Below are 54,849 nucleotides of genomic sequence, written 5' to 3' on the forward strand. Positions count from 1 at the left end.
ACGCCCTTCACGGCTTCCCCTTCGCAACCGAGACTCCCCGTACCCTAAAATGCAGCTTCCTTTAACGACCATCCAGCTCCAAGTACTCCGCTCCCGCCAGGCTCCTTTTGGTTTTGGAAAGTACTTCGAAGCGGCACGGCACGCATACTGGTTCGGGCTTCTGTTCGGGTCGCCCTCGAATTTGCGGTGATGTCGCTCGTCATGGCACCCGGCATGACCGCGATCGACGCATTGGCGTTCAGTCCGGGGCTGCGTTGGGACAGCTTTTTTCTCGTCAACAACCACAAAAAACATCATTTCGCCCACGCGGGCCTGTCAGCAGAATGTCTCCATTCCCACTCGCGCAACGACACGAGCGTCGCAGCGAGCCGCACTTCAAGGAGACAGCCGTGGCAGTGGAAACAACCTCAATCGATACGCTGGTCGTCGGAGCCGGCCAGGCCGGCGTGGCCATGAGCGAGCACCTGGACAAGCTCGGCGTGCCGCATCTCGTGCTGGAGCGCGACCGCATCGCCGAGCGCTGGCGCACCGGCCGCTGGGATTCGCTGGTCGCGAACGGCCCCGCGTGGCACGACCGTTTTCCGGGGCTCGAATTCGACGGCCTCGATCCCGATGCGTTCGCATCGAAGGACCAGGTCGCCGATTATTTCGAAGCCTATGCGCGCAAGTTCAATGCGCCGATCCGCACCGGCGTCGAAGTGAAGAACGTCGTGCGCAACACGGGCAAGCCGGGTTTCATCGTCGACACCTCGGACGGCACGATCGAGGCGAACCGCGTGGTCGTCGCGACGGGCCCGTTCCAGCGCCCGGTCATCCCGCCGATCGCGCCGGACGATGGCGGCCTCATGCAAATCCACTCGGCCGATTATCGCAACCCGGCGCAATTGCCCGATGGCGCGGTGCTGGTGGTCGGCGCGGGTTCGTCGGGCGTGCAGATCGCCGACGAGCTGCAGCGCGCGGGCCGGCAGGTCTATCTGTCGGTCGGCCCGCATGACCGCCCGCCGCGCGCGTATCGCGGCCGTGACTTCTGCTGGTGGCTCGGCGTGCTCGGCGAATGGGACAAGGAAGTCGCGACGCCCGGACGCGAACACGTGACGATCGCGGTGAGCGGCGCGCGCGGAGGCCACACGGTCGATTTCCGCGCCCTCGCGCACCAGGGCGTGACGCTCGTGGGGCTGACGAAGGCGTTCGACGGCGGCGTCGCGGTGTTCGAGCGCGATCTCGCGACCAATCTCGCCCGCGGCGACGAGAACTACCTGGCGCTGCTCGATGCGGCCGACGCGTACGCGGCGCGCAACGGCCTCGACCTGCCCGAAGAACCTGAAGCCCGCCGCATCCTGCCGAATCCGGATTGCGTCACGCAGCCGATCCTCGCGCTCGACCTGGCCGGCGCCGGCGTCACGTCGATCGTCTGGGCGACAGGCTACGCGGTCGACTACGGCTGGCTGAACGTCGACGCGTTCGCCGCGAACGGCAAGCCGCAGCATCAGCGCGGCGTGTCGAAGGAGCCGGGCATCTATTTTCTTGGTCTGCCGTGGCTGTCGCGGCGCGGCTCCAGCTTCATCTGGGGCGTGTGGCACGACGCGAAACACATCGCCGACCACATCGTCACGCAGCGCAAGTACCTCGACTATCACGACGCGTCGCAACGCCGCGCGCAAACGCGCACCGGGCACGACGACACGTCGCACGCGGGGCAGGCCGATGCGCGCCCGCTGGTCGACGCGATCGGCTGATACGCGCTCGCGCCACGTGCCGCGCCCGGCAAGGCGCCCGGACGCGGCGACCCCGCTACAACCGGAACCCCGCCGCGACCGCGCCCGGCGCGGCGGGTGAACCCACCGTCAATCGAAGGACCTCGATGAGCCAGCCTACCCACACCCGTATCCGCATGTTCAATACGAAGGATACCTACCCGAACCAGACGCTCGACAACGACCTGTGCCAGGCCGTGCGCGCCGGCAACACCGTCTACGTGCGCGGCCAGGTCGGCACCGATTTCGACGGCAACCTGATCGGCCTCGGCGATCCGCGCGCGCAGGCCGAGCAGGCGATGAAGAACGTGAAGCAGTTGCTCGAGGAAGCCGGCAGCGACATCACGCACATCGTGAAGACGACGACCTACCTGATCGACCCGCGCTATCGCGAGCCCGTGTATCAGGAAGTCGGCAAGTGGCTGAAAGGCGTCTACCCGATTTCGACGGGGCTCGTCGTTTCGGCGCTCGGCCAGCCGCAGTGGCTGATGGAGATCGACGTGATCGCGGTGATCCCGGACAACTGGCAGCCGAACCGCGCATAGGAGGCGACATGACTTTCTCCATCGTCGGGCGCTGCCCGGAAACGGGCCAGCTCGGGATCGCGATCAGCTCGTCGAGCATTGCGGTCGGCGCGCGTTGTCCGTGGGTGCGCGCGGGCGTCGGCGCGGTCGCGACACAGAACGTCACGCTGCCGGCGCTTGGCCCGCAAATCCTCGATCTGATCGAGCACCAGCAGCTCGCACCGGCTGCCGCGCTCGACCGCGCGGTCAGCGCGAACGGCTGGAGCCAGTACCGGCAGGTCACGGTGATCGACGGGCAGGGACAGACCGCGTGCTTCACCGGGAAGGAAGCGCTCGGCACGCACCATGCGGTGCAGGGCGAGCAATGCGTGGCGGCCGGCAACCTGCTGGCCGCGCAGGCCGTGATCGACGCGATGGCGCGCGCGTTCGAGCAGGCGCCCGGGCTGCTGGCCGACCGCCTGCTGGCCGCGATGCATGCGGCGATCGCGGCGGGCGGCGAGGCAGGGCCGGTGCATTCGGCCGCGCTGAAGGTGGCCGGCGATGTGACCTGGCCGATCGTCGATCTGCGCGTCGACTGGGCCGATGCCGATCCGATCGGGCAGCTCGATGCGCTGTGGCGCGCGTATCGCCCGCAGATGCAGGATTACCAGACACGCGCGCTGAACCCGACTGCCGCGCCGAGCTACGGAGTGCCGGGTGATGAGTGACACGTCGAGCCGCGCATTGCTCGAACGGTTGATCGGCTTCGCGACGGTCAGCCGCGATTCGAATCTCGCGATGATCGAATTCATCGGCAATTACCTCGACGGCCTCGGCGTCTCGAGCGAGCTGTTCTACAACGCGGAACGCACGAAGGCGAGCCTGTACGCGACAATCGGGCCGCGCGATCGCGGCGGCATCGCGCTGTCGGGCCATACCGACGTGGTGCCGGTCGACGGCCAGGCGTGGACGGTCGAGCCGTTCCGGCTGACCGAGCGCGACGGCCGGCTGTACGGGCGCGGCACGGCCGACATGAAGGGCTTCATCGCGTCGGTGCTCGCGGCCGTGCCGGCGTTCGTCGCGCGGCCGCTGCGCCTGCCGGTGCATCTCGCGTTTTCGTATGACGAGGAAGTCGGCTGTCTCGGTGTGCGGCCGATGCTCGATGCGCTGGCCGCGCGCGAGCACCGGCCGCGTCTGTGCCTGATCGGTGAGCCGACCGAACTGAAGCCGGTGATCGGTCACAAGGGCAAGCTCGCGATGCGCTGCCACGTGAAGGGCGCCGCGTGTCACTCGGCATACGCGCCGCTCGGCGTCAACGCGATCGATTACGCGGCGAAGCTGATCGGCCGGCTCGGCGAGATCGGCGCGGCGCTCGCGCGGCCCGAGCATCACGACAGCCGCTTCGATCCGCCGTTCTCGACCGTGCAGGCCGGGCTGATCAAGGGCGGCCGTGCGCTGAACATCGTGCCGGCCGAATGCGAATTCGACTTCGAGGTGCGGGCGCTGCCGGCGTTCGACGCATATGACGTGCCGAGAAAGCTGCAGGATTATGCGGAATCCGAACTGTTGCCGAAGATGCGCGCGGTGCAACCCGATACCGATATCCGGCTGCAACCGCTCGGTGCGTATCCGGGGCTCGCGACGTCGCCGGACAGCGAAGCCGCGCGGCTGCTCGCGATGCTGAGCGGCTCCGACACGTTCGGCACGGTCGCGTTCGGCACAGAGGGCGGGCTGTTCGGGCAGGCCGGCATTCAGACCGTGGTGTGCGGGCCGGGCAGCATGGACCAGGGACACAAGCCCGACGAGTTCGTCGCGGTCGAGCAGCTGCACGGATGCGACGCGATGCTGGGCCGTCTCGCGGCGTATCTCGCTTCGGATGACTGATCAGGCCGCGGAGCCGCATGCCGCATCTCGCACGCTGCCGCTCCGCGGCGCGTGCGGTTTCTTTGTTGCTATCGCGCCGATTCCGCGACGATCTGCGCCAGCCGCTCGCGGCAGAACTCGACGAACGACTGCGCCTGCTTCGTCAGCTGACCGCGCTTCAGCCGCGCGCTCACGAGTCCCGACGGACTCACCGTTTCGCTGAGGGCGATCGTCACGACGCGCCGGCCATCGTACGTGTATTCGGAGTGCGGCCGCGTGACGAGCAGCGAGAAGCCGAATCCCTGGCCGACCATGCCGCGCACCATTTCGATCGACGGCGAAGCGAACACGATGTTCGGCGTGAGCCCGAGCTCGCGAAACAGGCTGACGAAGTATGTGCGGCTCGGCAGCACGTCGAGGAGAATCATCGGCTCGACGCTGAGGTCGTGCAGCGACACGTGCGACTGGCCCGCGAACCGGTGGTTTTCCGGCAGCAGCACGTATGGCTGCTGCGGCGGCATCAGCGGCTCGGTTTCGATCGTACCGTCGAGATCGTGGTCGTAAAGGAACGCGAGATCGAAGGTGCCGGCCGTCAGGCCCTGCACGAGCTCCTGCTGGTCGCCGTCGCGCAGCCGGATGTTGACGCCCGGATAGCGCTCCCGAAAACCCGCGATCAGTTGCGGCAGATAGAGCGGCGCGACGGTCTCGAAGCAGCCGATGTCGATCTGCCCGGTGATCACGTCGTTGTCGGCGAGCGCGTTCTGTTCGAATTCGTGCGCGATGCGCAGCAGTTCCTGCGCCTTCCGGTAGAAACGCGTGCCGGATGGCGTCAGCGACACGCCCTGCGCGTGATGGCGGATAAACAGCTTCACGCCGAAGCTTTCCTCGAGCCCCTTGATCGCGCTGGAGATCGACGGCTGCGCGATGAAGAGCTGGCGCGACGCCTCGGCGACGCTGCCGGATTCCACCGCCGTCACGAAATATTTCAGTTGCCGCAAAGTGTAGTGAGCCACAGGCACCTCTGATGCTCGGCACCGCGCACATGCGTCGCCGGAGCGCGTAATCGGTCCATCGTTTCGGGTAGCACCTTACCTGAAGAAAATCGGCGCCGACGTTTCCGCTGCAGAGCTTTTTCGTATGTCTCGGAAATATTTTTAGTATTTTCCGGGCGCCGCATGCGTGGCGCACCGTCGTCTCCAATCCGGATCGCGACAAAAGCGCGCATGCGCGCGGCGAACCGCCGCCAGCATATCCGGACCCGATTGCAGGCGCACGCTTCGGCGCGCGCCGGCTGACACGGCACGCGCGCATCGCCGCGCAGGACAGGAGACTTCGCCATGACGACCGCGGACCGCAACGCGTCCCCCATGATAGAGAAACACACGATCGGCTACGTGCCGCCCGCAGAACGCCACGGCAAGGTGCGCGACCTGTTCACGCTCTGGTTCGGCGGCAACATCGCGCCGCTGCCGATCGTGACCGGCGCGCTCGGCGTGCAGCTCTTTCACCTGAACCTGATGTGGGCGATCGTCGCGATCGTCGTCGGCCAGGCGGTCGGCGGCGTGCTGATGGCGCTGCATTCTGCGCAGGGGCCGCAGATGGGCATCCCGCAGATGATCCAGAGCCGCGCGCAGTTCGGCTCGTGGGGCGCGCTGCTGGTCACGGTGATCGCGGCGGTGATGTACGTCGGCTTCTTCGCATCGAACATCGTGCTGGCCGGCAAGTCGGTGCACGGCATCGCGTCGTCGGTGCCGGTGCCCGTCGGCATCGTGATCGGCGCGGTGGGATCCGGGCTGATCGGAATCGTCGGTTACCGGTTCATCCATATCCTGAACCGGATCGGCACGTGGGTGCTCGGCATCGGCATCGTGGTCGGCTTCTGGATGATCCTGTCGCACGTGAGCACCGCCGATTTCCTCACGCGCGGCGGCTTCGATTTCGCCGGGTGGCTGGCGACGGTGTCGCTGTCCGCGTTGTGGCAGATCGCGTTCGCGCCGTACGTATCTGACTATTCGCGTTACCTGCCGGAGGACGTCGGCGTCGCGTCGACGTTCTGGGCGACCTATCTCGGCTGCACGATCGGCTCGACGCTCGCGTTCATCTTCGGCGCGGTCGCGGTGCTCGCGGTGCCGGCCGGCGCGGACACGATGGATGCGGTCAAGCAGGCGACCGGCCCGCTCGGCCCGCTGATGCTGGTGCTGTTCCTGCTGAGCGTGATCAGCCACAACGCGCTGAACCTGTACGGCGCGGTGCTCGCCGTCATCACGTCGGTGCAGACCTTCGCGTACAAGTGGATTCCGACCGCGAAGACGCGCGCGGTGGTGTCGGTGGTGATCTTCATCGCATGCTGCTACGCGGCGATCGGCGCGTCGACGAACTTCGTCGGCAATCTCGTCGATCTCGTGCTCGCGCTGCTCGTCGTGCTGGTGCCGTGGACGGCGATCAACCTGATCGACTTCTACGTGATCCACAAGGGCAAGTACGACATTCAGTCGATCTTCATGGCGGACGGCGGCGTGTACGGCCGCTTCAATCCGCAGGCGCTGCTCGCGTATGCGATCGGGATCGCCGTGCAGATTCCGTTCATGAACACGCCGATGTATGCGGGCCCGATTCCCGCGCATCTCGGCGGCGCAGACCTGTCGTGGCTCGTCGGGCTGGCGCTGACGTCGCCGCTGTACTACTGGCTCGCGACGCGCGACAGCGCGTACCGGCGCCGGCAGACGGGCGCGCAGCTGCCGTCGTCGGCGGCGCGATAAGCGGATCGTCTCTCGACGTGACGAAAGGAAGCGGCCGCCGCATCGGATGCGACGCGGCGGCCGGGAGACGGGGAAGAGGGGCGGCGAGCAGGTTCAGGCGCGCGGCATGTCGTACCGGACATTGCAAACTCGCCCGCTCCGCGAATCACACGCCCGCGGAACGCGCGACCCGCACCGGCACCGACTTGTACGACGGCGTGCCGCTTTCCTTGTCGATGTAGTCGAGCGGCACGAGCACGTTCGCTTCCGGGTAATACGCGCCGACCGACCCCGGCGCGATGTCGTATTCGATCGCGGTGATCTTCTCGAGACGCAGCGTGCGGCCGGATGCGGTGATCGTCTCGACGTCGACGAGGTCGCCATGTTCGAGCCCGTACTTCGCGAGATCGGCCGCGTTCATGAACAGCACGTCGCGCCGCCCGAACACGCCGCGATAGCGGTCGTCGAGCCCGTAGATCGTCGTGTTGTACTGATCGTGGCTGCGCAGCGTGATCAGCCGCAGCACCTGCTCTGCGCCGAGCACGTCGGCGTCTTCCTTCACGCCCTTGTAGACCGAGAAAGTCGCCTTGCCGGTCGGCGTGGGCCACACGCGCTCGGTGGGCGGCAGCGGCAGGCGGAAGCCGCCCGGCCTGCGGATCCGTTCGTTGAACGACTCGAAGCCGGGCACCGTGCGATCGATCAGGTCGCGGATGCGGTCGTAGTCGGCGATCAGGTCGAGCCATGCGACCTTGCTGTTCGGCAGCGTCGCATGCGCGATTCCGGCGACGATCGCGGGCTCCGAGCGCAACTGGTCGGACGCCGGCTTGAGCTTGCCGGCCGATGCATGGACCATCGACATCGAATCCTCGACGGTGATCGACTGCCGGCCGCTCGCCTGCATGTCGAGCTCGGTGCGGCCGAGCACGGGCAGGACGTAGGTTTCCTTTGCCACCAGCAGATGCGAGCGGTTCAGCTTCGTGCCGAGATGCACGCTCAGATCGAGCTTCGCCATCGCGGGGAACGACAGCTCGGGATCGGGCAGCGCGACCGCGAAGTTGCCGCCGAGGCACAGCAGCGCCTTGGCCTGGCCGTCGATCATGGCCTGCATCGCCTGCACCGCGTCGTGCCCGTGATGCACGGGCGGCTTGAAGCCGCACACGTCCTCGATCTTCTGCAGGAATTCGGCCGACGGCTTCTCGGTGATGCCGACGGTGCGGTTGCCCTGCACGTTGGAGTGGCCGCGCAGCGGGCATATGCCTGCACCGGGCTTGCCGAAGTTGCCGCACATCAGCAGCAGGTCGGCGATCAGGCGCACGGTCGCGGTGCCCTTGTTGTGCTGCGTGACGCCCATCCCATACGTGACGATCGTCGCGTTCGACTTCGCGTAGGCGAGCGCGACCTGTTCGAGCTGCGCCTGGCTCAGGCCGCTCGCGCGCTCGATGTCGTTCCACGACGTCGCCTGGAGGTCGGCGGAGAACGCGTCGAAGCCGTCGGTGTGCTGCGCGATGAAGTCACGGTCGAGCACGTCGCCGCGCTCGGCCTCGAGCCGCAGCAGCGCCTTCATGATGCCTTTCAGCGCGGCGGCGTCGCCGCCCGCGTCGACCTGATAGTACGTCGAAGCGATACGTGTCGAGCCGAACGACGCCATCTCGATCATGTCCTGCGGATCCGCGAAGCGTTCGAGCGCGCGCTCGCGCAGCGGGTTGAACACGATGATCGGCACGTTGCGGCGCGAGCACTCGTGCAGCGTGCCCATCATTCGCGGGTGGTTCGTGCCGGGGTTGTGGCCGATGGAGATGATCAGTTCGCAGTGGTCGAAATCCTCCAGCGACACCGTGCCCTTGCCGATTCCGATCGACTGCGGCAGGCCGACGCTGGTCGGCTCGTGGCACATGTTCGAGCAGTCGGGGAAATTGTTGGTGCCGAGCTCGCGCGCGAAGAGCTGATACAGGTATGCGGCTTCGTTCGACGCGCGGCCCGACGTATAGAACTCGACCTGCTCGGGCGGCAGCGCGCGCAGCACCTCGCCGATGCGCGCGAATGCGTCGTCCCATTCGACTGCGCGGAACGTGTCGGTCGCGCGATCGTAGACGAGCGGATGCGTGAGCCGGCCCATGTTCTCCAGCTCGTAGTCGGACAGCCGCAGCAGCGACGACACCGTGTTCGCCGCGAAGAACTCGGGCGTCACGCGCTTGGTCGTCGCTTCCCACGTGACGGCCTTCGCGCCGTTCTCGCAGAACTGGAACGTCGACTTGTGTTCCTTGTCGGGCCAAGCGCAGCCGGGGCAGTCGAAACCGTCGGGCTGATTCGTCCGCATCAGCACGATCGGCGCCTCGATGGTTTCCATTTGCGTGCGCACGGCCTCGGCTGTCGCGCGAAGCGCGCCCCAACCGCCGGCGGGCCCATCGTACTTCCTGATGCCTGGCACTTCGCGTCGATTTGTCATGTGAATCTCCATGAGCCGGACCCGCTGCGGGGTGGCTCGGGTTGCGCCGCGTCGCGGCGTGGGGCGGTTCCGGCCCGCGGACGGAGCCGGTCATGCGGGCCCGTGCATCCGGGCCCGTCGGGTTTCAGTGCGCGTCCATCCTCGCACCGGACGACGTCTTGCCGAATGCCTTCGCGACCGGTTGCGCGCATGCCGAGGCCGTGCCCTCGCGCAGCACGCACCGGTACGGCGACCGGTCGCGTTCGACGCCAGCAACGCCGGCGCTTCGCGGAGCCCGCCGCATTACTTCGACTGCGTTCAAAATAGCGAATCGGGCCGGGGCCTACAAGACACAGTTCCGCATCGGCCCGGCCGTGAATTGCACCCTCACATGCATGTGCTGGGGAGACGCAAGGAGTACAGACGAGCGCGCATGCGGGTGCGGCGTGCGGGATACGAAAAGTTGGCGGCGTGCAATGCGCGCGCGTGGGCGCGCATCGCGGCGAAGCGGCATCAGTCGGAGAGCGTCATCGCAAGTCGCTGTCGTGCGATCTGCTTCACGGCGGATGACAGGGCTGCATCCTGCAGATCATTGGCCCAGACGGAGAATGAATCCTCGATCAGGTTGCGGGTGTCGGGCGGCAGCTCGGCCAGCATTAGCGCTACCACGGTGAAGAGCACGGCGGTGTCGCCGGCGTGGCGGCTCGCGTTCGCGTCGACGGCCTGCTTCAGGCTGTCGACCGACGCTTGCAGCGCCTGTAATGCGTCATTCGATTCGCTCATTTCACGCCTCCATTCAGGATGGTTCGGCGACGACGAACGTGCGGCCGGCAACGCGGCCGGTGCACGCGATGCCCGGCAGGCATCGCGCGCGGGCGGGACGTCAGGTCGCCGCGGTGGCCTGCGGCGCCACGGCCACCGATGCCTCGCTCGTCAGCATCAGGAACGTGAACGTTTCGCGCAGGTACAGGCGAACGACCTTGTCGGTGTGACTCGTGTAGCCGATCGACACGTCTTCGCCGAGGTGAAGTTCATAGTCGCCGCCGCGGGTGGACAGCACGCAGCCGCCGCTGATCGCCGGCGCCCAGATGATCTCGCCGCTGACGATGCGCTTGATGTGGCCGAGGACCGGGTAGCCCTGGTCGCGCGCTTCGCTCAGCGCCGTGTAGGCATCCGAACCGAGCACGACCGAGTACGGGCCGTCGACGCCGGCGAGCCGCAGTGCTTCCAGCGCGTCGCTGATCGCGTCCGGGTACGCGCCGACGTCGGCCGGCAGCGTGAGCTTGCGGTTCGACGTGCCTTCGCGGATGCCGACGATGTCCGCGGCCAGGTAGCCGTCGAAGATTGCGCCGTCTTCCGCGAATGCGAGCCGTTGCGCGGCGTCCTTCGCCGGCTGCCAGTCGGCGTCGCGCGCGCCGCGCTCGACGCTGTCGATCGCATCGCGACTCAATTCGAACGGCACCGTGAGCTCGACGATCGTACGCACTTCGCGCAACCGTGCGCTCACCTGCTCGCGCGGCGCGGCGACCTCGCGCAGATGCCCGGTGCCGACGGCCGACAGCGCGGGGCCGGCCGGGCCCTCGACGTCGACCACGCGGCGCCCGGCCACCGAGCGCTTGAAGGTTCGCGCCACTTCCTCCTCGATCTGTTCCCAGGCGGCGGAGGAAACGGGCGCGAGTTCGCGGTGCAGGTTATTCATGGGCTTTGGCTCCTTTCAGCGATCCGATGTTCAGCGAGCCGTCACGGCGCGACTCGGGCGAGGTGGGTGCCGGCTGCGAGGCGATGGCGTCCGCGGCCGGTGCGGCGCGATCGGCGAGCGCTTCGAGCAGGTCGGCCGACGGCACGAAGAACAGCGAGCCGGTGACCGCGCGGCTGTAGTCGAGCAGCCGGTCGTAGTTGCCGGGCGGGCGGCCGACGAACATGTTCTCGAGCATCTGTTCGATCGGCGCCGGCGAGCGCGCGTAGCCGATGAAATAGGTGCCGAATTCGCCGTAGCCGGGGCGCCCGAACGGCATGTTGTCGCGCAGGATCTTCACTTCCTTGCCGTCTTCGTCGAGCGTGGTCAGCGAGCTGTGCGAGCACGACGGTTTCACGTCCGGCGCGAGCTCGATGTCGGACAGCTTGGTGCGCCCGATGATGCGCTCCTGCGTCTCGACCGCGAGCGCGTTCCAGCCGGCCATGTCGTGCAGGTACTTCTGCACGATCACGTAGCTGCCGCCCGCGAATGCCGAATCCTCGTCGCCGATCACCGTGAAGTCGACCGCCTCGCGGCCTTCCGGGTTCTCGGTGCCGTCGACGAAACCGATCATCGCGCGCTGGTCGAAGTTGCGGAAGCCGTGCACCTCGTCGACGACCGTGACCGCGTCGCCGAGCGCGCCGAGCAGTTGGGTGGCGAGTTCGAAGCACAGATCCATCGCCTCGGCGCGGATGTGCAGCAGGATGTCGCCCGGCGTCGCGACCGCGACACGCTGGCCGGCGCCGAATTCACGGAACGGATGCAGCGACGCGGGGCGCGGATTGCCGAACAGCGCATCCCATGCGTCGGCGCCGAAGCCGCACACGCAGGACAGGTTGCCGCCCGGCACGCGCTTGCCGACCGAGCGCACGAGCGCGGCGATATCGCCGCACCACGCGCGGATCGTGTCGGCGCGGTCGGCGCCCGAGTTGACGGTTGCGACGAGGAAGATCGCGCTGCGCGTGATCGGACTGTGAACGGCCTGGGAGAGCGGGGGAAGGGTTTGCATCGCGGCCTGCCGGTCAGTCATGTCGGGACGGACGGGCCGCGAATGCCGCGGCGCGCGAAGACGAACGGTTGGACTGTGTCATGCGACTGTTCTCTTTGTGACATGCGGATGAAGGACGTTCGTTGCGCATGCGTCGCGCAACGGGCCACGGCGGCGGCCTGCCGCCCGGGCGCAAGCGGTGGCAGGGGTGGCCGCGCATTCGCCCGGCGCGTGACCTCGCCGCACCGCGTGACGGCGTCGAGCATGCAATCTAGCAGCTTCGGCGGGTCTTTGGAACACGTATCGGCGAACTGTCATTCGAATGGATTGATCGGGGTCCGATTTCGCGCAGCGGGCGTGCAGCTGTACTCCTGAAGCGCGCGGCGCTGTGCTCTTGAGCGGGCGTGGCGCGTGCAGTAGATTGGATTCGCTCCGCCCGCCGACGAGAACCATCATGATGAACCTTCTGGGAGAGACGCGTATTTTCGGTGCAGTGATCGAGCATGGCGGGGTGTCCGGCGCGGCGTCCAGCCTGATGCTGGGCAACGCGCAGGTGAACGCGCGGCTCGATTGCCTCGAACGGTATCCCGGCTGCCGGTTGTTGCCGGACCGCATGGGCGACGAGATGCCGGCGTCGCGTTCCATGAGTGCTACCGCCCGGATAGATGCGTGCGCAACCGTTCATCCTCGCGAAACCATCCGCCGTGGCGATGGAGTATCGACCGCGGCATCCAAGCCATTGCACGGGCCGTCGTTTTGAATACGTCCACTGTTTCTGCCGATACGGCCGCCGAGCGCATCCGCCGCCGCTTCGGACACTTCCTCCATGCGGCCGAGCTGGCCGGGCTGATCGTGATCGGTCTCGCGACCGCGTTCGCGATGTCGCAGGAAGCGTGGAAGGTCGTGCTCGCGGGCGAGGTGTCGCTGACCGACCTGCTGCTGATGTTTCTGTATCTCGAAGTGCTCGCGATGGACGTGCGCTACCTGCGGCTCGGCCGGCTGCCGGTGCGCTTTCCGCTGTTCATCGCGATGACGTCGCTTGCGCGCGACCTGATCCTGCGCGGCGCCACCGACAGCCCCGAGCGAATGCTGATGACCACGTTCGGGATCGTGCTGCTCGCGGTGGGCGTACTGATCCTCAGTTTCGGTCAGCATCGTTTTCCGGCGGAAGTCGACGATGTCGAGGAAGATGCGCACCCGCGTCGGTAACGCCGCCCGCGCGGGTCTCGCCGGCGCTGTCGGCGAAGAACGAAGGATTCCACATCGATAGCGGCGTCATCGTTGAAATGGGGGCAACCGGCAAGCTCGCCGTGTCCGGCACGGATTGGCCGTTCAAGAGCGGCCCGCCAGGCCGCACGCCGTGCACGGCATGCGGATTGCTTCGCATACCTGACACCCGCGCACGCGTATCCAGCGTGTTGCGCCGCAACGTCGATGACGTTCCGCGCCGGTTGCGGATCGCGTACGAGCCATGGTTCGCGTTTGCGTGCGCCGCGGGGTCGTTCATCCCGGCTCTTTTCAGGAAGGACGCCGATAATGGGATCGTTACCTCAGCCGGGAGCCGCGCCATGTCCGGAAGCGACGCATCGTCTTCACGCCCCGATCTTGCGCAGGGCATTTCGCTCGATGACATCGCCGACGGCGCGATGATCGAGGGCCAGGTCGGCGACGACACGGTGCTGCTGGTGCGCCGCGCCGACGCCCTGTTTGCCGTGGGCGCGCAATGCCCTCACTACGGCGCACCGCTGGCCGACGGGCTGCTGGTCGGCGACACGATTCGCTGCCCGTGGCATCACGCGGCGTTCTGCTTGCGCACCGGCGAACGGCTGCGTGCGCCGGCGCTCGACGGCCTGACGTGCTGGCGCGTCGAACGTCGAGACGGCCGCGCGGTCGTGCTCGGCGCGCAGCCTGCCGCGTCGCCGCCCGTGTCGAATGCCCCCGGATTGCCCGAATCGGTGGTGATCGTCGGCGGTGGCGCGGCCGCGATCTCGGCGGCCGTGACGCTGCGGCAGGAAGGCTACCCGCACGCGATCACGCTGCTGAGCGCGGACAGCGAGCCGCCGTACGATCGACCGAACCTGTCGAAGGACTATCTGGCCGGCACGGCCGAAGCCGACTGGCTGCCGCTGCGCGGCGCGTCGTTCTATACCGACCAGCGCATCGACGTGCGCTGCGGCACGCGCGTCGCGCGGATCGACCCCGCGCAACACGCGGTCGAGCTCGCGGACGGCAGCCGCGTCGGCTACGGCGCGCTGCTGCTCGCCACTGGTGCCGAGCCGAACCGCCTGACCGTACCGGGCGCCGATCTTCCACACGTGTGCGTGCTGCGTTCGCGTGCCGATTGCGATGCGCTGATCGGCAAGCTGAAGACCGCGCGGCGCTGCGTCGTGGTCGGCGCGAGCTTCATCGGCCTCGAAGCGGCCGCCGCGCTGCGCACGCGCGGGCTCGACGTAGATGTGGTCGCGCCCGACGCGCGGCCGATGGCGCGCGTGCTCGGCGACGCGCTCGGCGATACGATCCGCGCGCTGCACGAGTCGCACGGCGTGGCTTTCCATCTCGGCGTGACGCCCGCGCAGATCGCGCCGGATCGCGTCACGCTGTCGAACGGCGACGTGCTGCCGGCGGATGTCGTGCTGGTCGGCATCGGCGTGCATCCGAACGTCGCGCTTGCGCAGGACGCGGGGCTGGCCGTCGATCGCGGCGTGACGGTCGACCGTTTCCTGAAGACGAGCGCGCCGGACATCTACGCGGCCGGCGACATCGCGCGCTGGCCGGATCTGCTGACGGGTGAACGCATTCGCGTCGAGCACTGGGTCGTCGCGGAGCGGCAGGGGATCGCCGCGGCGCGCAACATGCTCGGCCGGCAGCAACCGTTCGACGCCGTGCCGTTCTTCTGGAGCCAGCACTACGACCTGACGGTGCGCTATGTCGGACACGCGGAGCAATGGGACCGCGTCGAGATCGACGGCGACCTGCGCGCGCACGACGGTTCGGTGACGTACTGGCGCGGCAATGCAAGGCTCGCGGTCGCGACGATCGGCCGCGATCTCGACTGCCTGCGCGCGGAAGCGGCGCTCGAGCAGCAGGGCGCGACGCACGCGTGAGCGGGCTGGCGACCGTGCGTTGAGGGATGCACGCTATGGTCAACGCGTTGCGTATGCAACGGTCGTTGCAGCGTCGCGACAAGCGCGGAGGCCGGTGTACCGCGACTCCGGTTGCGCCGTCGATGCGTTTGCGACGCTGTTCGCGACGACGAACCCGAACGCGAACCGCCCAGTGTTCCCCTCGCCGACGGGCGTGCGCCTTGCTCGAACAGCACGACGGTATCCATACCGTTTCCGCTTTCGACAAGGAGGGCCTGACATGAAAGCAGTCGTATTTCACGGCATCGGCGATATTCGCATCGATACGGTACCCGACCCGGAAGTCGCCGACGTGACCGACGCGGTCGTGCGCCTCACGGCCAGCGCGATCTGCGGCACCGACCTGCACATGGTGCGCGGCACGCTCGGCGGGATGAAGCCGGGCACGATCCTCGGCCATGAGGGCGTCGGCATCGTCGAGACGGTCGGGCGCGACGTGCGCAACCTGAAGCGCGGCGATCGCGGGCTGATTCCGTCGACGATCGCGTGCGGCAGCTGCGTGTACTGCCGCGCGGGCTACACCGCGCAATGCGACGTCGCGAACCCGGGCGGGCCGCGCGCGTCTCGTGCTATGCAACGACACGGGCGTGTCGCATGTCGCGGCGGCGTTCGGCACGCCGAGCATTGTCGTCGCCTGCGGCAGCGATCGGCGTCGACGACGTGATGGAAAGTGCGGGCGAACTGCTCGCGGAGGAGAGACGTCATGTCACGTAAGCCGTTGCGTGTGCTCACCTGGCACGTGCACGGCAATTATCTGAATTACCTGTCGCAGGCACCGCACGATTTCTACATCGTGACGAAGCCGCAGCATCCGCCCGGTTACGCGGGGCGGGTCGGGCACCTGCCGTGGGGCGACAACGTGTATGAGGTGCCCGTCGAGTGCGTGCGCGACACCGAGTTCGACTGCGTGCTGTACCAGCACACAATCACTACGCGCACGACCGGTTGCGGCTCCTGAGCGACGCGCAGCGGGCGTTGCCGGCGCTGTTCGTCGAACACGATCCGCCGCGCGAGCATCCGACCGACACGCTGCACCCGGTGCAGGACCCGAACGTGTTGCTGGTGCACGTGACGCCGTTCAACGCGCTGATGTGGGACAGCGGCGTCACGCCGACGCGCGTGATCGTGTTCGACTCGAGCGTGCGCAGCAATTTCACCTGCAATCCCGCCGGCATTTCCGCGATTTCGTCGAGAAACAGCGTCCCGCCGCGCGCGGCTTCGAACATGCCCACATGTTGTGGAACGGCGCCGGTGAAGCTGCCTTTTTCGTGTCCGAACAAATGGGATTCCGCGATGTCCTTCGGAATCGCGCCGCAATTGACGGGTACGAACGGCCCGCGCCGGCGCGGGCTCATGTCGTGGATGAGCCGCGCGATACCTCCAGCAGCAGATTCTGAATCGCTTGCGAGCGGCCGAACAATCGCGTGCCGTCATCGTCGGATTTCGACATGAGTGATATCGCGCTGGGAAGTATTGACCGAAATCGTCGAGGGCTGGATGAAAAAATGACCGTCATGCGTCGTTTTTTTTCATGTGGAAATCATACCTTTTATGCTGGAATTGCCGGATTGAATCTGGCAATGCCTCGGCCGCCGGGGGATAGATTTATTCGATGAGCGGCGATCGCGCGACGTGCTTCTTCTATTCTGCTAAGCACTCGTTTGTCATTGCAGGACAGCTAGTCTGCTCATTCGTGTGCAATGCGGACGTGGCGCCAGATGCCGGCGTCGTACCCCGCATCGCATGCCCGCCGCGGTTTCGGCGATCTTGGCGCCCGAGCCGCACCACCAAGGAGCTTCGATGCCTTATGTCCTGATCGTCGAAGACGATGCCGATACGCGCATGATGCTCGCGACGCTCGCACAGGCGCAGCAGCTCGCCTGCGACACGGCCGCGACGCTCGAAGAAGCGCGCACGCTCGTTTCAACGCATACCCCTGATCTCGTGCTGTGCGACCTCGTACTGCCGGACGGCAATGGGATGGATCTCTTTGACGCATTGCCCAAGCGCTCGCATTGCGAAATGGTGTTGACCACCGGTCATGCGAGCCTCGAAACCGCGATCGATGCGTTGCGGCGCGGCGCGAGCGACTATCTGGTTAAACCGCTCAACATGCAGCGGCTGAACAGCATCTTCGCGCGCGTGCCGCGCACCACCGCCCTGCACGAGGAAATCGCCGAACTGCGCTCCGAGCTGAAGCGTCTTGGCCGCTTTGGCCGGATGCTCGGCAGTTCGCCCGCGATGCAGGCCGTCTACGATGCGATCGGTCGCGTCGCGCGTACCGAAGCGTCGGTGCTGCTCACCGGCGAGTCGGGCACGGGCAAGGAACTCGCCGCGCAGACGGTTCACGATTTGAGCCTGCGCCGCCGCGGCCCGTTCCTCGCGGTGAACTGCGGCGCGATCGCGGCGAACCTTGTCGAGAGCGAGATGTTCGGCCACGACCGCGGCAGCTTCACCGGCGCCGAGCGGCAGCACAAGGGCTTCTTCGAGCGCGCGGATGGCGGCACGCTGTTCCTCGACGAAATCACCGAGATGCCGGTCGAATCGCAGGTCAAGCTGCTGCGCGTGCTGGAAACCGGGCGGCTCACGCGGCTCGGCTCGACGCGCGAGATCGATGTCGACGTGCGCATCGTCGCGGCGACCAACCGCGATCCGGAAGGTGCGATGGCGGAAGGCAAGCTGCGGCCCGACCTCTATCACCGGATCAACGTGTTTCCGATTCCGCTGCCGTCGCTGCGCGAGCGCGGCGACGACATCCCGATGCTCGCCGATGCATTCCTGCAGCGCTACAACGAGGAAAGCGGCCGCAACCTGCGCTTCGCGCCGGCCGCGCGCGAAGCGCTGAAGACTTACGCGTGGCCCGGCAACGTGCGCGAGCTGCGCAACTTCGTGCAGCGCGCGAGCATCTTCAGCGACGCTGATGTGATCGATACGCTGCCGCCGCCGATCATGGAAGAACTGTCGAACATGGTCGACTCGAACGAGGAGCGCGTGACGGTGCCGTTCGGCACGCCGCTCGAGGAAGTCGACCGCAAGCTGATTCTCGGCACGATCGCGCGATGCGGCGGCGTGAAGGCGCAGGCGGCGGAGGTGCTCGACGTCAGCCTGAAGACGATCTACAACCGGCTCGCGCAACTGGAAGACGAAGTGGAGAAACCGGATTCCTGATGTCGTGCAGGACATGCTCATGCGCGTGCGCCCGCAACCGAAGACGGCGTCGTCGAGATGAGGCGAGATGTCGAGCCGGCCCGTCGGAGCAGTCATGGCGTGAAGGTCTCCCGGCTCACCACACGCGGCCGAGCATGTAACGTGCTCGTTCGTTCGCGCATGGCCGTTCTCCGCCGGTTCGCCGGCAGGAGCGTGTCCGATGATTGATTTTGCACGGCCGCAGGCCGGAAATTACGCCACCGTCGTGATGCTCGTCGCGATCGCGACCGTGCTGCAGGCGCTGGCGATCCGCTTCGGCGGCGTCAACCTGTCGCTCGTCCTGTACTACTCGATGCTGGCCGGCGCCGCGTGGGCGACGTCGTTCCTGTTCGGGATCCTGTCGACCGCGGCGAGCGGGCTGCTGGTCTGGACGCTGTTCCTGTCCGATCCCGGCGCCTATACGGAACCGTTGCCGGCCCGCCTCGTGCGGCTCGGCACCTTCTTGCTGGTCGGGGCGCTGGTGTGCGCGGTGACGGCGATGCTTCGCCACGCGCGCCTCACGAACGAGCTCGCGCGCCAGCGGGAAGCCGACGCGCGGCGGCAGCTCGATGCCGTGCTGCAGGCGCTGCCGCACGGCGTGATCGCGACCGATGCGAAAGGCCAGGTGACTTACCTGAATGAGGCGGCGGCCGAACTGGCCGGTTGCGGCCTGGACGAGGCGGCAGGTCGACCCGTGCGCGACGTGCTGCGCGAGTTCGATCACGACGGCCGGCGCGTGCAGACGACGCCGCTCGACCGTGCGCTCGGCGGCGCGCATGCGTTGTCCGACCGGTACTGGCTGCACGGCGCCGACGACAGCCGGCCAGTGCCGATCGTCGAGGCGGCGTCGCCGATCGCCGATGCGGACGGCAACATCGACGGCGCGGTGCTGCTGTTGCGCGATGGCGGCATGGCGCGCGTGCTCACCGACAAGTCGCGGTTGCAGCTCGCGGTCGTCGAGGCATCGCCGGACGCGATCATCGGGGTCGACAGCCACGGCCGGATCGTGAGCTGGAACCCGGCCGCGCAGCGGATCTTCGGGTACGGCGAGGACGACGCGTGCGGGCGGCCGCTCGAAACGCTGGTCGCGATGCGCTGGCTGGCGCGCAACCCGCTGGCCGAGACGTTCGACGCGTTGCGCGAACCGGTCGGCCCGCTCGAGCTGCTGTGCGTGCGCCGCGACGGCCGGCGCTTTCGCGCGACGGTATCCGCATGCCCGGTGAAAGGCGACGCGCGCCGCTGCGTCGCGCTGTCGCTGACGCTGCGCGAGACCGGCACACAGCGCCGCCGCGACCTGCGCGCGCACCGTTCGCTGCAAGGCGCGCGCGACGCGCGCGACCAGGCCGACACGTCGAACCGTCTGAAGGACGAACTGCTCGCGACCGTATCGCACGAACTGCGCACGCCACTGAACGTGATCTACGGCTGGGTCGAGGTGCTGCGCAATTCGCGCGACGACGCATTGCAGCAGCAGGCGATCGACGCGATCGACCGCAGCGCGCGTTCGCTCACGCGCATGGTCGGCGACATCCTCGACGCATCGTCGCTCGCGACCGGCAAGCTGCGGATCGAGGCGATGCCGGTGGACGTGGTGCGGCTGTTCGCCGATGCGACGAACGCACTCCAGACGGCCGCGTCGTCGGCCGGCATCGCGCTCGGATTCGACTGCGCCGCGCCGGCATGCGTGGTGTCGGGCGACGCGGAGCGCTTGCGGCAAATGCTGTCGAATCTCGTGTCGAACGCGCTGAAGTTCACGCCGGCGGGCGGTACGGTGACGGTCACGCTGTCGCGCGACGCCGCGCACGCGACGCTGACCGTCTCCGACGATGGGCAAGGCATCGCGCCGGAGTTCATCCCGTACGTGTTCGACATGTTCCGCCGCGCGGACGATTCGCCCGCGTCGTCGCGGCGCGGGCTCGGTCTTGGTCTTTCGATCGTGAGGCATATCGCCGAACTGCACGGCGGCACGGTCCGCGTCGAAAGCGCGGGCCGCGATCGCGGCGCCACGTTCACCGTGACGTTGCCGGCAGGCTGGCAGCCGGTGGGGGCAATGGCGTGGGGCATCGCGCAGCACGACGGGTTGCTCGATCCGCTGATGCTCGACTCGCAGCGCATCCTGATCGTCGACGACGACGCCACCACACGCGCGAGCCTGACCGCCGCACTGGGCACGCTCGGCGCGACCGTCGCCATCGCGTCGTCGGGCCGCGACGCGCTTGCGATCGTCGCGGACGTGAAGCCGACCGTCGTGCTGTCCGATCTCGCGATGTCCGACGGTGACGGCTTCTGGCTGCTCGACGCGTTGCGCAGCGGCGCCGCGAACGGCGGCACCCCGCCCGATATGCGAGTGCTCGCCGTGACCGCACACGCCGGCCTCGCCGACGAGCGCCGCGCGCTCGAAGCGGGTTTCGACGGCTATCTGTGCAAGCCGGTCGACGTTCGCGAGCTGGCGCACAAGATCGCGAGCATGACGACGCGCGACCGCTGACGTGCGACGGGTACGGGCCGTCGCGCGTCACGCCGTCCTGCTCAGGTCGCCGCCGGCCGGTTTCGTGTGCTGATCTGCGCGAGCATGTGCGATGCGATCTGCGTGCTGCGCACGAGGTCGCCCGGCGTGTGATGCACGACCTGCCGATGGATGAAATCCCGCGCGGTATGCGCGAGCCCACTCGCGAGCGGTGTCGTCGCGCGCCAGCCGAGGCGCCGGTGCGCGGCGTCGAGATCGGGCCGCCGCTGGCGCGGATCGTCGGACGGCAGCGGACAGAATTCGATCGCGACCGTCGTGTCGACGATCCTCACGACCTCGCACGCGATGTCGATCATCGCGATCTCGTCGTCGCTGCCGAGGTTCACGGGCTCGCATGCGTCGCCCGGTTCGTCCATCAACCGGACCAGCGCATCGACCATGTCGTCGACATTGCAGAACGAGCGCGTCTGCTTGCCGTCGCCGTAGACGGTCAGCGGCTTGCCGGCCAGCGCCTGCGTGATGAAGTTGGAGACGACGCGCCCGTCGGCCGGATGCATGCGCGGGCCATATGTGTTGAAGATCCGCGCGATCCGGACATCGACACCGTACTGGCGGTGATAATCCATGAACAGCGTTTCCACGCAGCGCTTGCGTTCGTCGTAGCACGCGCCGCGCCTGTTCGATCACGTCGCGGCCACGCTGTTCTCGCGCGGCCAGCGCACGGTGCGCCGCGCGCGCGTCGACGTGCGCACGACGGTGGATGGCAAGCGGGGGGAAGATCCGGGCGAGTCGGAACATCGGCGGTGTGCACATCGGCGGCTCCCAGATCGATGCTGTGCAGTTCGTGCAGCAACCGGCATGCTGCATGCAGTCGACATGCGGCGTAGTTCGCGTCGGGACAGCATCCGGCGACAGGCGAGAGCCGCCGCGAGCGATCGAGTGTGGCCGATCTGGGGCCGTACACGGCGCTTGTAAAACGGTATCGGGCGTCGTCCTGCCGCGCGCATTCGCCCGCCGCACGCGGCATGCCGGCGCGCCCGGAGCGTCGCGGTTGGGCATGTCCCGGCTGGGTGTGCTTCTCCGAATCGTGCACAATACGCGGCATTCGAGATGCGGAGACCAGACCCGTGGGAATCAACTTCGATTTGACCGACTTGCAGGCGTTTCGCGCGGTGGTGGAGCTGGGAAGCTTCCGCAAGGCCGCCGAGGCGATCAGCATTTCGCAGCCCGCGTTGAGTCGCCGGATCGACAAACTGGAGGAAGCGCTCGGCGTGCGTCTGTTCGAGCGCACGACGCGCAGCGTCACGCTGACGACGGTCGGCCGCGTGTTCGCGCCGAGCGCCGAGCAACTGCTGGACGATCTCGACGCGGCGCTGCTCGGCATCCGCGACGTTTCGTCGAGCCGCCTCGGTCACGTGACGATCGCGTGCGTGCCGTCGGTGGCCTACTATTTCCTGCCGAACGTGATCGCGAGCTATCATCGCCGCTTTCCGCGCATCAGGGTCAAGCTGCTGGATGCGAGCGCGAACGAGGTGCTGAGCGCCGTCATCAGCGGAGAGGCCGATTTCGGCGTGAGCTTCATGGGCAGCCAGGAGTCCGAGGTCGAGTTCAAGCTGCTGCTGCAGGAGCGATTCGTTGCCGCGTGCCGGCGCGATCATCCGCTCGCGCGCAAGAAGCGCGTGACCTGGAACGAACTTTACGAATACGAGTACGTGTCCGTGGACAAGACGTCCGGCAACCGTCTGTTGCTCGACCAGGCACTGACGAGCGTCGCGCCGCGCGCGCCGAGCGTGTGCGAGACGCGCCACGTGACGACCATGCTCGGGCTGGTCGAAGCGGGGCTCGGCGTCGCCGCGGTGCCGTCGATGGCGATGCCCGGACACGACCATCCGCTGCTCACGAGCGTGCCCCTCGTCGAACCTTCGGTCAAGCGCCGGGTGGGCATCGTGAAACGGCGCGGACGCCCGCTGACGCCCGCCGCGGAGGAGTTTCACCGGGCGGTCATCGACGCCAGGCGCGGCGGTGCGACGCGCAGCGATGCATCGAAGTAATGCACGTGACGAATACGACCGGAACATCGAGGAAGACCGCAGCATGAGGCTGGCAAGACCGCTTCGTTCGCTTTACGTGCAGGTTCTGCTGGCGATGGCGCTCGGCGTGAGCGTCGGCCACTTCTGGCCGTCGGCCGGCGCGGCGCTCAAACCGCTCAGCGATGCATTCGTCGCTCTCGTGCGGATGATGATCGCGCCGATCGTGTTCTGCACGATCGTCTCCGGCATCACGTCGCTCGCGAACGGGCAGGCCATCGGACGCACGATCGTCCGCGCGCTGGTGCTGTTCTATCTGCTGACCGCCGCCGCGCTCGCATTCGGGCTCGTCACCGCGTTCGTGCTGCGCCCCGGCGCCGGCATGCACGTCGACGTGCGCCATCTCGACGCGAGCGTCCTGGCGCAATACGCGCAGCATGCGCAACCGCGCGGCCTCGTCGAGTTCGCGCTGAGCGTGATCCCGGATACGATGCTCGGCGCGTTCCAGCAGGGCGAGGTGCTGCCCGTGCTGCTGCTGTCGCTGCTGTTCGGTTTTTCGCTGAACGCGTATCCGCAGGCCGGGCGGCCCGTGCTGGCGCTGATCGACGGCGTCGCGCAGATCGTGTTTCTCGTGCTCGCGATGATCATGCGGCTCGCCCCGCTCGGCGCATTCGGCGCGATGGCCTTCACGGTGGGGCGCTTCGGCATCGGCTCGGTCGGCTCGCTCGCGTGGCTGATGGCGTCGTTCTACGTGGCCTGCGCGTTGTTCGTCGCGCTGGTGCTCGCGCCGCTCGCGCGGCTGCACGGTTTCGCGTTGTGGCGGCTGTTGCGCTACATCCGCGAGGAGTTGCTGATCGTCCTCGCGACTTCGTCGACGGAGCCGGTATTGCCGCGGCTGATCGTCAAGCTGGAGTCGCTCGGTTGCGACAAGGGCGTCGTGGGGCTCGTGCTGCCGGCCGGTTACTCGTTCAACCTGGACGGCACCGCGATCTATCTGACGCTCGCCGCGTTGTTCATCGCCCAGGCGTGCGATGTGCCGCTTTCCGCGCCGCAGATCGCCGCGATGCTGGCCGTCATGCTGCTGACGTCGAAGGGCGCGGCCGGCGTGTCCGGCAGCGGGCTCGTCGCGCTCGTCGCGACGCTCGCCGTGATGCCCGACCTGCCGGTTGCCGGCGTCGCGCTTCTGGTCGGCATCGATCGCTTCATGTCCGAGGCGCGGGCGCTGACGAGCGTGATCAGCAACGCGTGCGCGGTGATCTTCGTTTCGATGCGGGAAGGGGCGTGCGATCGCGCGCGTCTCGCGCGGATGCTGAACGGGACCGGGCCGGCTGGCCCGAATGGCGCCGATGGCGCCGATGGTGCGGAGGCCGGCGCCGGGCCCGACGGGAAGGCGGTCTGACGCGCACCTTCCCGTCGGTCGTGCTCAGTGTGCGGAGACGGAATCCAGCCCGGTCGATTTCACTTCGGCCTGCACGTCCGGCGACGCGAGATAGTCGAGAAGTGCCTTCGCTTCCTGCGGGTGCTGCGCGCCGACCGGGATGCCGGCCGCGAAGCGCGTAACCGACTGCAGCGATTCGGGAATCTTCCCGACGAAGGTCGCGCCCTTCACGGGCAGCAGTTCGCTCACCTGCTGAAAGCCGATCTCGTAGTCGCCGTTCGCGACCACGGATGCGACCGGGATCCGCGGGATCATGGCCGCTTTCGATTTCACCTGGTCCTCGATGCCGAGCTTTTTGAACAACTCGCGCTCGATGTAGACACCGCTCGCGCTGTCGGAGTAGGCGATCGACTTCGCATGCAGCAGAACCTGCTTGAGGCCTTCGGCCGTGCTGATGTCGGGTTTCGCCGCGCCGTCGCGCACGACCATGCCGATGCGCGAATCGGCCAGCTCGACGCGCGATCCGGCTTTGACCTTGCCTTGCTTGATCAGATCGTCGAGCGCATAGCCGACCATGATCACGACGTCCGCCGGCTCGCCGCGCGCGAGCCGGTTCGGAATCGCTTCAGGCGACTTGCCCATCGACGGGCCGAGTGCGGTTTCGAGCGTGTTGCCCGAGCGGGACGCGAACTGCGGGCCGAGCAGCTTATAGGCGGCGGTGAAGCCGCCCGAGCTCATCACGTGCAGGTCGGCGGCCTGCACGTTCGCGGCGACCGCCGAGGTGGCGACGAGCGCGGTCGCGCAGAGTTTCAGGAGCAGGTTCTTCATGGTCGTGGTCTTGGACATGTGGAGTCGGGACGGGTCGTTCTGCGTGAGGCTTCAGTGCGCCGGCGTCAGCGTGGCCGTCTGCCGGCGATACAGGGCAAACGTCGCGAGCAGCGCGCACACCGCGGCGAGGCTCATCCAGTAACCGGGCGCGGCCTTGTCGCCGGTCATGTGAATGAGCGCCGTCGAGATGGCCGGCGTAAAGCCGCCGAACACGGCCGTGGCGAGGCTGTACGCGAGCGAGAAACCCGCCACGCGCACCTCGACGGGCATCACTTCGGTCAGGGCGACGACCATCGCACCGTTGTAGATCCCGTACATGAACGACAGCCAAAGCAGCACGAGCAGCATGTTGACGAACGACGGCGCATGCGCGAGCAGGGACAGCGCCGGGTAGGCGGTGGCGATCGCGAGCAGCGTCATGCCGACGAGCAGCGGCCGGCGGCCGATGCGATCGGACAGGGCGCCGCCGATCGGCAGCCACACGAAGTTCGACACGCCGACGCACAGCGTGACGAGCAGGCTGTCGGCCGTGCTCAGGTGCAGGACCGTCTTGCCGAAGGTCGGCGCGTAGACCGTGATGAGGTAGAAGCTCGTGGTGGTCATCGCGACCAGCATCATGCCGGCGATCACGACGCCCCAGTTCCGCGCCAGCGTCCCGAACACTTCCTTCATGCCCGGACGATGCTTGCGGGCCTTGAACGCCTGCGTTTCCTCGAGATTGCGGCGCAGCATGAAGATGAACGGCACGATCATGCAGCCGACGAAGAACGGCACGCGCCAGCCCCACGAGGCGATGGCCGACGTGCTCAGCCATTGATTGAGCGCGAAGCCGAGGCCGGCCGCGACGACGATCGCGACCTGCTGGCTGGCGGACTGCCAGCTCGTGTAGAAGCCCTTGCGGCCGGGCGTGGCCATCTCGGCGAGATAGACCGACACGCCGCCGAGTTCTGCACCCGCCGAAAAGCCCTGCAGCAGGCGCCCGACCAGCACGAGCACGGGCGCGAGCAGGCCGATCGTCGCGTAGCCCGGCACGAACGCGATCAGGATCGTGCCGCTCGCCATGATCGCCAGCGTGACGATCAGGCCCTTGCGGCGGCCCACGTCGTCGATGTACGCACCCAGCACGATCGCGCCCAGCGGCCGCATCAGGAAGCCGGCGCCGAAGACGGCGAAGGTCATCATCAGCGACGCAAACTCGCTTGCGGCGGGAAAGAATACGGCGGAAATCTGGGTTGCGTAGAAGCCGAACAGGAAGAAGTCGAACTGCTCGAGGAAGTTGCCGGCCGTCACGCGGAATACCGCGGCGGCCTTCGACCGTGCGGTCGGAAGGCTGGGCGAGGGGTGCATCAGAGTGTCTCCAGGAAATCGGGAAGAATGCGCCGGGGGAGCGGTCGATTGTCGTTTCGGCAATATTCGCCCGGAGACGGACAAACGATAAGTGCGATTTTTGGAAGGATTGATGTCGTATGGTTATCAATCAGGCGGCGCGGCGCGCCGGACGCATGCACGGACGGCGGCCGGCGACGCCGGCCTCAGTGGATTGGGCCGGCTCCGGGATCCGTCGAAAAGCCAAAAAAAGCCCCGCATTCGCGGGGCCTGTCGCCTGAACCACCGGCAAATCACGAACGGTCAGTGCCGCCCGCGCGTGCGAGGATCGTTCAGTTCCTCGGTCGGATCGGTGAGCCCGAGCTCGTCGCCCGCGCTCCAGTACGGCGCGCTGCCGTAGAACTCGTGCAGCGGCTCGGCCCATTGCGGGTCGGCCATTGCCGGCCAGTGATCCTTGTCGAAGCCCGGCGCGTTGCGGATCCGCTCCGACGACACCGACAGCAAGAAACATTTGCGTTCGGTATCGAGCGTGAGCGCGCTCCACGGGATCGCGAGCAGCTTGTCGCCGATGCCGAGCACGCCGCCGCTCGACAGCACGGCGTACGCGACGCGGCCCGAGCGCACGTCGAGCATGATGTCCTTGATCTTGCCGACGTCGTCGCCGTCGGTCGTGTAGACCTTGTCGCCTTCCAGCGTGTCGGCCGCCATCACGTCGGGACCCGGGCCGGCCGCCGTCGCGGCGCCCTTGCCGATGATGCGCGTCTGTCCTCGATCGGAAGTCTGCATGGTTGTCCTCCTGGTTGCGTGGAGCGCGACCGTGCCCGGGATGGGCCCTGCGGGTCGCGCGGGGTTGTCGGGCGGGGCGAGGATCGCCCCGTCACGTACGCTTCGGTTGCGACACGCCTTCGAGCGTGTTCGCGACGTCGTCGCGCGCGGGGCCGGCCGTGCGTGTCGCGATGTCCGCGAGCGACAGCATGCCGACGAGGCGCTTGTCGTGATCGACGACGGGCAGGCGGCGCAGTTGCGCGTCGGCCATGTAGTGCTGGATCTCGTCCAGCGAATCGTCCTCGAAACACCATTCGATCGGGCCCGACGCAACTTCGTGGATCCGCGTCTCCGGCGGCTTGCCGGCCGAGATCGCGCGCACCGCGAGGTCGCGGTCCGTGACCATGCCGATCAGCCGGTTGTTGTCGCACACGGGCAGCGCGCCGATGTCGTAGCGCTCCATCAGTTGCGCCGCATGACGGATCGAGTCGGTCGGCGCGATGCGCACGACGTCCTGCGACATGATTTCGTTGACGCGATGCATGAAGTCCTCCTTGCAGGTTTGAGTCCGGGCCGTACGAGTCAGCAAGCGGCGTGCCGTTCGGCACGCGTGTTCGTCGAATCGCCGACGGTCATTCGTCGCGGCGCTTGGCCGGGTTCTGCCACGGGCCGTCGTCGTGCGTGCCCGGCGGCGTGTCGGGCTCGATGCGCGTGACGCCGCCGGTCGCCGGCGGATCGCTCGCGGGGAACGTGTCCTCCAGCTGCTTGTCGATATGCCGCTCGGAGTGGCGCGTTTTCGTGTGGTCCTGGTCCTTCAGCGGCGGCGACGGATCGGGATGCGGTTCGTGCGTCGGCGCGTCGCGGCCGGAACGGGTCGAATCCTTCATGGCATGCCTCCGTGTCGGTGACGTTGAGGCGCTCATCGCGCAACGGCCGTGCCCGCTGCATGGCGGCGGCACGCGACTTGCCATGTCGGTAGCAACGACGACAACACGCGGCGCCACGCGCCGCATGCACACGCACATCGAACGGGAGGGCACGATGAAGATTCCGAAACGGCGGCCGGGAGTGCGCTATGAAGTCAACGTCTGCGGCGGAGGGTTCGAGTCGGTGAAGAGTCACTTCATCACATGGAAACAGGAGCCGCTGATTTACCGGCCCGATCGCCGCATGTTCGAAGGCAAGGCCGACGTGCGGCCGCTCGACGAGACCTTCGGCTCGACCGAGCCGGCGCGCTTCGCGCTGCAGCGCGCGTGCGAGCCGGCCGATTCGTATGCGCTCGCCGCGCGGGTGCGCGACGACGACCACGAGTTGTGGCTCGTGATGGCCGCGTACGACGGGTAACGCGATGGCCTTGAAAGAATTGCAGCGCGCGGTGTAGCGAATGCACGTCGCGCCGCGTGGCGGGTTGCATGTCAGCTTGCGGGGCGGCGCGTCGACAAGCGAAATGCGGCACGAATGACCGGCACGCGGCTTGCGGCCACCGAGTGCGTAGCGCATCGAGCGGCGAACGTGCCGCAATCCGATGCCGTCACGACAGCACAACGAACGCATGCCCATGAACCGAGATGTCGTCCGAAATCCCGCTCAGTCGCTGCATCGGCCCGAGCCGGTGATTCCCGACGTCGAGCCCGACCCCGAACCGCCCCCGCCGGACGACCTGCCGCCCGGCACGCCCGAGCCGTATCACGATCCGGAAGGCGATCCGCCGGAGCAGCCGCCACCGGAACGCGAGCCGCCGACGCGTGAGCCGCCGATCCACGTGCCGCCGACGGGCGTGCCGCCGGTGGCGTTCATCCGATTCAAGGAGGGGCCACGATGAGCATTCGCGTGAAACCCGGCATGCTGCGCGACGTGGCCGAGACGCTCGGCCGCCATTTCGAGGCGCGCGCGATGCCGTTCCATGTCGAGGAGCAGCCGGCCGGCGCATTGCATTTCGGCTTTCGTGTCGATGGCCATCCGGCGTCGTTGACCGTCACCTTCGACGCCGACGCATTCACGGCGCTCGAGCAGGCCGGTACCGAGCGGCAACGCGGTGCGCTGGCCCGTGTCGCCGCCGAATTCGACATGATGATGGCGCGCCGCGCGCCCACCGCATATGCCGGCGATTTCCATTTCAACCGGCTCTGAGCCGTGTCGCCACGGCCGGCCCCTGCCGCCGACTCAACGGAGGATTCCGATGAAACCGATCCAGACGATGCGTATCGGCGCCTGTGCGTTCGCCGCCGCGTGTGCGCTGGGCGCGTGCACGCAACCGCAGGGTCCCTACGGCGCGCACGGCGCGCCGCCGGCGCCGCCGGACGGCCATGGTGCGTCGCCGACCACGACGATGCCGGACGCGAATACGCGCTACGACACGCGTCCGTCGCCGTACAACACGCTGCCGGCGGGCGCGGCGGGCGGTGAACCGGCCGACGTGCCGCCGCCGGGGCCGAACGGTGTGCAGGGCGACCGGACGATGCCGGGCACGCCGCCGCCGATGCAGTACTGACGCGCGGAACGGCGCGCGGCGGCCGCACGCGGATAAGCCGGCGCGCTGCCGGTGCGTCCGCCCGGCGCGAATTCCGTGCCCCTAACTTGCCGGCGCTTGTAAAAAAGTCGGCACCCGGAGCCGCCGCGGGCGGGGTGCGAACCCGCGAGAGCCGCGCCGGACGGTGCTTCGCCGCCTTGGCATGGAAGCTGCGTGAATGCGTGTGAACGCAATTCCGCACACCGTCAGGAGGGCATCGATGTCCGTCACGCTTGCGCTCCAGATGCGACAGCATCTGGCACTCACGCCGAGGCTTCAGCAGTCGCTTCGCCTGCTGCAGTTGTCTTCGCTCGAATTCCAGCAGGAATTGCGGCAGGCGCTCGACTCGAATCCGTTTCTCGAAGATGGCCAGGGCGACGACGAAGCCGCCGCCGACGCGCCCGAACCCACCGCGGAAGCCGCGCCGCCCAAGCCGCCGCCCGAGCGCGAGGACGTGCGTCCGCCTGACGGCGAGGTGTCGTATACGGCCGCTCCGGCGCCGCGCGGCACGAGCCGCCAGGCCGACGACGCGAGCGACCTGTCGCCCGGCGAGTGGATGGCGGCCGAGCCGTCGCTGCACCAGCAATTGCACGATGCACTGCGCCTTTATCCGCTGAACAAGCGCGACCGCGAGGCCGCGCGCATCGTGATCGATGCGCTCGACGAGGACGGCTACCTGCGTCAGGAACTGGCCGAGCTGCTGGTCGCGGCCGATCCGGCGTTGCTGCTGTCGGAACAGGATCTCGCGGTCGCGCTGCGGCTCGTGCAGATGCTGGACCGCCCCGGCATCGCCGCGCGTTCGGTGTCCGAATGCCTGGTGCTGCAACTCGATGCGATTCCGGCCGGCACGCCGGCGCTCGCGGAGGCGAAGGCGATCGCGCGCGAGCACCTCGAACGGCTCGCGCGGCGCGAGACGGCGGAAATCCAGCGACGCCTGGGCTGCAGCCAGCCGACGATGCAGGCCGCGTGCGCGCTGGTGCGCACGCTCGATCCGCGTCCCGGCAATCACTACGGCAGCACGCGCGGCGACTACGTGATACCCGACGTGATCGTGCGCCAGGTGCGCGACGAATGGATCGTGACGATCAACCCGGCCGTGCTGCCGCGCGCGCGATTGCACGAGCGCTACGCGACCTTGTTCGCGCAGTCGAGCGGCGAGCGCGATTCGCCGCTCGGCCAGCAGTTGCAGGAAGCGCGCTGGCTGATTCGCAACGTGCAGAAGCGCTTCGACACGATCCAGCGCGTCGGCGAATGCATCGTCGCGCGGCAGCGCGATTTCTTCCGCTACGGCGAGATCGCGATGAAGCCGCTCGTGCTGCGCGACATCGCCGAGGAACTCGACCTGCACGAATCGACCGTGTCGCGCGCGACGGGCAACAAATACATGGCCACGCCGCACGGCACGTTCGAGTTCAAGCATTTCTTCCCGCGCAAGCTGGAAGCAGCCGGCAAGGGCGTGTGCTCGGCGTCGGCCGCGAAGGTGCTGATCCGCGACATGATCGCGGCCGAGCGCCATACCGATCCGCTGTCGGACGTCGCGCTCGCGCAGAATCTCGCGGGGCGCGGCATCCTTCTTGCGCGTCGCACGGTGACCAAGTATCGCCAGGCGATGAAGATTCCGCCCGCTGAACTGCGCCGGCGCGACGCCGCGTGACGATACCGTCCGAACCGCGCGCGGCCCGCGACCCGCGACCCGCGACCCGCGACCCGCGATCTGCGATCTGCGATCTGCGATCTGCGGTGTCCGCGCGCATCACCGAGAGGAGGGAAACCATGCCAGCCAAGTCCCAGGCCCAGCAGCGCGCCGCGGGAGCCGCCCTGTCGGCCAAGCGCGGTGACACCAAGATGAAGGACCTGAAGCCGCCTGCGAAGTCGATGGCCAAGTCGATGAGCGAGAAGGAACTCGAAAAAATGGCTTCGACGCCGGCCCACGGCAAACCCCGGCACAAGCACGATTCTTGATCGGCGGCGACACGCGTCGACGATCGTCGTTATTCAGGACCGCAGGAGGCATTCATGCTTCGATACGCCATCATCTTCTTCATCATCGCGCTCGTCGCCGCCTTGTTCGGCTTCGGCGGCATCGCGGCCGGCGCGGCCGAGATCGCGAAGATCCTGTTCTACATCTTCGTCGTGATCTTCCTGGTCACGCTGCTGTTGGGAGTCGTGCGCCGATGACGATCGCCCCCGACCATTCGCAGCGCATCGCGGAACTCGAGCATGCTCTCGCGAACGGCTTTCCGTCGCAGTCGACCGTCGTCGTGCATGCGGACGACGCGTCGGGGCGGCTGACGATCCAGGTGTCGTGGGTGCGCGTGCCGTCCGAGGACGATGCACGTCAATGGCGCTGCGCGGTCGACCTGCGTTTCGATCCCGACGTGCTCACGCGCTATGCATCGCTCGGCACGGCCGACCGGTTGCGCGTCCGGACGCATGTGTGCGACATGGCGCGGCGCGCGGTGGACGAACAGAAACCGCGCGTCGAGGACGCCGAGATCGAATGCAGCGTCGCGCTCGACGTGACGCGCGACGAACTGGATCGCGCGCTGCGCGCGCCCTGACGGCGCGGCAGCCGCCCGTCGCGACACCGTAGCGGGCCGCCGCGGCACGCGCCGCGCGGCGCGTCCGTTTCCCGTGACGGCTGCGTGTGCGCCGCGACACGGCCACGCACGCCGCCGTCCATCACCGAACCGATGCGAGGATGCGCGCATGACGAATCTCCCCGATCCGGCAATCGACCGCAATCCAACGGCGCGCAATCGCACCAGCTCGCGGAACGTCGCCCGGCGGAGCGGGTCCGCCGGGCGGGCGTGCAAGCGGCAAGGAGGATAGGCATGGCACCGCGGATGATCTGGAAAGGCGCGATCAGCTTCGGGCTCGTTCACGTGCCCGTGCAGCTGTTTCCCGCGACGCGCACCGTGAAGCCGTCGTTCCGGCTGCTCGACAAGCGCTCGATGGATCCGGTCGGCTACCGGCAGATCAACAAGCGCACCGGCAAGGAAGTCACGCGCGAGGACATCGTGCGCGGCTACGAATACGAGAAGGAACGCTACGTCGTGCTGACCGACGACGAAATCCGCGCGGCGAACCCCGAATCGACGCAGACCGTCGACATCCTGACCTTCGTCGACGAGGACGCGGTGTCGTTCCTCTATCTCGACACGCCATACTACCTCGTGCCGGACCGCAAGGGCGAGAAGGTCTATGCGCTGCTGCGCGATGCATTGAAGGACAGCGGCAAGATCGGCATCGCGCTGGTCGTGATGCGCGACCGACAGCATCTCGGCGCGCTGATTCCGGTCGGGCCGCTGCTCGCGCTCGATACGCTGCGCTGGCAGGAGGAGTTGCGGCCGCTCGACGAACTGTCGGTGCCGGCCGACGACGCGAAGGGCGCGGGCGTGACCGCGCGCGAGCTCGCCATGGCGAAGAAGCTGATCGACGACATGGCCGGCAAGTGGACGCCCGACGAGTATCACGACACGTTCCGCGACGACATCCTCGAGCTGGTCGAGCGCAAGGTGCGCGCGGGCAAGATCGAGGAGATCGAGGAACGGCCGGCGCAGACGAGCCGCGCGGCGACCAACGTGGTCGATTTGACCGAGTTGCTGAAGCGCAGCCTGAAGGGCGGCGGCGGGGCGCGTGCGGCGGATCTGCGCGATGGGGGCGACGACGAGGATGCGAATACGGAGGGGGCGTCTTCGTCGTCGCGCGGCGGCGGCGGGCGCCGCAAGCCGGCTTCAAAAACCGCAGTGAAGGGCGCGGCCACGAAAACCGCGGCGGCGAAACGGCCGGCCGCGAAACGTGCCGCGCACGGCGAGCATGCGGTGAAGAAGGCCACCGCGCGCCGCAAGCACGCCGCATGACGCCGCGCGAAGCGAGGTGATGCGATGCCCGGCAAGCTCGATCCCTATCGCCGCAAACGCCACTTCGGCGCGACGCCGGAACCGGAAGGCGCGCACGGGCGTCGGCGTGCGAAGGCGGATGCGGCACCTGCCCGGCGCGCGCGCGCGGGCACCGGCCATCCGCTGCGCTTCGTAATCCAGGAGCATCATGCGCGGCGATTGCACTACGACTTCCGACTCGAACTCGACGGCACGCTGAAGTCGTGGGCCGTGCCGAAGGGGCCGAGCTTCGATCCGTCGGTGAAGCGTCTCGCCGTGCATGTCGAGGACCATCCGCTCGAATATGCGTCGTTCGAAGGCGAGATTCCGGCCGGGCATTACGGCGCGGGGTCGGTCGTCGTATGGGACGAAGGCACGTGGACGCCCGACGGCGGTCTCGCGCAGGCACGCGACGGCTATCGCGCGGGCAAGCTCACGTTCCGGCTCGACGGCGAAAAACTGCGCGGCGGCTGGGCGCTCGTGCGCAGCGGGCGCCAGCAGGGGCGACAGGAGCAGTGGCTGCTGATCAAGGAGCGCGACGACGACGCGCGCGACGCGGACGAATTCGACGTCGTCGGCGAGCGGCCGGGGAGTGTGCATGATGGCGCGGCGTCTGCGACGCGCGCGGATTCGGCCGACGGATCGAAGCATGCGCGCCGGACGCCGCGCGGCCGCGGCGACAAGGCCGCGAAACGCGATGCACGTGGCGCGCGGCACGACGAACACGACGATCGTGAACGCCCGCCGGCCGATCCGTCCGGGATCGAAGGCGCGGTGCGCGCGCCGTTGCCGGAGCGCGTCGCGCCGCAACTCGCGATGCTGGTCGACGGCCCGCCCGCGCAAGGCGACTGGCGCTACGAACTGAAGTTCGACGGCTACCGGATCCTCGCGCGTATCGCGGGCAAAGGCACACGCCGGCATGTGAAGCTGATGACGCGCGAAGGCCGCGACTGGACCGCGAAGCTGCGCGCGCAACGCGATGCGCTCGCCGCGCTCGACGTCGACGACGCATGGCTCGACGGCGAGGCCGTCGTGCTCGGCTCGCACGGCCTCCCCGATTTCCAGGCGCTGCAGAACGCCCTCGGTGCGGGGCGCTCGGATGCGGTCACGCTGTTCGTATTCGATTTGCCCTTCCTTGACGGTTACGACCTGCGCGACGCGCCGCTCACCGCACGCCGCGGGCTGCTCGAACCGCTGCTGGCCGACAGCGACCCCGCGCGACTGCGCTTTTCGCCCGATCTCGGCGACGACGTCGCGTCGCTGATCGCGAGCGCATGCGATACGGGCCTGGAAGGGCTGATCGGCAAGCGCGCGGACTCGCGCTACCGGGCCGGACGTTCGCCTGTGTGGATCAAGCTCAAATGCCGGCGCCGGCAGGAGTTCGTGATCGGCGGCTATACCGAGCCGTCGGGCAGCCGCCACGGCTTCGGCGCACTGCTGCTCGGCGTGCACGAACCGGCGCCGGCCGGCAAGCGGCGGCGCGGGCCGACACCGCTGCGCTATGTCGGCCGGGTCGGCACAGGCTTCGACGCGCGCATGCTCGACCGGCTTGCCGCGATCGTGCGCAAGCACGAGCGCGACACGCCGCCGTTCGATCCGCCGCCGCGCGAACGCACGCGCACGCGCGTGCACTGGATCGAACCGACGCTCGTCGCCGAATGCGAATTCGCGGAGTGGACCGGCGACGGCATCGTGCGGCAGGCCGCGTTCATCGCGCTGCGCGAAGACAAGCCGGCCACGCAGATCGTCCGCGAAGTGCCGAAACAGACGGAAAATGCGGAAACGGAGATGACGATGGATCGACAGCGAACCACGCACGACGACAAACATCCCCGCAAGCACGCGTCGCACGCGGCTCATGAAGCGAATGGCCGCGAACACCACGCGCGTTCACGGTCATCCACCCGCACGGCCGGCAACGATGCAGGCCCGGATCAGCTCGGCCGCGTGCGCATCACCCATCCCGACCGTGTGCTCGACCCGCAAAGCGGCACGCGCAAGATCGATCTCGCGCGCTACTGGCAATGGGTCGCGCCGTGGCTGCTGCCGGACCTGAAGGGGCGACCCGTGTCGCTCGTGCGCGCGCCCGGCGACATCGCCGGCGAGCTGTTCTTCCAGAAGCACGCGGAACGCCGCGAGATTCCGTTCGTCACGCAACATGCCGGGCTCGATCCGGGGCACGGTCCGCTGCTGTCGCTCGATAGCGTCGACGCGCTGCTCGGCGCCGCGCAGATGGGCACGATCGAACTGCATACGTGGAACGCGCACGCGTCGAACATCGAGCGGCCCGACCGGATCGTGTTCGACCTCGATCCGGATCCCGCGCTGCCGTGGAGCGCGATGATCGAGGCCGCGCAACTGGTGCGCGGGCTGCTCGACGAACTGGGGCTCGCGTCGTTCTGCAAGACCAGCGGCGGCAAGGGGCTGCATGTGGTCGTGCCGATCACGCGGCACCTCGGATGGGACGACGTGAAGGACTTCTCGCGCGCCGTCGCGCAACACGTCGCGAGCGCGCTGCCCGACCGTTTCACCGCGACGATGGGCCCGCGTCATCGTCGCGGCAAGATCTTCATCGATTACCTGCGCAACGGCCGCGGCGCGAGCACGATCGCGGCGTACTCGGCGCGTGCGCGGCCCGGGATGGGCGTGTCGGTGCCGCTGCGCTGGGACGAGGTGCCCGACACGACGGGCGGCGCGCAATGGACGATCGACACGCTGCACGAACGGCTCGACCGGCTCGCGCGCGATCCGTGGGAAGGCTACGACGAGACGCGGCAGCGCATCTCCGCGCAGATGCGCGCGCGGCTCGATGGGTCGTGACGTCGCCGGCGCGGTCAGCGCCGGCGCTGCTGCAGGCGGTAATACCAGTCCATCAGCGGCGTCGCGGAGATGCCGTGCGCGATCACCGACGCCGACACGACGACCAGCACCGGCGCCGCGAGCGGGCGCACCGCGCTGGACGGCCCGTGTTCGAGCGCGAACAGCAGGTAATAGAACGAGCCGATTCCGCGTATCCCGAACCACGCCATCAGCCGCCGCTGCGCGTGCGTCGCGTGCGAGCCGGTCAGCGACAGCAGCACGGCGAAGGGCCGCACGGCCACGAACAGCACGAGGGCAAGACCGATTGCGCCCCACGTCACGAGCGGCGCCGACAGCGTCGCGAGCACGCTGCCGATCATCGTCATGATGAGTGCCTCGGCGATCCGTTCGAGCTCGATCGTGAAGTCCAGCACCGATTCGGTCATGAACGCGTGCACCTTCTCCGGATGCTTCTCGGTCGCGACCACGTCTTCCGAATCGATCCGGCCGATCACTTCGCGCGGGCGCCGGTCGCCGCTCGCGCGATGCTCGACGCGGCGCATCGCGACGCCCGCGGCGAACGTCGCGATGAAGCCGAAGGTATTCGCGAGCTGCGCGGCGCCGAACGACAGCACGATCAGCGCGAGCGCGAAGAAGCCTTCGAAGCCGAGCGCCTGCGCGTGGCGGGTGCGCAGCCAGCCGATCGCCTTGGTGGCGGCCGCGCCGAGCACGCCGCCGATCGCGGCCGCGCCCGCGATGCCCCACAGCGCGGCCAGCGCGAACGCGCCCGTCAGCGCCGACCGCGCGTGCGGCGTGTCGGACGCGCCGCACAGCGCGAGGCCCGCGAGCGCGAACGGCAGCGCGATGCCGTCGTTCAGCCCGCCTTCGCCGGACAGCGCGAAGCGCACCAGGTCGCGGTCGCCGGGATCGTGCACCTGCACGTCGTGCGCGAGCACCGGGTCGGTCGGTGCGAGGATCGCCGCGAGCAGCAGCGCGGGGCCCCAGCCGAGCCCGAGCGTCAGCACCGCGCAGCCGGCGAGCAGCGGCACGGTGACGATCATCGCGAGCAGGCCGAGCCGGCACGGCACGAGCCACAACGTGTCGGACAGCGGCACGCGCAGCCGCAGCCCGATCGCGAACAGCGACACCAGCAGCGCGACTTCGACGATCTCGCGCAACAGCGACGCGTCGCGTTCGATGTCGAGATGCAGGAGCCCGGCGCCGGACGGGCCGAGCGCGACGCCGAGCGCGAGATAGATCATCGCGCTGCTGCAGGGCAGGTGACGCAGCGCCGATGTCGCGACGCCCATGCCCATCAGCACCGCGCCGACGATCAGATACCACAGCGTTTCATGCATGCGTGCAGGCCGGGCAGGTCGATACGGAGCGGGTGGGGGACGTCAGGGCTTGCGGCCGAACGCCTCGCGCAGTTTCCGCTTCGCGCGTTCGAGCGTCGCGCGGCGTGTTTTCGGCAGGTTGCGGCCCGCGCGGTTCAGATAGAAGTTGAGCATCGACATCGCCGACTGGAACGGCGGCGCCTTGCGGCGGCGGCTGTGTTCGGCCGAGCGCTTGAGCGACGCCGCGATCTCGCCCGGGTCGTCGGACTTGAAGATCGCGGGTTCGATGTCCAGCGCATCGCTCTTTTTCATGACGTCGGCGGACCAGCGCTTGCGATGATGCGGATCGTTGCTGCGCGCGCGGCCGCGGCGGCGCGTCACGCGTTTGCCGTGCGGATGGGAAGCGGAAGCTGAAGCTGAAGGCATGACAGGGCTCCGTACGGGATCGGGATGGGTTGGTCGTGGAACGCGCAAATCGCGTGCCGCGCGTCGCCGACGGCACGTGCCTTGCTGAACCAGGGACGCGGGAAATTCCACGACAGCGATTCCATTGAGGGAGAACGTTCCATGAAGCCAGTATTCGAATCGAAATCTGCCGCGCGCCGGATCCTTGCGTGCGCGGCCGTCGCACTCGTCGCGGCCGCACCGGTCGCATGGGCGCAGAATTCGCAGCGTTCCGACGAGGGCACCGGCGCGCCGATCCTGTCGCCGCCGGACACATCGGCACAAGGCGCCGGCGACAGCATGTCGAACGGCAATACGGCGGCGCCGCCGCCCGCGACCCGCATGCAGGAGCCGCGCGCCATGCGTTCGCACGCGCGCCCGCATGTGCGCACCAAGCCGGGCGGCCCGAGCGGCGCCGGCACCGGCGGCAGCGGCAGCACGGGCGGCTCCAATGGCGGCGGCAGCGCGGGAGCGGGCGCGGGCGGCGGCGCAGGCGGTACGGGCGGCGCGGGTTCCAGCGGCTATTGACGATCACGGTGTCGCGCCGGCGCGACCGGCGCGGCGCGATGGCTGGCGTCGGCCGCGGGGCCGGCACACCGCCACCACGCAGGAGGACATCATGCAATCGAATTCACGGATCTCGCTCGACGACGACGACCTGGACACCGACGCGGTCGAGACCGACGATCTCGATACGACGGTGCATCTCGACGTCGAGACCGGCAGGATCACGTTTCATGCGGCCTGGGCCTTGGCGCCCGATGCACCGCCCGATACCGCGCGGCACGCCGTGGTGCTCGCACTCGACTGCGACACGATGGAGCGCTATGCGGATCTCGACGACGGCGCGCGGATGCGCGTGCACGCAATGCTGCACGATGCCGTGCAGGCCACGCTCGACACGCTGCCCGACGTCACCGAGGACCTGACGCTGACGGTCGAGCTGACCGACGCGATGCTCGATGCGGCGCGTCACTTGCAGTGAGCGTGTCGGGCCGATAGCGACCCGCGCACGGGCGCGGCCTTGCATGACGGCGCCGGGCGGCAGTCGCCGGCAGTCGCCGGCAGTCGCATTACATCCTGTTGAAATCTTTGCAGAGGCCGCGCGGGGCGGCGTGACGCCGGCCCGCACGCGTCACGCCGCGGCGCGCGTGCGCGAGGCCGCCCGGCCATTGCGGGTCGCGCCCCATCGACGCGATCGTACGCGCGGCACGCAAATTGCTGCGCGATGAGAACGGCACGACGGGTGCCGCAACATCAACAGGGAGTGCTCCATGATCGGCAAGCTGGACCATTGCAAGGTGGCGATACTCGCGGTCGACGGCTTCGAGGAAGTAGAACTCGTCGAGCCGCAGCGCGCGCTGGAGGCCGAAGGCGCGCAGGTCGACGTGATTTCGCAGAAGCGCGGCGAGATCCAGGGGCTCAGGCACGTCGACAAGGGCGATCGCGTGAAGGTCGACCGGACGTTCGACGATGCGCGCGAAGGCGACTACGACGCGGTCGTGCTGCCGGGCGGCGTCGTCAACGGCGACGCGATCCGGATGCTGCCGGCCGCGCGCGAATTCGTGACGGCGGCGGGCGGTGCGGGCAAGCCGATCGCCGCGATCTGTCACGGCGGCTGGCTGCTCGTATCGTCCGGGCTGGTGGACGGCCGCACGATGACGAGCTGGCCGAGCCTGCAGGACGATATCCGCAACGCGGGCGGCAAGTGGGTCGACCAGGAGGTCGTGCGGGACGGCAACCTGATCACGAGCCGCAAGCCCGACGATCTGCCCGCATTCAACGGCGCGCTGGTGCAGTGTCTCGCGTCGCGGGGAGGCTGAGCGATGCCGGCCGATTCGGTCCATCACGTGACGCTGACCGACGCGCCGCCCGAGTTCGACGGTGCGGCGCTGCAGATGCGCTTCGTCGTCGAGTTCGACGGGAAGCCGCTCACGTGCGCGATCACGGTTGAAGCGCTCGAGGACCATTTCGGCGCGCGCTCCGCGCTCGAAGCCGACCTGCGCGACGCGTTCGAGCATGGCCGTGCGCGCATCGAGGCCGCGTGCGCGGAAGTGCTCGCGGACGGCGAGGGCGGCGTCGAACTGCACAGCGGCTATTTCCGCGTGCGCGACAAGGCGGCGGGCAAAACGGCTCGGGCCGGGCTGTTTCGTTCGAGGAAGTCGTGATCCGCGCGGCTGCGGAATGCCGGCGCTGGCCGGCCGGCGCACCGTGCGCATGCTCGCTTACACACCATTGAAAACTTTGCAGCGGCCATCACGCGGTTTGCGGTGACACATCGCGCCGCGCGCCAGTCGCGCACGGGGGCGGCCGCGTCCCACAATCTGGCACGCTCCCTGCATGCTTCTGTCGTCGCCGGCGCACGTTTCGCGCCGTGCGTCGCCGCGATGCCGCCGCTGCATCGTGCGAAGCCGTCAACGGGGAAACAAGCATGCTGACCGCCCATGAATTTGCCGCGCTGTTCCTGGTGCATCGCGCACCGGAACAGATCCAGACCGACCGTGAGGACATCGTCGCGCTGGTCGAACGACAGTTGATCGTGATGTGCCCGGACGCATCGGGCACGACTCGCCCGGCTTTGACCGCTGACGGGTTGACCGTCGTCCGGTGCGTGCAGCGGCACGACGGCCGCGACGCCGGCGATCTCGACGCGTGACACGCGATGCGTGACGCCCGCACGCGTGGCCGGCGCGCGGTTCAGCGTGCGATCGCGACCGGCGCGTTGACCTGTACGACCGGTGTATCGCCGTCGAACGGCGGCGCGAACGGGAAGCGGTCGATCACGCCGGTTTCGAACAGCAGGCAGCAGGTCGAGCCGCCGTACTGGAAATAGCCGATCTCGTCGCCCTTGTCGACGCGCTGCCCCGGCACGACTTCGACGATGCAGGACGAGACGTCGCCCATTCCGACGAACACGGCCGCGACGGTTCCGATCCCGGGATCGTCGCAGTCGATCGCGACGATCGCACGCGCGGCGACGGCCGTCATGTAGCCCTGCGAATCGTTGAGGCCGGCCGGGTCCGGGCCTTCCGCCTCGGCGACCGAATAGTAGGTGCCATCGACCCGGTACGCATGCGTGACGGTGCCGCGCACGGGCGCGTGCCAGCGATGATAGTTGTACGCGCTCAGATACGCCTGGTACAGATCGCCGCCGACGAACCGTTCGGCGAGCGGCAGCCGCGCGGGCGTGAAGATGTCGCGCAGCGAGTAGGGCTGGCCCTTGATCCAGAACGTGTCGCGGATCTTCACGTTCGATGCGGTGTGATACGGCGCGACTTCGCACGCGCTGACGATCACGTGCGCATCGTCCGGCGCCGCGACCGGCCGCGCGCCCGCGCGAAAGCGTCGCGTGAAGAAGTCGTTCCACGAGTCGAAGCCCCAGTGCGGCTGGTCCTCGCGATACTGGAACTGCGACAGGCCGAGGCGCTTGCGCGCTTCGTCGCAGAACCAGCCGTCGGGCGGCGACGTGTCGAGATGCGCGCGCGAATGCGGGCCGCCGAGGAAATCGCACCACACGTTCAGAACCTGCTTCAGGTGCGCGTTGACCGCCGCGTCGCGAAACACCGCGTGGCCCGACGGCATGCGCATCGGCCAGTCGAGGAACGCGTTCAGCGGGCACACGATCAGGCTCGTTTCGCTGAATGGCGGCGTGTAGGTCATCAGGTGATCGATCACCGTCATCAGTTCGCCGATCGATGCGTAGCCGAGCGTGCGGCCCGCTTCGCGTGCCTCGTCGATCGCGCGGGTCAGGCTCATGCGCAGCACCGCGTCGTCGTCGAACAGCCGCGCGAGTTCCTGCACGGCCGGCGTGCGCAGCCGTTCGCCTGCACGCGCGCGTGCGTCGTTCGCGATGCCCTCGCGGTATGCGGCCATGTGCGATTCCTCGCGGGCCATCCATTCGCCGAGGCGATGGCGCGTGGCGGGCGACGTGCTGGGATCGGTCGGCATGCTCACCTCCGGCAAGGATTGCGATACGAACGAAGGTAGCAAAGCGCTTGCCCGGTGCGCGGCACCGAAATTGCTGCGCTCGGGCGACGGATGCTTTCACTGACACAGGAGAGGACACATGAGCGCAGCTTCGAATGTGCGACAGACGAACGATGCGGCGTCGACCGACGAGCGCCGCAGCGGCGAACAGCGGACCGTGGCGCCGACCCGCACGCGGGCACGGGTGCGCGCGTCGACGTCACGTAGCGATGCGCGGCGGGTCGAACGCGGCGGCGGGAACGGCCCCGTGGCGCCGAGCCGCGATCGCGAGACCGGCGAGCCGCATTGGGAGGATGATGGCGGCGCGATGCCGCCGGAAGAGTGGTCGTGATGACGTGACGAGGGCCGGAAGCGACACAGCCGCGTCCGGTCACTTCTGACCGACGAGCTTCAGCGTACCGGACATATGCAGGAACTGCCCGTCTTTCAGCGCGATGTTCGTGTTCACGGTACCGTGCTCGAAATCCTCCACGTGCACGACGTTCGAACCGGTGCCGGGCTCATGCCAATACACCATGTACACCTGCGGACGAATCTCGCGCGCGGTGTATTGCACCGTATCCGTCACGCCCTTGAACTGGCCGGCCGTGCCGACGAACGACATCGTCTTTTCGTCCTTGAAGCGCAGGTCGAATGCGGTATCGCCGAATTGCACGCGCACGGTCTTGCCTGCCGCGGGAAACGGTGCTGGCGCGGGCCACTGCATTTCACCCTTCGCGACCTTCGCGCTCAGCTCGAGCGATGGCTTTGCGCCAAGACCCGGATAGCGCGCGTCCATCGCGGCGATCAGCGCGGCCGAATCCGTCGCGCGCGTCGTTTCCTGGTCGAATGCCGTCAGATAGCCCCGCGTGAACGCGACGCCGGTCGTGAACGGCCGGCTGCCATCCCGATTCGCCAGGAAGTGGCCGGGCACGACCCGCGCCGGCTTCAGCGCGTCGATCCGGTCGAGTGTCGCGAGCCAGTTCGCGTGCGACAGCGGCGTCTGCGTGTCGGCCATCCACACATGGATGTTCGCGGCAACGGGGATGCCGCCCACCACGGTCCGTTCGGAAGGAATCCAGACGAATGTGCGATCGGGCGAGGGGCCGTCGAGCCCGACGATTCGCAGCGGCTGTCCGTCGACGCGCAACGTATCGCCGTCGAGCGGCTGCGGCACGATCACCGAACCAGGCGCATTGTCCTTGAGGATGGGGCCCCAGTACGCGAGCTTGCCGTCCTTGCTGGCCTCGATCGCGGCGACGGTCTGCGGCGTCGCGACGATCTTCGCGTCCGGGAATGCCGCGTGGATGGTGTCCAGTCCGAAGTAATAATCGGGATCGCCGTGGCTCACGTAGATCGCCTTGAGCGTCTTGCCGCTCGCCTTGATCCGGTTCACGAGCGCCTGCGCATCGTTGCGCTGGAATTGCGCGTCGATCAGGATGGCCTCGGTCTTGCCCGAGACGATCTCGGACGACACCGGGAAGATTCCCTTGGCGCCGGGATTGTAGACATCGATGGCCAGCGGCCCGGCGAAGCTGGCGGACGCGGCCCCGAACATCGCAGCGGCGGCGAACAGGGAAGAAATCAGACGACGGATCGACATGGAGAGGCACCTGACGGAAGTTGAGTGCGCACAGATTAAATGAAACATCGGCGGTTACAAATGGCCTGCCTGTTGATCGCCTATTTCTTGTTCGGCACGAATCGGCCGATGAGGAAACAAGAACTCGCCTCATCGTTTCCATATTTCGAGTATTATCGAAAAATGGAAACGAACCAGACCATCGCCGCCCTGTCGGCCCTCGCGCACGAGTCGCGCCTTGCCGTATTCCGCGCGCTCGTACAGGCCGGCCCGTCGGGCTTGCCTGCCGGGCAAATCGCGACGCTGCTCGACGTGCCGCCGTCGTCGCTGTCGTTTCATCTGAAGGAACTGGCCCACGCGCAGCTCGTCACGAGCCGCCAGGAAGGCCGCTTCGTGTTCTATTGCGCGAACTTCGCGACGATGAACGGGCTGATCGGCTACCTGACCGAGAACTGCTGCGGCGGCAATCCGTGCGCGCCGGCCCCCGCCTGTTCGACCTCCTGCTCCGACCCAACGTAAGCACACGTCCACGCACCCGCCGATGACCACCAACGTCCTGATCCTCTGCACCCACAACTCCGCCCGCAGCGTGCTCGCGGAGGGCATGCTCAATCACTGGGCCGCGAAACTCGGCCGCGACGTGCGCGCCTACAGCGCCGGCAGCGCGCCGAGCGGTCGGCTCAATCCGTTCGCGCTCGACGCGCTGACGCGCGCGGGCGTCGACGTCACCGGATACCGCAGCAAGAGCTGGGACGAATTCGTCGGCGACGGCGCGCCGCGGATGCGCGTCGTCATCACGGTATGCGACAGCGCGGCCGCGGAGGCTTGCCCGTACTGGCCCGGCAGCCCGGTGAAAGTGCACTGGGGCTACGCCGATCCGTCGAACGCCGAGGGCGGCGATGCAGGCAAGCGGCTCGCGTTCGAACTGACGCGCGAGGCGATCGGTTACCGGATGCTGCAACTGCTGGCGTTGCCGCTCGACCGGTTGAGCGACGCCGAACTCCAGGCGGCGTTGACCGACATCTCGCGGAACTGAGCGCCCGCACGGGGCACGCGCGAACTCGTGTGCCCCGTGCGTTTTTCCAGCATCGAATCCTGTCCGATGAATACGTCCAACACCCTCCCGCCTTGCGACGCCGCCGCGAAGCCGGCGATCAATTTCTTCGAACGCTACCTGACGGTCTGGGTCGCGCTGTGCATCGTCGCCGGCATCGCGCTCGGCCAGATGCTGCCCGGCCTGTTTCAGCGCATCGGCCGCATCGAGTACGCGCAGGTGAACCTGCCGGTCGGGGTGCTGATCTGGGTGATGATTATCCCGATGCTGGTGAAGGTCGACTTCGGCGCACTGCATGAAGTGCGGCAGCACGTGAAGGGGATCGGCGTCACGCTCGCCGTGAACTGGCTCGTCAAGCCGTTCTCGATGGCCTTCCTCGGCTGGCTGTTCATCCGCCAGCTGTTCGCGCCGATGCTGCCGGCGGACCAGATCGACAGCTACGTCGCCGGCCTGATCCTGCTGGCCGCCGCGCCGTGCACGGCGATGGTGTTCGTGTGGAGCCGGCTGACGGGCGGCGATCCGCTGTTCACGCTGTCGCAGGTCGCGCTGAACGACAGCATCATGGTGATCGCGTTCGCGCCGCTGGTCGGGCTGCTGCTGGGGATGTCCGCGATTACCGTGCCGTGGGCGACGCTGCTCACGTCGGTGCTGCTCTACATCGTGATTCCGGTGATCCTCGCGCAGCTCTGGCGCAAGCGGCTGATGCGGAGCGGGCAGGCGGCGTTCGATGCCGCGATGGCGAGGATCGGCCCGTGGTCGATCGCCGCACTGCTCGCGACGCTCGTGCTCCTGTTCGCGTTCCAGGGTGAGGCGATCCTCAAGCAGCCGCTGGTGATCGCGCTGCTCGCGGTGCCGATCCTGATCCAGGTGTTCTTCAACGCGGCGCTCGCGTACTGGCTCAACCGCGCGGTGGGCGAGAAGCACAACGTCGCGTGCCCGTCCGCGCTGATCGGCGCATCCAATTTCTTCGAGCTCGCCGTCGCGGCCGCGATCAGCCTGTTCGGTTTTCACTCCGGCGCGGCGCTTGCGACCGTCGTCGGCGTGCTGATCGAGGTGCCGATCATGCTGCTGGTGGTGCGCATCGTGAACCGGTCGAAGGGCTGGTACGAGCGCGCTTGAGCCAACCACGGAATCCATCCATGACCGACCGACTGACCGACCTGCCGCAACTCGACCCCGAACTCTTCCGCGTCCCGGACGCGAGCCGCTTGCGGCCGGCGTCGCCGTCCACGCATCCGCCGCGTTTCCTGCTGCTGTACGGTTCGCTGCGCGAGCGTTCGTTCAGCCGCCTGCTGGTCGAGGAGGCCGAGCGTCTGCTCACGGCGATGGGTGCCGAGGTGCGCGTGTTCAATCCGAGCGGCCTGCCGTTGCCCGACGATGCGCCGGAGAGCCACCCGAAGGTCGTCGAGCTGCGCGAACTGGTGCTGTGGTCGGAAGGGATGGTGTGGTGCTCGCCGGAACGACACGGCGCGATGACCGGCATCATGAAGTCGCAGATTGACTGGATTCCGCTGTCGGTCGGCGCCGTGCGGCCGACGCAGGGCAAGACGCTCGCGGTGATGCAGGTCAGCGGCGGCTCGCAGTCGTTCAACGCGGTGAACCAGATGCGCGTGCTCGGGCGCTGGATGCGCATGCTGACGATCCCGAATCAGTCGTCGGTGGCGAAGGCGTTCATGGAATTCGACGAAGCGGGGCGGATGAAGCCGTCGGCCTATTTCGATCGCGTGGTCGACGTGATGGAGGAACTGGTGAAGTTCACGCTGCTGACGCGCGATATCGGTCCGTATCTGGTCGACCGGTACAGCGAGCGCAAGGAGAGCGCGGAGGCATTGTCGAAGCGGGTGAATCAGCGGGCGATTTGAAGTCGCGGTGTGTACGTCGTCTCGCGAGTCGCAATCGATACCGGCAGCGCCGCAAGCACGATCCACGCCGATCCGGACCGACTCAATCCCGAACGCGTGCCGCGACGAGCACCGCAACCGGCAATGCGGCCAGACAGCGATCGAGCCGAATCACGCCGCCCGGCGCCGCGACTTCGCTTCCGTCGTTCAGCCAGTCGATCCACCGCTCGCCGGCGGCGCGCGGCACGACCACGGCCGTATCGTCCCATTCCCGTGGTTCCACGCGCGGCAGCGCCGGCGCTTCGCCGAGCAGCCGGCACGCGAGCCGCGTCACCGCGACCACGACCGTCGCCGCTTCGTCGCAGCGCGCGAACGCCACCGCATGCCGCCCGAGTTTTCCGCGCACGCGCAGCGGCACGTACGCGCCGTCTGTAAACGTCGCCGGCCAGCGCGTGCGCAACGCGAGCATCCGCTCGACGAGCGCGCGCTTCACCCGCGCGTCGGGCCAGTCGCGCAGGTACGCGGCGACCGGCTCGTCGACCCGCTCGGCCGCCAGCTTCGCAAACGGCACGTCGCGCCGGTTGTCCGGGTCGACGAGCGAGTGATCCCATGACTCGGTACCTTGATACAGATCGGGCACACCCGGCACCGCCATCCGCAACGCCGCCTGCGCGAGACTGTTGACGACGCCGGCCGGCGCGAGCAGCGCGACGAACGCATGCAGTCGATGCACGAAATCGCCCGTGCCGTGCGGCGTCAGGATCGCGCGGACGAACGCCTCGCAAGCGCGCTCGTAGTCCGCGTCTGGCGCGAGCCAGTCCGTGTGCCGTTTCGCCTCGCGCCGCGAGTCCGGCCGTATCGTCCGGCGCGAGCCCGGGCGGCCAGCAGCCGACGAGCGTCTGGTACAGCATCGCCTCCGCGGAAGGCCCCGGCGTCCAGGCAAGATCGCGATGTGCGCCGCCGCGCCGAGGCAGGTTCAACGCGGACCAGCCGCGCGACACCGTGCGCCACAGGTCCGGCACTTCGCTCAACACCGCGAGCCGCGCGCGCGCATCCTCGCCGATCGCGGCGGCCGCGTCGCCGTCGAACATCGCCTGCACGTCGTGAAACGGGCCGTACGGCATCCCGCGTGCATCGCGACGGCGCGGGTCGTCGGCCGCGTGCGCGGGCGTATCCCAGCGTTCGCGCGTCAGGTCGAGCCCGCCGACGAACGCGAGCCTGTCGTCGATCACGACGAGCTTCTGGTGATGCGACGCGCCGCGCGGATGCGTGTCGTCGAGCCGGAAGCGGATGCCGCGGTGCGCACGCCACGCGGCGCGATAGACGGGGGGCCAGTCGCGCTCCAGCGCGTAGATCATCGCGAAGTCCCACGCGAGCACGTAGATGCGCAGGTTGTGCCGCGCGGCCGCGAGCGCGCGCAGGAATGCGGCGAGCGTGTCGGGCAGGCCGTCGCCGGCGTCGGCGGGCGACAGATGCATCTGGCTGTCGACGTCCCAGCCGACGATGAAGACGGTGTGGCGCGCTCGCCGCAGCGCGGCGCGCAGCGTCGCGAAATATGCGTCGCCGTCCACCAGCATCGCGAAGCGGTCCGCATCGCGGATCGTGTCGCAGTTGCGACCGCATTCGAGCAGCCCGTGTCTTGCCGGCTCGTCCGTGTGCGAGGGGGCGGCAACCGCGTCGTCGGGGCCTGCCGTCGCGAATGCGGTGCGCGGCATGCGGTCCGGCACGATCATCGGGCATCGACGTCCGGGTCGCCGTCGATGCGTTGCAGCAGCGCATCGCAACGCGCGCGCAGCGCCAGCAGTGCCGGCGAATCGGCGTCGATCCGGATGCGTTCGCCGCTGTCGGGATCGCCGTAAGCGGCCGCGATCTCGTAGATGCCTTGCGCGATCGTGGTGGATGCGTTCGCGATCCGGATCCGGTCGAGCCAGCCGCATTCGGCGTGACGGCACGCGAGCCATGCGCGCAGCGCGCCGACCACCTGGCTGGTCGTGAGCCATGTGCCGCTGCGCATGCGCGCGGCCAGCTGACTCGTCACGAGGTAGGAGAGCAGTTCGGTCTGGGTCACGCGAAACTCCTTGACGAGGTGTCGGGACTGCAGGTCCGCACGCCGGCGATGCCTTGCAGCGCTTCGCAGATCGCCGCAAATTCCGCGCCGCTCGTGCGCGAGAACGACACCGAGATGTCGTCGGTATCCGGATCGTCGTCGGACTGCTGGACGATGAACCGCTTCACGCGCACGCGGCCGGTGCCGAGCGTGTCGTGCAGCGTGCCGAGCGTCAGGCCGCCGCGCTCGACGACGAGCCGCAGCGTGCGCTGCTGCCGCTGCGCGATGAAGCGGCGCTCGATCGGCTTCACGCCCGCGAGGATCGCGAGCACGATCGCCGTCGCGCCGATCGACCCGACGTACATGCCGCCACCCGCCGCGAGGCCGACGCCGGCCACCGCCCAGAGGCTCGCGGCCGTCGTCAGTCCGCGCACGACTTCACCGCGCAGCAGGATCGAGCCGGCGCCGAGAAAGCCGATGCCCGAGACCACCTGCGCCGCCACCCGCGACGGATCGAGCACGACGCCGTTTTGCCCGCGCACGTCTTCGAAGCCGAAGGTGGAGACGAGCATCACGAGCGCCGAGCCGACGCACACCAGCATGTGCGTGCGCAGGCCGGCGGCCCAGTTGAGCCGTTCGCGTTCGAGCCCGACCACGCTGCCGAGCAGCGCGGCGAGCAGCAGGCGTCCGAGGAGTTCCAAATGGCCGATCATCGTGGCCTCCCTTTTTGTCTGGCGTTCCGGAGGGGTCCGTGCGCAAAAGGGACGCAAGGTGCGTGCCGGGCGGCCGGACAGCGGGCACGGCTTGTGCGCGGGGGGCCGACGGCGCGCGCGGCGATCGTGCGGCGCGCATTTTTTGCATCGCCATCGCAGATAAGCACAGGGGGCCAGCATGCAGCATCAACAGGACGCACAGGTGCGCGACCCGTATCGCGGCCACGAGATTCGCGTCTGGGCGCGGCGCAACGCGCGCGGCGCGTGGGATGACGAAGTGCAGGTGTATGTCGACGGCGCGCGCATCGAGCTCTACGTGCCGGGGCCGGACGGCCTGGAATGGAAGACGGAGGACGAGGCGCTGCGCGCGGGCGTCGAGCGCGGGCGTTATCTGGTCGACAAGCGCGTCGACGACGATTGATCCGACCCGACCGGCGCGGCCGGATGCGTGCACGCGGCGCGACGCGCCGACGAAGGTGGCGCCGGAAGGCCGGCGCCGCGGGTCAGGCGGACGATTCGGGCATCACGGCCGCGCCGCGATCTCGTCGAGGTGCCACAGCAAATCCGCCGGATCGTCGTACACGCGCAGCGCGCCCGCGCGTTCCAGCTCGTCGCTGCCGTAACCGCCCGACAGCAGCCCGACGCCCAGCGCGCGGCAGCGGCTCGCGGCGAGCATGTCCCAGATGCTGTCGCCGACCACCACCGTATGCTCGATCGGCACGTTCAGCTTCGCGGCGGCCGTCAGGAACAGATCGGGATCCGGCTTCGCATACTTGACCTGATCGCGCGTGACGACCACGTTCTTCGCCGGATCGACGCCGAGCGCCTCGAGGTTGATGGCGGCCGTTTCCATCCGCCCGCTGGTCGCGATCGCCCAGCGGATGCCCGCGTTCGACAGCGCGGCCAGCAGCTCGCGCGCGCCTGGCAGCGGCCGGACCTGCGCGCGCAGCCGCTGGTACGCGGCCGCATGCAGCCGCGCGAGCCGTTCGACGCGCTCGGCGTCGATGTCGCCGGCCGTCTCGCGCAGCAACTGGTTCAGGAACAGGCCGCCGCTCATCCCGATTTTGCGATGGATGCGCCACACCGACAGCTCGATGCCCTCGGCATCGAGCGCTTCCTTCCACGCGAGCACGTGCTGGTAGACACTGTCGACGAGCGTGCCGTCGAGATCGAACAGAAACGACGTTTCAATGCGCATGTGAATCTCCTGGCCCGATGATATTCGGGCGAATCGTCCGCGAAAAGGCCTTCGACGCATTATCGGCGCGCGGCCGTGTCATCGCCATGTCCCGGCGGCGACGTGTCATTTGCCGCTGGTACAATCGCGCCGATGCGCCGGGCCGGCTGCCCGCGCCGCACGCGCCCCCAACCCTCGTCGAATTCCCGTATGGCAACTCCGGACGCCGTCAGTTCCGAACAGTCGTGGTGGGGCGTCCTGGCCCTGGCACTCACTGCCTTCATCTTCAACACCACCGAATTCGTGCCCGTCGCGCTGCTGAGCGCGATCGGCGACAGCCTGCGGATGCAGCCGACCGACGTCGGCCTGATGCTGACGATCTACGCGTGGGCCGTCGCGGTCGTGTCGCTGCCGTTGACGTTCGTCACGCGCCACGTCGAGCGGCGCAAGCTGCTGAGCTGCGCGCTGCTGGTGTTCATCGGCAGCCATGTCGTCACCGGCGTCGCGTGGAATTTCACGGTGCTGATGATCGGCCGGCTCGGCATCGCGTGCGCGCATGCGGTGTTCTGGTCGATTTCCGTCCCGCTGGCCGTGCGGCTCGCGCCGAGCGACCGCAAAAGCCGCGCATTGAGCCTGCTCGCGATGGGCACGGCGATCGCGATGGTTGCCGGCATTCCGCTCGGGCGCGTGATCGGCGAGGCGCTCGGCTGGCGCGTGACGTTCCTCGTGATCGGCGGCGCGGCGGCCGTCGCGCTGCTGATGCTGCGCATGACGTTGCCGGCGCTGCCGAGCCAGGGCGCCGGATCGCTGTCCAGCATCGGCATGTTTCTCAGGAAGCCGGCGCTGGTATCGCTGTATGCGATCACCGTGCTGGTCGTGTCCGCGCATTTCACGTCGTACACGTACATCGAGCCGTTCGTGCAGAGCGTCAATCATGCGAGCAGCAGCCGGATTACCTACGTGCTGATCCTGTTCGGCGTCGCCGGCATGCCGGCCGCGGTCTGCTTCAACCGCGTGTTTCCGGAACGGCCGGCCGATTTCCTGCTCGCGTCGATCATCGCGCTGTCGGCGTGTCTGCTGATCCTGTTCCCGAGCGCGCTGAACATCGTCACGCTGTCGGTTCACACGCTGGTGTGGGGCGGCGCGATCGTCTGCTTCGGGCTCGCGATGCAGGCGTGGGTGCTGAAGCTCGCGCCCGAGGCGACCGATCTCGCGGTGTCGATCTTTTCCGGGCTGTACAACGTCGGCATCGGTGCCGGCGCGCTGCTCGGCAACCATATCGCCGGGGATTTCGGCCTGCCGTGGATCGGCACGTTCGGCGGGGTGGTCGGGATCGTCTCTGCCGGGATCGCGTGGGCCGCGTTGCGGCTGCATGAGCGGCGGGCGATGGCGTAATCCGCCGTCGGTGGGGCCCGTCGCGCCGGATCCCCGTCGCATCGCGCTGCCTGAGTTTCGCGTACAGCGTCGTGCGTGACATGCCGAGTTGCCGCGCGGGAATGTTGCCGTTTGCCTGGAACGGTTGCGACGTGCGTCTCCGGGCTCTTCGTAATGACCATTCCCGAAGCGCGCACGTGCCCTCCGGCGCGGCCAATCGGGTGTAGCCTGACGCGCTGACCGCGCTCCAGGACGACCTGGGATGGCGCAATGATGCCGTCGTCGCGGAGCAGCTTCTGAAGGCGCTGCCTCGCACGGCGCCCGCCGCCGCACTGATCCGGCCGCACCGTATTCCCATCAGGAAAACCCTGATCCCGTCAGCCCGGACCTCGATTTCCGTCGATGTCGCCCGGCGCCCGCCTCGCGCATTTCATCGTTCCCCAGGCGACGCCCCAGAAACCTGTTTCGCGCCTCCCATCAAGCCTTTCCGCCACGCCAACCAGACAAAAATGGTATGGCGCAGTGCAATATTTCGCGAATCGCGCCGAATTACGATACCTCCCAGGTATCAAAAAGCGAGACCAAAAGTATTGGACGGTCCATTTCGCCGCCGCGTATAAATCCGTTCCATGAACTCCCCACACGCAGCGTGCCCCATGTCTCCCGTCACCATCGAACGCATTGAAACCCGCCTCGTCGACCTGCCGACGATCCGTCCGCACAAGCTGTCGGTCGCCACGATGCACGGCCAGACGCTGATGCTGGTGAAGGTGACCTGCAGCGACGGCGTGACGGGCATCGGCGAAGGCACGACGATCGCCGGAATGGCCTACGGCCCGGAAAGCCCGGAAGCGATGAAACTCGCGATCGACGCATACCTCGCGCCGGCCATCATCGGCAAGGACGCGACGCGCATCCAGACGCTGATGGCGTTCCTCGGCAAGCTCGCGAAGGTCAATCACTTCGCGAAGAGCGCGCTCGAAACCGCGCTGCTCGACGCGCACGGCAAGCGCCTCGGCGTGCCGGTCAGCGAGATGCTCGGCGGCCGCCGGCGGGATCGCCTGCCGGTCGCGTGGACGCTCGCATCAGGCAACACGGCGACCGATATCGCCGAAGCCGAGCGGATGCTCGACCTGCGCCGCCACAACGTGTTCAAGCTGAAGATCGGCGCGAAGGCGCTCGACGCGGACATCCGGCACGTGGCCGAGATCAAGCGGGCGGTCGGCGAGCGCGCATCGGTGCGCGTCGACGTGAACATGGCGTGGAGCGAAACGCAGGCCGCGCGCGCGATTCCGGCGCTCGCCGATGCCGGCTGCGAACTGGTCGAGCAGCCGGTCGCGTCGGCCGCGGCGCTCGCACGGCTGATGCGCCGCTTCCCGGTCGCGCTGATGGCCGATGAAATCCTGCAGGGCCCGGACAGCGCGTTCGAGATCGCGAAGCATCACGGCGCGGACGTGTTCGCGATCAAGATCGAGCAGAGCGGCGGCCTCTTCGCGGCGCAGCGCGTCGCGGCGATCGCGGACGCGGCCGGCATCGAGCTGTACGGCGGCACGATGCTCGAAGGCGCGTTTAGCACGGTCGCGTCCGCGCATCTGTTCGCGAGCTTCGCGAACCTGCAGTGGGGCACCGAACTGTTCGGACCGCTACTGATTACCGAAGAGATTCTCACGACCCCGCTTGACTACAGCGATTTCGAACTGACCGTGCCGAGCGGCCCGGGCCTCGGCATCGAGCTCGACGAAGCGAAGGTCGCGCGTTTCACCCGCGACGGGCTGACGAAAGTCTCCCGCTGACCCGCGACAACCCGCGACAACCCGATCACGCACCAGGACATCACGATGCTTTTCCACGTACGCATGGACGTCAACCTCCCGGCCGACATGCCGGCCAGCGTGGCCGACGAGATCAAGACCCGCGAGAAGGCGTATTCGCAGGACCTGCAGCGCAGCGGCAAGTGGCGCCACATCTGGCGCATCGCCGGCGAATACGCGAACTACAGCGTGTTCGACGTATCCGGCAACGCCGAGCTGCACGAGATCCTGACCGGGTTGCCGCTGTTCCCGTACATGAAGATTTCGGTGACGCCGTTGTGTCGCCACCCGTCGTCGGTACACGACGGCGACGTTTGAGCCACGGAGCCGCCTCTTCCGCAACGGCGGGCACCGGGTCACCTTTCCCCAAAATACACGTGGAGACACCATCATGAGCGTCAAAGTATTCGAAACCAAGGAAGTGCAGGATCTGCTGAAGGCCGCGTCGAACGCGGGCGGCAACGGCACCAACGGCGGCGACGCGCGCACGCGGCAGGTCGTGCTGCGGCTGCTCGGCGACCTGTTCAAGGCGATCGACGATCTCGACATCACGCCCGACGAAGTGTGGGCCGGCGTGAACTATCTGAACAAGCTCGGTCAGGACGGCGAGGCGGCGCTGCTCGCGGCCGGCCTTGGTCTCGAGAAGTATCTCGACATCCGGATGGACGCGGAGGACGAGGCGATCGGGCTCGACGGCGGCACGCCGCGTACGATCGAAGGCCCGCTGTACGTCGGCGGCGCGCCGGTGCGCGACGGCGTCGCGAAGATCGACATCGACGCCGACGAAGGCGCGGGCCCGCTCGTGATCCACGGCACGGTCACGGGGCTCGACGGCAAGCCGGTGGCCGGCGCGCTGGTCGAGTGCTGGCACGCGAACTCGCACGGCTTCTACTCGCACTTCGACCCGACCGGCGCGCAGAGCGATTTCAACCTGCGCGGCGCGGTGAAGACGGGCGCGGACGGCAAGTACGAATTCCGCACGCTGATGCCGGTCGGCTACGGCTGCCCGCCGCAGGGCGCGACGCAGCAGCTGCTCGACCGCCTCGGCCGTCACGGCAACCGCCCGGCGCACGTGCATTTCTTCGTGACCAGCGACGGCCACCGCAAGCTGACGACGCAGTTCAATATCGACGGCGACCCGCTGATCTGGGACGACTTCGCGTATGCGACGCGCGAGGAGCTGATTCC

General features: G+C 68.1%; 56 protein-coding genes and 6 pseudogenes (1 of these 62 only partly in view). 41 read left to right on the top strand and 21 right to left on the bottom strand.

Going from position 1 to position 54,849, the window contains the following annotated elements; all coding sequences use genetic code 11:
• Positions 1–389 precede the first annotated feature (389 nt).
• The 4 genes from HWX22_RS25860 (at position 390) to argE (ending at position 4,141) form a co-directional block, all read left to right on the top strand.
• Positions 390–1,736 (top strand): NAD(P)/FAD-dependent oxidoreductase, encoded by a 1,347-nt coding sequence (locus HWX22_RS25860; RefSeq protein WP_175916654.1) that lies wholly within the window; start codon positions 390–392, stop codon positions 1,734–1,736.
• Positions 1,737–1,861: 125 nt separating this feature from the next.
• A complete protein-coding gene (locus HWX22_RS25865; protein ID WP_012337533.1) occupies positions 1,862–2,299 on the top strand; it encodes a RidA family protein in 438 nt (145 codons plus the stop codon).
• Positions 2,300–2,307: 8 nt separating this feature from the next.
• Positions 2,308–2,985 carry a DUF1028 domain-containing protein gene (locus HWX22_RS25870; RefSeq protein ID WP_175916655.1) on the top strand — a complete coding sequence of 226 codons (678 nt, stop codon included), beginning with the start codon at positions 2,308–2,310 and terminating at the stop codon, positions 2,983–2,985.
• Positions 2,978–4,141 carry an acetylornithine deacetylase gene (gene argE / locus HWX22_RS25875; protein ID WP_175916656.1) on the top strand — a complete coding sequence of 388 codons (1,164 nt, stop codon included), beginning with the start codon at positions 2,978–2,980 and terminating at the stop codon, positions 4,139–4,141. Before HWX22_RS25870 ends, argE begins: the two co-directional genes overlap by 8 nt.
• Before the next feature lie 68 nt (positions 4,142–4,209).
• Here argE and HWX22_RS25880 read toward each other — a convergent pair whose 3' ends face one another.
• Positions 4,210–5,133: a LysR family transcriptional regulator gene (locus HWX22_RS25880; RefSeq protein WP_175916657.1), complete on the bottom strand. Its 924-nt coding sequence runs from the start codon at positions 5,131–5,133 to the stop codon at positions 4,210–4,212.
• 324 nt (positions 5,134–5,457) lie between these two features.
• On the opposite strand from HWX22_RS25880, the gene HWX22_RS25885 reads away from it, so the two are divergent.
• The gene (locus HWX22_RS25885; RefSeq protein WP_059700782.1) at positions 5,458–6,879 is read left to right on the top strand and encodes a cytosine permease; all 1,422 of its coding nucleotides are present in this window, start codon (positions 5,458–5,460) and stop codon (positions 6,877–6,879) included.
• A 145-nt stretch (positions 6,880–7,024) separates the two neighbouring features.
• On the opposite strand, the gene HWX22_RS25890 is transcribed toward HWX22_RS25885, so the two are convergent.
• From HWX22_RS25890 to HWX22_RS25905, 4 genes are all read right to left on the bottom strand, one after another.
• Positions 7,025–9,304, bottom strand: a complete 2,280-nt coding sequence (locus tag HWX22_RS25890; RefSeq protein ID WP_175916658.1) for an FdhF/YdeP family oxidoreductase — start codon at positions 9,302–9,304, stop codon at positions 7,025–7,027.
• A gap of 492 nt (positions 9,305–9,796) precedes the next feature.
• Positions 9,797–10,066, bottom strand: coding sequence for a hypothetical protein (locus HWX22_RS25895; RefSeq protein ID WP_059537134.1), 270 nt, complete (start codon positions 10,064–10,066; stop codon positions 9,797–9,799).
• A gap of 100 nt (positions 10,067–10,166) precedes the next feature.
• Complete coding sequence (locus HWX22_RS25900) at positions 10,167–10,982, bottom strand: family 1 encapsulin nanocompartment shell protein (RefSeq protein WP_175908938.1); 816 nt, start codon at positions 10,980–10,982, stop codon at positions 10,167–10,169.
• Complete coding sequence (locus tag HWX22_RS25905) at positions 10,975–12,048, bottom strand: Dyp-type peroxidase (protein WP_175908939.1); 1,074 nt, start codon at positions 12,046–12,048, stop codon at positions 10,975–10,977. Before HWX22_RS25905 ends, HWX22_RS25900 begins: the two co-directional genes overlap by 8 nt.
• Before the next feature lie 412 nt (positions 12,049–12,460).
• On the opposite strand from HWX22_RS25905, the gene HWX22_RS25910 reads away from it, so the two are divergent.
• From HWX22_RS25910 to HWX22_RS25935, 6 genes and pseudogenes are all read left to right on the top strand, one after another.
• Positions 12,461–12,766 (top strand): LysR family transcriptional regulator, encoded by a 306-nt coding sequence (locus HWX22_RS25910; RefSeq protein WP_175916659.1) that lies wholly within the window; start codon positions 12,461–12,463, stop codon positions 12,764–12,766.
• The gene (locus tag HWX22_RS25915) at positions 12,763–13,215 is read left to right on the top strand and encodes a phosphate-starvation-inducible PsiE family protein (RefSeq protein WP_175908941.1); all 453 of its coding nucleotides are present in this window, start codon (positions 12,763–12,765) and stop codon (positions 13,213–13,215) included. The genes HWX22_RS25910 and HWX22_RS25915 overlap by 4 nt, the downstream gene beginning before the upstream one ends.
• A 359-nt stretch (positions 13,216–13,574) precedes the next feature.
• The gene (locus HWX22_RS25920) at positions 13,575–15,110 is read left to right on the top strand and encodes an FAD-dependent oxidoreductase (RefSeq protein ID WP_175908942.1); all 1,536 of its coding nucleotides are present in this window, start codon (positions 13,575–13,577) and stop codon (positions 15,108–15,110) included.
• A 259-nt stretch (positions 15,111–15,369) separates the two neighbouring features.
• Positions 15,370–15,705 (top strand): annotated as a pseudogene (locus HWX22_RS25925) (alcohol dehydrogenase catalytic domain-containing protein); the annotation flags it as partial.
• Positions 15,701–15,863: pseudogene (locus HWX22_RS25930) on the top strand (glycosyltransferase family 9 protein); the annotation flags it as partial. The pseudogenes HWX22_RS25925 and HWX22_RS25930, both read left to right, overlap by 5 nt.
• A pseudogene (locus tag HWX22_RS25935) lies at positions 15,853–16,274 on the top strand (glycosyltransferase family 1 protein); the annotation flags it as partial. The pseudogenes HWX22_RS25930 and HWX22_RS25935, both read left to right, overlap by 11 nt.
• On the opposite strand, the pseudogene HWX22_RS25940 reads toward HWX22_RS25935, so the two are convergent.
• A pseudogene (locus tag HWX22_RS25940) lies at positions 16,259–16,599 on the bottom strand (sigma 54-interacting transcriptional regulator); the annotation flags it as partial. The pseudogenes HWX22_RS25935 and HWX22_RS25940 sit on opposite strands and share 16 nt — an antisense overlap.
• Here HWX22_RS25940 and HWX22_RS25945 point away from each other — a divergent pair.
• The 3 genes from HWX22_RS25945 (at position 16,598) to HWX22_RS25955 (ending at position 20,823) form a co-directional block, all read left to right on the top strand.
• Positions 16,598–16,765, top strand: a complete 168-nt coding sequence (locus HWX22_RS25945) for a hypothetical protein (RefSeq protein WP_175916660.1) — start codon at positions 16,598–16,600, stop codon at positions 16,763–16,765. The pseudogene HWX22_RS25940 and the gene HWX22_RS25945 sit on opposite strands and share 2 nt — an antisense overlap.
• 184 nt (positions 16,766–16,949) lie before the next feature.
• Positions 16,950–18,317: a sigma-54 dependent transcriptional regulator gene (locus HWX22_RS25950; protein WP_175908943.1), complete on the top strand. Its 1,368-nt coding sequence runs from the start codon at positions 16,950–16,952 to the stop codon at positions 18,315–18,317.
• Positions 18,318–18,516: 199 nt separating this feature from the next.
• Positions 18,517–20,823 (top strand): ATP-binding protein, encoded by a 2,307-nt coding sequence (locus tag HWX22_RS25955; protein WP_175916661.1) that lies wholly within the window; start codon positions 18,517–18,519, stop codon positions 20,821–20,823.
• Between the two features lie 41 nt (positions 20,824–20,864).
• On the opposite strand, the pseudogene HWX22_RS25960 reads toward HWX22_RS25955, so the two are convergent.
• Positions 20,865–21,470 (bottom strand): annotated as a pseudogene (locus HWX22_RS25960) (NAD-dependent epimerase/dehydratase family protein); the annotation flags it as partial.
• Between the two features lie 459 nt (positions 21,471–21,929).
• Between HWX22_RS25960 and HWX22_RS25965 the strand changes: the two are divergent.
• Complete coding sequence (locus HWX22_RS25965; RefSeq protein WP_059700805.1) at positions 21,930–22,853, top strand: LysR family transcriptional regulator; 924 nt, start codon at positions 21,930–21,932, stop codon at positions 22,851–22,853.
• Between the two features lie 43 nt (positions 22,854–22,896).
• Positions 22,897–24,228 (top strand): C4-dicarboxylate transporter DctA, encoded by a 1,332-nt coding sequence (gene dctA / locus HWX22_RS25970; protein ID WP_175916662.1) that lies wholly within the window; start codon positions 22,897–22,899, stop codon positions 24,226–24,228.
• 24 nt (positions 24,229–24,252) lie between these two features.
• On the opposite strand, the gene HWX22_RS25975 is transcribed toward dctA, so the two are convergent.
• From HWX22_RS25975 to HWX22_RS25995, 5 genes are all read right to left on the bottom strand, one after another.
• Positions 24,253–25,035, bottom strand: coding sequence for a substrate-binding domain-containing protein (locus HWX22_RS25975; protein WP_175909055.1), 783 nt, complete (start codon positions 25,033–25,035; stop codon positions 24,253–24,255).
• A 51-nt stretch (positions 25,036–25,086) separates the two neighbouring features.
• The gene (locus tag HWX22_RS25980) at positions 25,087–26,382 is read right to left on the bottom strand and encodes an MFS transporter (RefSeq protein ID WP_059537009.1); all 1,296 of its coding nucleotides are present in this window, start codon (positions 26,380–26,382) and stop codon (positions 25,087–25,089) included.
• A 282-nt stretch (positions 26,383–26,664) separates the two neighbouring features.
• On the bottom strand, positions 26,665–27,147 hold the full coding sequence (locus HWX22_RS25985) for a PRC-barrel domain-containing protein (protein ID WP_059537005.1): 483 nt from the start codon (positions 27,145–27,147) through the stop codon (positions 26,665–26,667).
• A 91-nt stretch (positions 27,148–27,238) separates the two neighbouring features.
• Positions 27,239–27,670, bottom strand: a complete 432-nt coding sequence (locus HWX22_RS25990) for a CBS domain-containing protein (protein ID WP_059537001.1) — start codon at positions 27,668–27,670, stop codon at positions 27,239–27,241.
• 88 nt (positions 27,671–27,758) lie between these two features.
• Positions 27,759–28,013 carry a hypothetical protein gene (locus tag HWX22_RS25995; RefSeq protein WP_175908945.1) on the bottom strand — a complete coding sequence of 85 codons (255 nt, stop codon included), beginning with the start codon at positions 28,011–28,013 and terminating at the stop codon, positions 27,759–27,761.
• A 154-nt stretch (positions 28,014–28,167) separates the two neighbouring features.
• Between HWX22_RS25995 and HWX22_RS26000 the strand changes: the two genes are divergently transcribed.
• The 10 genes from HWX22_RS26000 (at position 28,168) to ligD (ending at position 36,336) form a co-directional block, all read left to right on the top strand.
• Positions 28,168–28,470 carry a hypothetical protein gene (locus tag HWX22_RS26000; protein ID WP_175908946.1) on the top strand — a complete coding sequence of 101 codons (303 nt, stop codon included), beginning with the start codon at positions 28,168–28,170 and terminating at the stop codon, positions 28,468–28,470.
• Positions 28,471–28,678: 208 nt separating this feature from the next.
• A complete protein-coding gene (locus HWX22_RS26005; RefSeq protein ID WP_175908947.1) occupies positions 28,679–28,948 on the top strand; it encodes a hypothetical protein in 270 nt (89 codons plus the stop codon).
• Positions 28,945–29,256 carry a hypothetical protein gene (locus tag HWX22_RS26010; protein WP_059536992.1) on the top strand — a complete coding sequence of 104 codons (312 nt, stop codon included), beginning with the start codon at positions 28,945–28,947 and terminating at the stop codon, positions 29,254–29,256. Before HWX22_RS26005 ends, HWX22_RS26010 begins: the two co-directional genes overlap by 4 nt.
• 49 nt (positions 29,257–29,305) lie before the next feature.
• A complete protein-coding gene (locus HWX22_RS26015) occupies positions 29,306–29,617 on the top strand; it encodes a hypothetical protein (protein WP_059536989.1) in 312 nt (103 codons plus the stop codon).
• Positions 29,618–29,855: 238 nt separating this feature from the next.
• Positions 29,856–31,289, top strand: a complete 1,434-nt coding sequence (locus HWX22_RS26020) for an RNA polymerase factor sigma-54 (RefSeq protein ID WP_175916663.1) — start codon at positions 29,856–29,858, stop codon at positions 31,287–31,289.
• A 119-nt stretch (positions 31,290–31,408) separates the two neighbouring features.
• On the top strand, positions 31,409–31,597 hold the full coding sequence (locus tag HWX22_RS26025; protein ID WP_059536983.1) for a DUF3008 family protein: 189 nt from the start codon (positions 31,409–31,411) through the stop codon (positions 31,595–31,597).
• Between the two features lie 54 nt (positions 31,598–31,651).
• Positions 31,652–31,813, top strand: a complete 162-nt coding sequence (locus tag HWX22_RS26030) for a DUF1328 domain-containing protein (RefSeq protein WP_081052496.1) — start codon at positions 31,652–31,654, stop codon at positions 31,811–31,813.
• Positions 31,810–32,196: a DUF3022 domain-containing protein gene (locus HWX22_RS26035; protein ID WP_175916664.1), complete on the top strand. Its 387-nt coding sequence runs from the start codon at positions 31,810–31,812 to the stop codon at positions 32,194–32,196. Before HWX22_RS26030 ends, HWX22_RS26035 begins: the two co-directional genes overlap by 4 nt.
• Before the next feature lie 273 nt (positions 32,197–32,469).
• Positions 32,470–33,498 (top strand): Ku protein, encoded by a 1,029-nt coding sequence (locus HWX22_RS26040; protein ID WP_175916665.1) that lies wholly within the window; start codon positions 32,470–32,472, stop codon positions 33,496–33,498.
• A 24-nt stretch (positions 33,499–33,522) separates the two neighbouring features.
• Positions 33,523–36,336: a DNA ligase D gene (gene ligD / locus HWX22_RS26045; protein WP_175916666.1), complete on the top strand. Its 2,814-nt coding sequence runs from the start codon at positions 33,523–33,525 to the stop codon at positions 36,334–36,336.
• Positions 36,337–36,350: 14 nt separating this feature from the next.
• Here ligD and HWX22_RS26050 read toward each other — a convergent pair whose 3' ends face one another.
• Together HWX22_RS26050 and HWX22_RS26055 are read right to left on the bottom strand one after the other, a co-directional pair.
• A complete protein-coding gene (locus tag HWX22_RS26050) occupies positions 36,351–37,673 on the bottom strand; it encodes a cation:proton antiporter (RefSeq protein ID WP_175916667.1) in 1,323 nt (440 codons plus the stop codon).
• 42 nt (positions 37,674–37,715) lie between these two features.
• Positions 37,716–38,078, bottom strand: coding sequence for a DUF3175 domain-containing protein (locus tag HWX22_RS26055; protein WP_175916668.1), 363 nt, complete (start codon positions 38,076–38,078; stop codon positions 37,716–37,718).
• Positions 38,079–38,219: 141 nt separating this feature from the next.
• Between HWX22_RS26055 and HWX22_RS26060 the strand changes: the two genes are divergently transcribed.
• From HWX22_RS26060 to HWX22_RS26080, 5 genes are all read left to right on the top strand, one after another.
• Complete coding sequence (locus tag HWX22_RS26060; RefSeq protein ID WP_175916669.1) at positions 38,220–38,624, top strand: hypothetical protein; 405 nt, start codon at positions 38,220–38,222, stop codon at positions 38,622–38,624.
• A 91-nt stretch (positions 38,625–38,715) separates the two neighbouring features.
• Positions 38,716–39,081 carry a DUF3022 domain-containing protein gene (locus HWX22_RS26065; RefSeq protein ID WP_175916670.1) on the top strand — a complete coding sequence of 122 codons (366 nt, stop codon included), beginning with the start codon at positions 38,716–38,718 and terminating at the stop codon, positions 39,079–39,081.
• Positions 39,082–39,370: 289 nt separating this feature from the next.
• Positions 39,371–39,919 carry a type 1 glutamine amidotransferase domain-containing protein gene (locus tag HWX22_RS26070; protein ID WP_175916671.1) on the top strand — a complete coding sequence of 183 codons (549 nt, stop codon included), beginning with the start codon at positions 39,371–39,373 and terminating at the stop codon, positions 39,917–39,919.
• A 3-nt stretch (positions 39,920–39,922) separates the two neighbouring features.
• A complete protein-coding gene (locus tag HWX22_RS26075) occupies positions 39,923–40,264 on the top strand; it encodes a DUF1488 domain-containing protein (protein ID WP_175916672.1) in 342 nt (113 codons plus the stop codon).
• 263 nt (positions 40,265–40,527) lie between these two features.
• On the top strand, positions 40,528–40,752 hold the full coding sequence (locus HWX22_RS26080; protein ID WP_175916673.1) for a hypothetical protein: 225 nt from the start codon (positions 40,528–40,530) through the stop codon (positions 40,750–40,752).
• A 41-nt stretch (positions 40,753–40,793) separates the two neighbouring features.
• Here the strand turns inward: HWX22_RS26080 and HWX22_RS26085 are convergent, their stop codons facing one another.
• Positions 40,794–42,044: a phosphatidylserine decarboxylase family protein gene (locus HWX22_RS26085; protein ID WP_175916674.1), complete on the bottom strand. Its 1,251-nt coding sequence runs from the start codon at positions 42,042–42,044 to the stop codon at positions 40,794–40,796.
• A gap of 118 nt (positions 42,045–42,162) precedes the next feature.
• Here HWX22_RS26085 and HWX22_RS26090 point away from each other — a divergent pair, with 118 nt between their 5' ends.
• Positions 42,163–42,414 (top strand): hypothetical protein, encoded by a 252-nt coding sequence (locus HWX22_RS26090; RefSeq protein WP_175916675.1) that lies wholly within the window; start codon positions 42,163–42,165, stop codon positions 42,412–42,414.
• 39 nt (positions 42,415–42,453) lie between these two features.
• On the opposite strand, the gene HWX22_RS26095 is transcribed toward HWX22_RS26090, so the two are convergent.
• Complete coding sequence (locus HWX22_RS26095) at positions 42,454–43,665, bottom strand: MBL fold metallo-hydrolase (RefSeq protein WP_175916676.1); 1,212 nt, start codon at positions 43,663–43,665, stop codon at positions 42,454–42,456.
• Positions 43,666–43,827: 162 nt separating this feature from the next.
• Between HWX22_RS26095 and HWX22_RS26100 the strand changes: the two genes are divergently transcribed.
• From HWX22_RS26100 to arsH, 4 genes are all read left to right on the top strand, one after another.
• Positions 43,828–44,163 (top strand): metalloregulator ArsR/SmtB family transcription factor, encoded by a 336-nt coding sequence (locus tag HWX22_RS26100; RefSeq protein ID WP_175908961.1) that lies wholly within the window; start codon positions 43,828–43,830, stop codon positions 44,161–44,163.
• A gap of 22 nt (positions 44,164–44,185) precedes the next feature.
• Entirely contained in the window at positions 44,186–44,680 is a 495-nt protein-coding gene (locus tag HWX22_RS26105) for an arsenate reductase ArsC (protein ID WP_175916677.1), read from the top strand.
• 66 nt (positions 44,681–44,746) lie between these two features.
• On the top strand, positions 44,747–45,817 hold the full coding sequence (arsB, locus tag HWX22_RS26110) for an ACR3 family arsenite efflux transporter (RefSeq protein WP_175916678.1): 1,071 nt from the start codon (positions 44,747–44,749) through the stop codon (positions 45,815–45,817).
• 20 nt (positions 45,818–45,837) lie between these two features.
• The gene (gene arsH / locus HWX22_RS26115) at positions 45,838–46,560 is read left to right on the top strand and encodes an arsenical resistance protein ArsH (RefSeq protein WP_059536933.1); all 723 of its coding nucleotides are present in this window, start codon (positions 45,838–45,840) and stop codon (positions 46,558–46,560) included.
• Positions 46,561–46,642: 82 nt separating this feature from the next.
• Here arsH and HWX22_RS26120 read toward each other — a convergent pair whose 3' ends face one another.
• The 4 genes and pseudogenes from HWX22_RS26120 to HWX22_RS26135 all read right to left on the bottom strand — a co-directional run bounded on the left by HWX22_RS26120 (position 46,643) and on the right by HWX22_RS26135 (position 49,299).
• Positions 46,643–47,272 (bottom strand): hypothetical protein, encoded by a 630-nt coding sequence (locus HWX22_RS26120; protein ID WP_347879255.1) that lies wholly within the window; start codon positions 47,270–47,272, stop codon positions 46,643–46,645.
• 307 nt (positions 47,273–47,579) lie between these two features.
• A pseudogene (locus tag HWX22_RS26125) lies at positions 47,580–48,272 on the bottom strand (hypothetical protein); the annotation flags it as partial.
• A complete protein-coding gene (locus HWX22_RS26130; protein WP_175908963.1) occupies positions 48,269–48,607 on the bottom strand; it encodes a hypothetical protein in 339 nt (112 codons plus the stop codon). The pseudogene HWX22_RS26125 and the gene HWX22_RS26130, both read right to left, overlap by 4 nt.
• Entirely contained in the window at positions 48,604–49,299 is a 696-nt protein-coding gene (locus HWX22_RS26135; protein WP_059536892.1) for an MgtC/SapB family protein, read from the bottom strand. Before HWX22_RS26135 ends, HWX22_RS26130 begins: the two co-directional genes overlap by 4 nt.
• Positions 49,300–49,477: 178 nt before the next feature.
• On the opposite strand from HWX22_RS26135, the gene HWX22_RS26140 reads away from it, so the two are divergent.
• Positions 49,478–49,720, top strand: coding sequence for a DUF6566 family protein (locus HWX22_RS26140; RefSeq protein WP_175908964.1), 243 nt, complete (start codon positions 49,478–49,480; stop codon positions 49,718–49,720).
• A 102-nt stretch (positions 49,721–49,822) separates the two neighbouring features.
• On the opposite strand, the gene HWX22_RS26145 is transcribed toward HWX22_RS26140, so the two are convergent.
• Positions 49,823–50,497, bottom strand: a complete 675-nt coding sequence (locus HWX22_RS26145) for an HAD family hydrolase (protein ID WP_044843419.1) — start codon at positions 50,495–50,497, stop codon at positions 49,823–49,825.
• A gap of 189 nt (positions 50,498–50,686) precedes the next feature.
• Between HWX22_RS26145 and HWX22_RS26150 the strand changes: the two genes are divergently transcribed.
• The 4 genes from HWX22_RS26150 to catA form a co-directional block, all read left to right on the top strand.
• A complete protein-coding gene (locus tag HWX22_RS26150) occupies positions 50,687–51,871 on the top strand; it encodes a sugar transporter (protein ID WP_175908965.1) in 1,185 nt (394 codons plus the stop codon).
• A gap of 635 nt (positions 51,872–52,506) precedes the next feature.
• Positions 52,507–53,643, top strand: a complete 1,137-nt coding sequence (locus tag HWX22_RS26155; RefSeq protein WP_175916679.1) for a muconate/chloromuconate family cycloisomerase — start codon at positions 52,507–52,509, stop codon at positions 53,641–53,643.
• A 45-nt stretch (positions 53,644–53,688) separates the two neighbouring features.
• Positions 53,689–53,979, top strand: coding sequence for a muconolactone Delta-isomerase (catC, locus tag HWX22_RS26160; RefSeq protein WP_175908968.1), 291 nt, complete (start codon positions 53,689–53,691; stop codon positions 53,977–53,979).
• 73 nt (positions 53,980–54,052) lie between these two features.
• Positions 54,053–54,849 carry the 5' portion of a catechol 1,2-dioxygenase gene (gene catA, locus HWX22_RS26165; RefSeq protein WP_175908969.1) on the top strand. 148 nt of this gene lie beyond the right edge of the window, so only the first 797 of its 945 coding nucleotides appear in the window; the start codon lies at positions 54,053–54,055; its stop codon lies off the right edge, out of view.

Source organism: Burkholderia sp. BCC1638 (assembly GCF_902833195.1).
Lineage (GTDB): Bacteria > Pseudomonadota > Gammaproteobacteria > Burkholderiales > Burkholderiaceae > Burkholderia > Burkholderia diffusa.

Bases quoted from the DNA above. Each gene is read 5' to 3' on its own strand.
- HWX22_RS25865 (WP_012337533.1), top strand. From the start codon at position 1,862: ATGAGCCAGCCTACCCACACCCGTATCCGCATGTTCAATACGAAGGAT.
- HWX22_RS25870 (WP_175916655.1), top strand. From the start codon at position 2,308: ATGACTTTCTCCATCGTCGGGCGCTGCCCGGAAACGGGCCAGCTCGGG.
- argE (WP_175916656.1), top strand. From the start codon at position 2,978: ATGAGTGACACGTCGAGCCGCGCATTGCTCGAACGGTTGATCGGCTTC.
- HWX22_RS25885 (WP_059700782.1), top strand. From the start codon at position 5,458: ATGACGACCGCGGACCGCAACGCGTCCCCCATGATAGAGAAACACACG.
- HWX22_RS25890 (WP_175916658.1), bottom strand. From the start codon at position 9,304: ATGACAAATCGACGCGAAGTGCCAGGCATCAGGAAGTACGATGGGCCC.
- HWX22_RS25895 (WP_059537134.1), bottom strand. From the start codon at position 10,066: ATGAGCGAATCGAATGACGCATTACAGGCGCTGCAAGCGTCGGTCGAC.
- HWX22_RS25900 (WP_175908938.1), bottom strand. From the start codon at position 10,982: ATGAATAACCTGCACCGCGAACTCGCGCCCGTTTCCTCCGCCGCCTGG.
- HWX22_RS25905 (WP_175908939.1), bottom strand. From the start codon at position 12,048: ATGACTGACCGGCAGGCCGCGATGCAAACCCTTCCCCCGCTCTCCCAG.
- HWX22_RS25910 (WP_175916659.1), top strand. From the start codon at position 12,461: ATGATGAACCTTCTGGGAGAGACGCGTATTTTCGGTGCAGTGATCGAG.
- HWX22_RS25920 (WP_175908942.1), top strand. From the start codon at position 13,575: ATGTCCGGAAGCGACGCATCGTCTTCACGCCCCGATCTTGCGCAGGGC.
- HWX22_RS25945 (WP_175916660.1), top strand. From the start codon at position 16,598: ATGAGTGATATCGCGCTGGGAAGTATTGACCGAAATCGTCGAGGGCTG.
- HWX22_RS25950 (WP_175908943.1), top strand. From the start codon at position 16,950: ATGCCTTATGTCCTGATCGTCGAAGACGATGCCGATACGCGCATGATG.
- HWX22_RS25955 (WP_175916661.1), top strand. From the start codon at position 18,517: ATGATTGATTTTGCACGGCCGCAGGCCGGAAATTACGCCACCGTCGTG.
- dctA (WP_175916662.1), top strand. From the start codon at position 22,897: ATGAGGCTGGCAAGACCGCTTCGTTCGCTTTACGTGCAGGTTCTGCTG.
- HWX22_RS25975 (WP_175909055.1), bottom strand. From the start codon at position 25,035: ATGAAGAACCTGCTCCTGAAACTCTGCGCGACCGCGCTCGTCGCCACC.
- HWX22_RS25980 (WP_059537009.1), bottom strand. From the start codon at position 26,382: ATGCACCCCTCGCCCAGCCTTCCGACCGCACGGTCGAAGGCCGCCGCG.
- HWX22_RS25985 (WP_059537005.1), bottom strand. From the start codon at position 27,147: ATGCAGACTTCCGATCGAGGACAGACGCGCATCATCGGCAAGGGCGCC.
- HWX22_RS25990 (WP_059537001.1), bottom strand. From the start codon at position 27,670: ATGCATCGCGTCAACGAAATCATGTCGCAGGACGTCGTGCGCATCGCG.
- HWX22_RS25995 (WP_175908945.1), bottom strand. From the start codon at position 28,013: ATGAAGGATTCGACCCGTTCCGGCCGCGACGCGCCGACGCACGAACCG.
- HWX22_RS26000 (WP_175908946.1), top strand. From the start codon at position 28,168: ATGAAGATTCCGAAACGGCGGCCGGGAGTGCGCTATGAAGTCAACGTC.
- HWX22_RS26005 (WP_175908947.1), top strand. From the start codon at position 28,679: ATGCCCATGAACCGAGATGTCGTCCGAAATCCCGCTCAGTCGCTGCAT.
- HWX22_RS26010 (WP_059536992.1), top strand. From the start codon at position 28,945: ATGAGCATTCGCGTGAAACCCGGCATGCTGCGCGACGTGGCCGAGACG.
- HWX22_RS26015 (WP_059536989.1), top strand. From the start codon at position 29,306: ATGAAACCGATCCAGACGATGCGTATCGGCGCCTGTGCGTTCGCCGCC.
- HWX22_RS26020 (WP_175916663.1), top strand. From the start codon at position 29,856: ATGTCCGTCACGCTTGCGCTCCAGATGCGACAGCATCTGGCACTCACG.
- HWX22_RS26025 (WP_059536983.1), top strand. From the start codon at position 31,409: ATGCCAGCCAAGTCCCAGGCCCAGCAGCGCGCCGCGGGAGCCGCCCTG.
- HWX22_RS26030 (WP_081052496.1), top strand. From the start codon at position 31,652: ATGCTTCGATACGCCATCATCTTCTTCATCATCGCGCTCGTCGCCGCC.
- HWX22_RS26035 (WP_175916664.1), top strand. From the start codon at position 31,810: ATGACGATCGCCCCCGACCATTCGCAGCGCATCGCGGAACTCGAGCAT.
- HWX22_RS26040 (WP_175916665.1), top strand. From the start codon at position 32,470: ATGGCACCGCGGATGATCTGGAAAGGCGCGATCAGCTTCGGGCTCGTT.
- ligD (WP_175916666.1), top strand. From the start codon at position 33,523: ATGCCCGGCAAGCTCGATCCCTATCGCCGCAAACGCCACTTCGGCGCG.
- HWX22_RS26050 (WP_175916667.1), bottom strand. From the start codon at position 37,673: ATGCATGAAACGCTGTGGTATCTGATCGTCGGCGCGGTGCTGATGGGC.
- HWX22_RS26055 (WP_175916668.1), bottom strand. From the start codon at position 38,078: ATGCCTTCAGCTTCAGCTTCCGCTTCCCATCCGCACGGCAAACGCGTG.
- HWX22_RS26060 (WP_175916669.1), top strand. From the start codon at position 38,220: ATGAAGCCAGTATTCGAATCGAAATCTGCCGCGCGCCGGATCCTTGCG.
- HWX22_RS26065 (WP_175916670.1), top strand. From the start codon at position 38,716: ATGCAATCGAATTCACGGATCTCGCTCGACGACGACGACCTGGACACC.
- HWX22_RS26070 (WP_175916671.1), top strand. From the start codon at position 39,371: ATGATCGGCAAGCTGGACCATTGCAAGGTGGCGATACTCGCGGTCGAC.
- HWX22_RS26075 (WP_175916672.1), top strand. From the start codon at position 39,923: ATGCCGGCCGATTCGGTCCATCACGTGACGCTGACCGACGCGCCGCCC.
- HWX22_RS26080 (WP_175916673.1), top strand. From the start codon at position 40,528: ATGCTGACCGCCCATGAATTTGCCGCGCTGTTCCTGGTGCATCGCGCA.
- HWX22_RS26085 (WP_175916674.1), bottom strand. From the start codon at position 42,044: ATGCCGACCGATCCCAGCACGTCGCCCGCCACGCGCCATCGCCTCGGC.
- HWX22_RS26090 (WP_175916675.1), top strand. From the start codon at position 42,163: ATGAGCGCAGCTTCGAATGTGCGACAGACGAACGATGCGGCGTCGACC.
- HWX22_RS26095 (WP_175916676.1), bottom strand. From the start codon at position 43,665: ATGTCGATCCGTCGTCTGATTTCTTCCCTGTTCGCCGCCGCTGCGATG.
- HWX22_RS26100 (WP_175908961.1), top strand. From the start codon at position 43,828: ATGGAAACGAACCAGACCATCGCCGCCCTGTCGGCCCTCGCGCACGAG.
- HWX22_RS26105 (WP_175916677.1), top strand. From the start codon at position 44,186: ATGACCACCAACGTCCTGATCCTCTGCACCCACAACTCCGCCCGCAGC.
- arsB (WP_175916678.1), top strand. From the start codon at position 44,747: ATGAATACGTCCAACACCCTCCCGCCTTGCGACGCCGCCGCGAAGCCG.
- arsH (WP_059536933.1), top strand. From the start codon at position 45,838: ATGACCGACCGACTGACCGACCTGCCGCAACTCGACCCCGAACTCTTC.
- HWX22_RS26135 (WP_059536892.1), bottom strand. From the start codon at position 49,299: ATGATCGGCCATTTGGAACTCCTCGGACGCCTGCTGCTCGCCGCGCTG.
- HWX22_RS26140 (WP_175908964.1), top strand. From the start codon at position 49,478: ATGCAGCATCAACAGGACGCACAGGTGCGCGACCCGTATCGCGGCCAC.
- HWX22_RS26145 (WP_044843419.1), bottom strand. From the start codon at position 50,497: ATGCGCATTGAAACGTCGTTTCTGTTCGATCTCGACGGCACGCTCGTC.
- HWX22_RS26150 (WP_175908965.1), top strand. From the start codon at position 50,687: ATGGCAACTCCGGACGCCGTCAGTTCCGAACAGTCGTGGTGGGGCGTC.
- HWX22_RS26155 (WP_175916679.1), top strand. From the start codon at position 52,507: ATGTCTCCCGTCACCATCGAACGCATTGAAACCCGCCTCGTCGACCTG.
- catC (WP_175908968.1), top strand. From the start codon at position 53,689: ATGCTTTTCCACGTACGCATGGACGTCAACCTCCCGGCCGACATGCCG.